This is a genomic window from Snodgrassella sp. W8158, assembly GCF_016100435.1.
Lineage (GTDB): Bacteria > Pseudomonadota > Gammaproteobacteria > Burkholderiales > Neisseriaceae > Snodgrassella > Snodgrassella alvi.
The window spans coordinates 1-57,671 of sequence record NZ_JACFSM010000007.1; the positions used below are offsets into that span (position 1 = coordinate 1).

At 41.3% G+C, this 57,671-nt stretch carries 48 protein-coding genes and 1 tRNA gene (1 of these 49 running past the window's edge); 26 read left to right on the forward strand and 23 right to left on the reverse strand.

The genetic code is table 11. The features are described 5' to 3' along the window. Positions 1-138 precede the first annotated feature (138 nt). Entirely contained in the window at positions 139-438 is a 300-nt protein-coding gene (locus H3V11_RS10590) for a TrmH family RNA methyltransferase (RefSeq protein ID WP_198224903.1), read from the reverse strand. A gap of 406 nt (positions 439-844) precedes the next feature. Between H3V11_RS10590 and H3V11_RS10595 the strand changes: the two genes are divergently transcribed. From H3V11_RS10595 to leuS, 4 genes are all read left to right on the forward strand, one after another. After that, positions 845-1,249, forward strand: a complete 405-nt coding sequence (locus H3V11_RS10595; protein ID WP_084550455.1) for a PTS sugar transporter subunit IIA — start codon at positions 845-847, stop codon at positions 1,247-1,249. A gap of 1 nt (position 1,250) precedes the next feature. Then, positions 1,251-1,520: an HPr family phosphocarrier protein gene (locus tag H3V11_RS10600; protein ID WP_037391766.1), complete on the forward strand. Its 270-nt coding sequence runs from the start codon at positions 1,251-1,253 to the stop codon at positions 1,518-1,520. Further along, positions 1,520-3,277, forward strand: coding sequence for a phosphoenolpyruvate--protein phosphotransferase (gene ptsP, locus H3V11_RS10605; RefSeq protein WP_084550395.1), 1,758 nt, complete (start codon positions 1,520-1,522; stop codon positions 3,275-3,277). Before H3V11_RS10600 ends, ptsP begins: the two co-directional genes overlap by 1 nt. 345 nt (positions 3,278-3,622) lie before the next feature. Continuing rightward, complete coding sequence (gene leuS / locus H3V11_RS10610; protein WP_198224974.1) at positions 3,623-6,262, forward strand: leucine--tRNA ligase; 2,640 nt, start codon at positions 3,623-3,625, stop codon at positions 6,260-6,262. A 109-nt stretch (positions 6,263-6,371) separates the two neighbouring features. On the opposite strand, the gene H3V11_RS10615 is transcribed toward leuS, so the two are convergent. After that, positions 6,372-8,750, reverse strand: coding sequence for a glucose/quinate/shikimate family membrane-bound PQQ-dependent dehydrogenase (locus tag H3V11_RS10615; RefSeq protein WP_198224905.1), 2,379 nt, complete (start codon positions 8,748-8,750; stop codon positions 6,372-6,374). Positions 8,751-9,571: 821 nt separating this feature from the next. Here H3V11_RS10615 and H3V11_RS10620 point away from each other — a divergent pair. Continuing rightward, positions 9,572-12,229, forward strand: a complete 2,658-nt coding sequence (locus tag H3V11_RS10620) for an autotransporter outer membrane beta-barrel domain-containing protein (RefSeq protein ID WP_198224907.1) — start codon at positions 9,572-9,574, stop codon at positions 12,227-12,229. A 362-nt stretch (positions 12,230-12,591) separates the two neighbouring features. On the opposite strand, the gene H3V11_RS10625 is transcribed toward H3V11_RS10620, so the two are convergent. Then, the gene (locus H3V11_RS10625) at positions 12,592-12,933 is read right to left on the reverse strand and encodes a helix-turn-helix domain-containing protein (protein WP_084547589.1); all 342 of its coding nucleotides are present in this window, start codon (positions 12,931-12,933) and stop codon (positions 12,592-12,594) included. Positions 12,934-13,021: 88 nt separating this feature from the next. Here H3V11_RS10625 and H3V11_RS10630 point away from each other — a divergent pair, with 88 nt between their 5' ends. After that, entirely contained in the window at positions 13,022-13,774 is a 753-nt protein-coding gene (locus tag H3V11_RS10630) for an SDR family oxidoreductase (RefSeq protein WP_198224909.1), read from the forward strand. A gap of 27 nt (positions 13,775-13,801) precedes the next feature. On the opposite strand, the gene thrB is transcribed toward H3V11_RS10630, so the two are convergent. Next, a complete protein-coding gene (gene thrB, locus H3V11_RS10635) occupies positions 13,802-14,722 on the reverse strand; it encodes a homoserine kinase (protein WP_198224911.1) in 921 nt (306 codons plus the stop codon). 395 nt (positions 14,723-15,117) lie between these two features. On the opposite strand from thrB, the gene H3V11_RS10640 reads away from it, so the two are divergent. Next, positions 15,118-16,506, forward strand: a complete 1,389-nt coding sequence (locus H3V11_RS10640) for an L-cystine transporter (RefSeq protein ID WP_198224914.1) — start codon at positions 15,118-15,120, stop codon at positions 16,504-16,506. A 233-nt stretch (positions 16,507-16,739) separates the two neighbouring features. On the opposite strand, the gene asd is transcribed toward H3V11_RS10640, so the two are convergent. Next, positions 16,740-17,855 (reverse strand): aspartate-semialdehyde dehydrogenase, encoded by a 1,116-nt coding sequence (asd, locus tag H3V11_RS10645; RefSeq protein ID WP_198224916.1) that lies wholly within the window; start codon positions 17,853-17,855, stop codon positions 16,740-16,742. Positions 17,856-18,102: 247 nt separating this feature from the next. Here asd and murJ point away from each other — a divergent pair, with 247 nt between their 5' ends. Continuing rightward, positions 18,103-19,641: a murein biosynthesis integral membrane protein MurJ gene (gene murJ / locus H3V11_RS10650; RefSeq protein WP_198224918.1), complete on the forward strand. Its 1,539-nt coding sequence runs from the start codon at positions 18,103-18,105 to the stop codon at positions 19,639-19,641. Between the two features lie 45 nt (positions 19,642-19,686). Here the strand turns inward: murJ and H3V11_RS10655 are convergent, their stop codons facing one another. After that, positions 19,687-19,995 (reverse strand): chorismate mutase, encoded by a 309-nt coding sequence (locus H3V11_RS10655; protein WP_198224920.1) that lies wholly within the window; start codon positions 19,993-19,995, stop codon positions 19,687-19,689. Positions 19,996-20,427: 432 nt separating this feature from the next. Here H3V11_RS10655 and H3V11_RS10660 point away from each other — a divergent pair, with 432 nt between their 5' ends. From H3V11_RS10660 to proB, 15 genes are all read left to right on the forward strand, one after another. Continuing rightward, positions 20,428-20,784, forward strand: a complete 357-nt coding sequence (locus H3V11_RS10660; RefSeq protein WP_025329722.1) for an NADH-quinone oxidoreductase subunit A — start codon at positions 20,428-20,430, stop codon at positions 20,782-20,784. After that, entirely contained in the window at positions 20,775-21,254 is a 480-nt protein-coding gene (locus tag H3V11_RS10665; RefSeq protein ID WP_025329723.1) for an NADH-quinone oxidoreductase subunit B family protein, read from the forward strand. Before H3V11_RS10660 ends, H3V11_RS10665 begins: the two co-directional genes overlap by 10 nt. 13 nt (positions 21,255-21,267) lie before the next feature. After that, positions 21,268-21,855, forward strand: a complete 588-nt coding sequence (locus H3V11_RS10670; RefSeq protein ID WP_084552676.1) for an NADH-quinone oxidoreductase subunit C — start codon at positions 21,268-21,270, stop codon at positions 21,853-21,855. Further along, positions 21,848-23,101, forward strand: coding sequence for an NADH-quinone oxidoreductase subunit D (locus H3V11_RS10675; RefSeq protein ID WP_025329725.1), 1,254 nt, complete (start codon positions 21,848-21,850; stop codon positions 23,099-23,101). Before H3V11_RS10670 ends, H3V11_RS10675 begins: the two co-directional genes overlap by 8 nt. Continuing rightward, entirely contained in the window at positions 23,101-23,574 is a 474-nt protein-coding gene (gene nuoE / locus H3V11_RS10680; protein ID WP_025329726.1) for an NADH-quinone oxidoreductase subunit NuoE, read from the forward strand. Before H3V11_RS10675 ends, nuoE begins: the two co-directional genes overlap by 1 nt. Then, positions 23,574-24,869, forward strand: a complete 1,296-nt coding sequence (gene nuoF / locus H3V11_RS10685) for an NADH-quinone oxidoreductase subunit NuoF (RefSeq protein WP_078474500.1) — start codon at positions 23,574-23,576, stop codon at positions 24,867-24,869. The genes nuoE and nuoF overlap by 1 nt, the downstream gene beginning before the upstream one ends. A 32-nt stretch (positions 24,870-24,901) precedes the next feature. Next, on the forward strand, positions 24,902-27,154 hold the full coding sequence (gene nuoG, locus H3V11_RS10690) for an NADH-quinone oxidoreductase subunit NuoG (protein ID WP_198224922.1): 2,253 nt from the start codon (positions 24,902-24,904) through the stop codon (positions 27,152-27,154). A 2-nt stretch (positions 27,155-27,156) separates the two neighbouring features. Continuing rightward, positions 27,157-28,206, forward strand: a complete 1,050-nt coding sequence (nuoH, locus tag H3V11_RS10695) for an NADH-quinone oxidoreductase subunit NuoH (RefSeq protein ID WP_198224924.1) — start codon at positions 27,157-27,159, stop codon at positions 28,204-28,206. Positions 28,207-28,224: 18 nt separating this feature from the next. Further along, positions 28,225-28,704 carry an NADH-quinone oxidoreductase subunit NuoI gene (nuoI, locus tag H3V11_RS10700; protein ID WP_025329730.1) on the forward strand — a complete coding sequence of 160 codons (480 nt, stop codon included), beginning with the start codon at positions 28,225-28,227 and terminating at the stop codon, positions 28,702-28,704. Positions 28,705-28,713: 9 nt separating this feature from the next. Further along, complete coding sequence (locus H3V11_RS10705) at positions 28,714-29,370, forward strand: NADH-quinone oxidoreductase subunit J (RefSeq protein WP_198224926.1); 657 nt, start codon at positions 28,714-28,716, stop codon at positions 29,368-29,370. Next, positions 29,367-29,672, forward strand: coding sequence for an NADH-quinone oxidoreductase subunit NuoK (gene nuoK, locus H3V11_RS10710; RefSeq protein WP_025329732.1), 306 nt, complete (start codon positions 29,367-29,369; stop codon positions 29,670-29,672). The genes H3V11_RS10705 and nuoK overlap by 4 nt, the downstream gene beginning before the upstream one ends. A gap of 26 nt (positions 29,673-29,698) precedes the next feature. Further along, positions 29,699-31,723, forward strand: a complete 2,025-nt coding sequence (gene nuoL, locus H3V11_RS10715) for an NADH-quinone oxidoreductase subunit L (protein ID WP_025329733.1) — start codon at positions 29,699-29,701, stop codon at positions 31,721-31,723. A 37-nt stretch (positions 31,724-31,760) separates the two neighbouring features. After that, positions 31,761-33,254, forward strand: coding sequence for an NADH-quinone oxidoreductase subunit M (locus H3V11_RS10720; RefSeq protein ID WP_084550434.1), 1,494 nt, complete (start codon positions 31,761-31,763; stop codon positions 33,252-33,254). A gap of 10 nt (positions 33,255-33,264) precedes the next feature. Next, entirely contained in the window at positions 33,265-34,707 is a 1,443-nt protein-coding gene (gene nuoN / locus H3V11_RS10725) for an NADH-quinone oxidoreductase subunit NuoN (protein WP_078474497.1), read from the forward strand. Between the two features lie 129 nt (positions 34,708-34,836). Beyond that, a complete protein-coding gene (gene proB, locus H3V11_RS10730) occupies positions 34,837-35,970 on the forward strand; it encodes a glutamate 5-kinase (RefSeq protein ID WP_078474495.1) in 1,134 nt (377 codons plus the stop codon). Between the two features lie 2,245 nt (positions 35,971-38,215). On the opposite strand, the gene H3V11_RS10735 is transcribed toward proB, so the two are convergent. Both H3V11_RS10735 and H3V11_RS10740 read right to left on the reverse strand, forming a co-directional pair. Further along, positions 38,216-41,890 carry an autotransporter outer membrane beta-barrel domain-containing protein gene (locus H3V11_RS10735; protein WP_198224976.1) on the reverse strand — a complete coding sequence of 1,225 codons (3,675 nt, stop codon included), beginning with the start codon at positions 41,888-41,890 and terminating at the stop codon, positions 38,216-38,218. Between the two features lie 155 nt (positions 41,891-42,045). After that, positions 42,046-45,621, reverse strand: coding sequence for an autotransporter outer membrane beta-barrel domain-containing protein (locus H3V11_RS10740; RefSeq protein WP_198224978.1), 3,576 nt, complete (start codon positions 45,619-45,621; stop codon positions 42,046-42,048). A gap of 982 nt (positions 45,622-46,603) precedes the next feature. Here H3V11_RS10740 and phoB point away from each other — a divergent pair. The 3 genes from phoB to H3V11_RS10755 all read left to right on the forward strand — a co-directional run bounded on the left by phoB (position 46,604) and on the right by H3V11_RS10755 (position 48,779). Continuing rightward, a complete protein-coding gene (gene phoB / locus H3V11_RS10745; RefSeq protein WP_078474191.1) occupies positions 46,604-47,290 on the forward strand; it encodes a phosphate regulon transcriptional regulator PhoB in 687 nt (228 codons plus the stop codon). Between the two features lie 38 nt (positions 47,291-47,328). Then, on the forward strand, positions 47,329-48,690 hold the full coding sequence (phoR, locus tag H3V11_RS10750; protein WP_198224928.1) for a phosphate regulon sensor histidine kinase PhoR: 1,362 nt from the start codon (positions 47,329-47,331) through the stop codon (positions 48,688-48,690). Positions 48,691-48,703: 13 nt separating this feature from the next. Continuing rightward, positions 48,704-48,779, forward strand: a tRNA-Lys gene (locus tag H3V11_RS10755). Positions 48,780-48,786: 7 nt separating this feature from the next. On the opposite strand, the gene H3V11_RS10760 is transcribed toward H3V11_RS10755, so the two are convergent. The 15 genes from H3V11_RS10760 to H3V11_RS10830 form a co-directional block, all read right to left on the reverse strand. Then, entirely contained in the window at positions 48,787-49,869 is a 1,083-nt protein-coding gene (locus H3V11_RS10760; RefSeq protein WP_198224930.1) for a site-specific integrase, read from the reverse strand. After that, positions 49,770-50,072 carry a helix-turn-helix domain-containing protein gene (locus H3V11_RS12095; protein WP_198224932.1) on the reverse strand — a complete coding sequence of 101 codons (303 nt, stop codon included), beginning with the start codon at positions 50,070-50,072 and terminating at the stop codon, positions 49,770-49,772. The genes H3V11_RS10760 and H3V11_RS12095 overlap by 100 nt, the downstream gene beginning before the upstream one ends. A 55-nt stretch (positions 50,073-50,127) precedes the next feature. After that, entirely contained in the window at positions 50,128-50,529 is a 402-nt protein-coding gene (locus H3V11_RS10770) for a hypothetical protein (RefSeq protein WP_198224934.1), read from the reverse strand. Continuing rightward, the gene (locus H3V11_RS10775) at positions 50,526-50,963 is read right to left on the reverse strand and encodes a hypothetical protein (RefSeq protein WP_198224936.1); all 438 of its coding nucleotides are present in this window, start codon (positions 50,961-50,963) and stop codon (positions 50,526-50,528) included. The genes H3V11_RS10770 and H3V11_RS10775 overlap by 4 nt, the downstream gene beginning before the upstream one ends. Before the next feature lie 18 nt (positions 50,964-50,981). Continuing rightward, on the reverse strand, positions 50,982-51,449 hold the full coding sequence (locus H3V11_RS10780; protein ID WP_198224938.1) for a hypothetical protein: 468 nt from the start codon (positions 51,447-51,449) through the stop codon (positions 50,982-50,984). Positions 51,450-51,483: 34 nt separating this feature from the next. Then, positions 51,484-51,936, reverse strand: coding sequence for a hypothetical protein (locus H3V11_RS10785; RefSeq protein ID WP_174830859.1), 453 nt, complete (start codon positions 51,934-51,936; stop codon positions 51,484-51,486). 39 nt (positions 51,937-51,975) lie between these two features. After that, a complete protein-coding gene (locus tag H3V11_RS10790) occupies positions 51,976-52,626 on the reverse strand; it encodes a polymer-forming cytoskeletal protein (RefSeq protein WP_198224940.1) in 651 nt (216 codons plus the stop codon). A gap of 71 nt (positions 52,627-52,697) precedes the next feature. Then, a complete protein-coding gene (locus H3V11_RS10795) occupies positions 52,698-53,111 on the reverse strand; it encodes a site-specific DNA-methyltransferase (RefSeq protein WP_370570185.1) in 414 nt (137 codons plus the stop codon). Beyond that, on the reverse strand, positions 53,057-53,434 hold the full coding sequence (locus H3V11_RS10800; protein ID WP_198224942.1) for a hypothetical protein: 378 nt from the start codon (positions 53,432-53,434) through the stop codon (positions 53,057-53,059). The genes H3V11_RS10795 and H3V11_RS10800 overlap by 55 nt, the downstream gene beginning before the upstream one ends. A 39-nt stretch (positions 53,435-53,473) precedes the next feature. Further along, the gene (locus tag H3V11_RS10805) at positions 53,474-54,532 is read right to left on the reverse strand and encodes a DNA cytosine methyltransferase (protein WP_198224944.1); all 1,059 of its coding nucleotides are present in this window, start codon (positions 54,530-54,532) and stop codon (positions 53,474-53,476) included. 38 nt (positions 54,533-54,570) lie between these two features. Further along, positions 54,571-55,245: a hypothetical protein gene (locus H3V11_RS10810; RefSeq protein WP_198224946.1), complete on the reverse strand. Its 675-nt coding sequence runs from the start codon at positions 55,243-55,245 to the stop codon at positions 54,571-54,573. 65 nt (positions 55,246-55,310) lie between these two features. After that, entirely contained in the window at positions 55,311-55,613 is a 303-nt protein-coding gene (locus H3V11_RS10815; RefSeq protein WP_198224948.1) for a hypothetical protein, read from the reverse strand. 71 nt (positions 55,614-55,684) lie between these two features. After that, positions 55,685-56,047 (reverse strand): hypothetical protein, encoded by a 363-nt coding sequence (locus H3V11_RS10820; protein ID WP_174830863.1) that lies wholly within the window; start codon positions 56,045-56,047, stop codon positions 55,685-55,687. Positions 56,048-56,327: 280 nt separating this feature from the next. Continuing rightward, on the reverse strand, positions 56,328-56,894 hold the full coding sequence (dcd, locus tag H3V11_RS10825; protein WP_198224950.1) for a dCTP deaminase: 567 nt from the start codon (positions 56,892-56,894) through the stop codon (positions 56,328-56,330). A gap of 17 nt (positions 56,895-56,911) precedes the next feature. Next, positions 56,912-57,671: the 3' portion of a recombination-associated protein RdgC gene (locus tag H3V11_RS10830; protein WP_198224952.1), read on the reverse strand. Its footprint extends 152 nt past the window's final position; 760 of the gene's 912 nt are visible here — the last part of the coding sequence; its start codon lies beyond the right edge, outside the window; it ends in the stop codon at positions 56,912-56,914.

Below are 57,671 nucleotides of genomic sequence, written 5' to 3' on the forward strand. Positions count from 1 at the left end.
ATGTGAAAGTAGGACACCGCCAGACTCCCTATAGAAGAACCCGGTTGATTAGTCAGCCGGGTTTCTTACTTTAAGTACTGAGAAGTACAACAGAAGAAAAACAATACCGCAGCAGCCTAATGGCTGCTGTTGCTGTATCTAGGCCAGAGAGGGGAAGGACTGCTGACGCAGTGCTTCATAGAGGACGATGGCGGCGGCGTTGGACAGATTCAGTGAGCGGATGTGTTCTGACTGCGGGATTCGCAGACATTGCTCGGAGCGAGCCTGTGCGAATGCGTGTGGCAGTCCGGTGGTTTCGCGACCGAAGAGGAAGTAGATTTGCTGATTGCGATCACTGTAGTCGAACTGAGTGTAGTTGCGAGTGCCGTAGGTTTCTATCAGATAGACTTGTGCATTAGTCTGAGTTTCGGTTATCCCGATGAACATTTTAAATTTCATTGCTATAAGTACTATGTACTATAGCTTTGGATACAAACTTTAGTGGTTGAAATATAGTTTGGGAAAAATGAAAAACTTTTGGTTACAGTTTATATAGATGATCGCTCCATAAACGATTCGATAACTATTTAACGGTTCAGAAATAGATTCTGGTCTGATTTAAATATTATTTCACTTATATAATTATTGTGCTGCCCTGTAGCAGTAATATGCATATTGTTTATTCTGTATTTTCTTCTGACAGACTCTTCCTGTTATGTGATTAGTATGATAAGTTTTGATTGGGAGATTTATAGGCAGAAATATTAAGCCAATTGTTTGTCGGGTAGTAAAAGTCAGTACGATTATTTCTCATTGAATGGGTTTATTCAGTACACTTAATACCCAAATGGTAATAGGTAATACAATGATAGGTTTGATGATTGTTACCCACGAGACAGTAGGGCAGGCAAATATGCAATTAATCCGGCATATTTTTGGTTCTGTACCTGATAATGTTACTTTAATCGGGGTACGTAGTAGTGATTCAGTTGAAAGTATACATGCTGAGGTTGTAGAAAAACTGGCTTCTTTGGATTATGGTCACGGTGTATTGATTCTCACTGATATTTTCGGTGCCACACCCTGTAATCTGGTGCGCCGGTTAATTCAAAGTGACAATGTAATTCTGCTAACTGGTCTTAATGCTCCAATGCTGATTAAGGCACTTCAACATTTTACTAAAGTAGATGATGTACATAAATTTGCAGATGAAGTTAAAGCTGCTGCTATTGCCGGCATTATGACTATTTCTAATCAGGATGAGCTTTGAAATGGTAAAAAAGGAAATTGAGATTATTAACAAGCTTGGTTTGCATGCACGGGCATCGAATAAATTTACTCAGGTAGCCAGCCGGTTTCAGTGCGAAGTATGGGTAACTCGGAAAGATCGCCGCGTTAACGGTAAAAGCATTATGGGACTAATGATGCTGGCTGCTGCTCAAGGTAGTGTAATTGAGCTGGAAACCGACGGTGTTGATGAAAGTCAGGCAATGCAAGCGCTGGTTGAGCTGATTAATAATTATTTTGGTGAAGACGAATAATGAGTATCGTCCTGCATGGTGTTGCAGTGGGGGCCGGTGTCGCTATCGGTCGTGCTCATCTGGTGGTGCGCGGTATGGACGATGTGCCACATCAGGAGTTGTCGATTGAAGAAGTGCCCGCAGAAGTTGCCCGTTATGAGCAGGCAATCAAAACAACTCGCCGTCAGTTAGAGCAGTTGCGTACAGATATTCCGCAGAATGCACCTTCAGAACTGGGAGCGTTTATTTCTCTGCACCTGATGCTGGTAGGTGATGTAAGTCTATCCAGAGAGCCTGTAGATATTATTGAAGCACAATGTGTTAATGCAGAATGGGCATTAAAACTGCAAACGGATAAACTTTCAGATCAGTTTGATGCAATTGAAGATAATTATTTACGCGCACGTAAGCAGGATATGCTGCAAGTAGTTGAGCGTATTTTTAAAAATCTGATTGGTTTATCGACAGAAGTCGTGACTGAAGCGGAGGATTTTGAAGAAGATACGATTCTTGTTGCCCATGATTTATCGCCGGCAGATACGGTTTTTTTTAAAGACAGCCGTATTGCTGCATTTGTTACTGATGCCGGCGGACCAACTAGCCATACCGCGATTCTGGGACGTAGCCTGGATATTCCCTCTGTGATTGCACTGGGCTATGCACGGGAATTAATTAATGAAGATGAGCTGATTATTGTAGATGGCACAATGGGTGTAGTTATTATTGCACCTGATGATGTTATTTTAAAGGAATATCGCCGACGCTTGCGGGAATTTCGCAGCTTAAGACGGCAGTTAAATAAACTTAAGAATACGGCAGCAACAACATTAGATGGAATTAATATTGAGTTGTTGGGTAATATTGAAAGTGCTAATGACATAAAAGCACTGCATAGTCTGGGTATGGATGGTATCGGATTATATCGCAGTGAGTTTTTTTATCTGAACCGTGATGCTCTGCCTACAGAAGATGAACTGTATACCGAATACGCTGATGTGGTTAAAAAGCTGAAGGGTAAACCATTAACCATACGGACAATTGATTTAGGTGTAGATAAAAATCCGCGCTGGTTTGGTCCCAGTCATACGATGAATCCGGCTTTGGGATTGACCGGTATCCGTTTGTGTCTGGCTGAACCTGTGATGTTCCGTACTCAGATGCGGGCAATTATGCGGGCTGCGGTTTTGGGGCCCGTGCGCATGATGTGGCCAATGATTTCATCTGTAACAGAGATACAGCAGTGTTTAACTCATCTAAATACCGCTAAACAACAGTTACATGATCGCTTTGAAACCTTTGATGAAAATATTCAGGTTGGGGCGATGATAGAGATTCCGTCAGCTGCATTAACAGTTAATTCTATTTTGAAGATGATTGATTTCGTTTCAGTCGGTACTAATGATTTAATTCAGTATACGCTGGCGGCAGACCGTAATGATGAAAGTGTGAGTTATTTATATCAGCCGGGTCATCCTGCGGTACTGAAGTTATTACTGCATATTATTCGTACCGCTGCACGTTTGAATAAACCAGTATCCGTGTGCGGAGAAATGGCTGGTGATGCTCAATATACACGGTTATTGATGGCGATGGGGCTGCGCCGGTTTTCGATGAATGCAAATAATATTCTGGCGGTGAAAAATCAGATTATTCAAAGTGATTTGCTGATGCTTGAAACCGAAGTACAGAAAATATTACGTAATGATGATCCGGATAAAGCATTAAAATTATTGAAAAAATTAAATTCTTCACATGAATTATCTGAAACTGCGGATTAAATAAATTGTTTTGTCTGACTTAGCACAGTTTAACTGCGTTTAATGATGAAGTTCCTATAATAAATTTGTCAGTATTGTTTTTGCCTGACAATCAGTATTGAGTAAGTAGTGTTTTCCCGCAAATTGTCCACCGATATTCCCTCCCTTGGTATCGGTGGTTTTTTTTATTTATTTTTATATATGCTATATAAATATTAAAAATGTTTTATGCAATTAATATGCTATTGTAGTATTGATGGACTAAGCTCAATAACTGTATTGCCAGAATGATTAATTGCAAGTTTGTGTCTTGAGTAAACTGTTATAATAGTGGTCTATTTTTATACAATAAACTGATAATTCATGATGCAAGAACATTATTGTCCCGAAAAGATTGAGCCGGCTGCACAAGCGCGCTGGCAGGAATACCGTTTATTTAACGCTAAAGATTTTAGTCCGAAACCTAAATATTATTGTTTGTCGATGTTTCCTTACCCCTCGGGTAAGTTACATATGGGACATGTGCGTAACTACACTATTGGTGATGTACTGAGCCGTTATCGCTTGCTTAATGGGTTTAATGTGATGCAGCCGATGGGCTGGGATGCATTTGGTTTGCCTGCTGAAAATGCTGCAATGAAACATCAGGTAGCCCCGGCACAATGGACTTATGACAACATAGCTTATATGAAAAAGCAGTTGCAGAGTTTAGGTTTTGCGATTGACTGGGAGCGGGAAATTGCGACCTGTACACCGGAATATTATCGCTGGGAACAGTGGCTGTTTGTGCGTTTATTCCAAAAGGGCATTATTTATAAGAAAAACGGAACAGTAAACTGGGATCCGGTGGATCAGACTGTACTGGCCAATGAGCAGGTTGTAGACGGTCGTGGCTGGCGTTCCGGTGCCATTGTAGAAAAACGTGAAATCCCGATGTATTACTTCAGGATTACAGATTATGCTGAAGAGCTGCTCAATGGTCTGGATACACTGGAACATTGGCCGGAGCAGGTAAAAACTATGCAGCGCAACTGGATTGGCAAGTCACGCGGGATGCAGGTACGGTTTGCACTAGCTGAAGACAGTAAAGCGGGATTAACCGGTGAGTATGCAGATTTTGTACAGGTATATACCACACGTCCTGATACACTGATGGGAGCAACTTATGTTGCTGTTGCTGCAGAACATCCGCTAGCGACAGCTGCCGCTGCTGATAACCCTCAGTTACAGCAGTTTATTGCTGAGTGCAAGGCCGGTTCTGTGGCTGAAGCAGACATGGCCACGATGGAGAAGAAAGGTATGCCTACCGGACGCTTTGCCATCAATCCGCTTAATGGCGATGTGCTGCCGGTCTGGGTGGCTAATTATGTGCTGTGGGGATATGGTGATGGTGCGGTAATGGCTGTTCCGGCGCATGATGAACGTGATTTTGAATTTGCCACTAAATATCAGCTACCAGTAAAACAAGTAATTGCCTCTACGCAGAATACAGATACTTTTAATGTAAGCGCGTGGCAGGAATGGTATGGCAGTAAAGAGCAGACACAGTGTGTTAACAGCGGTGAACTGGATGGTCTGGATTTTTATGCGGCATTTGAGCGTGTTGGTGAGATTTTACAGGCTAAAAATGCCGGTGCACCGAAAACACAATATCGCCTGCGTGACTGGGGTATTTCCCGGCAGCGTTACTGGGGTTGCCCGATTCCGATTATCCATTGTGATGATTGTGGTGATGTCACTGTTCCGGAAGAACAGTTGCCAGTTGTATTACCGGAAAATGTGGTACCGGATGGTGCCGGTTCTCCGTTAGCCAGAATGCCGGAATTTTACGAAACTACCTGTCCATGCTGTGGTAAACCGGCTCGTCGGGAAACTGACACTATGGATACTTTTGTTGAATCGAGCTGGTATGCGGTACGGTATGCATCACCACATTGCAATACCGCAATGGTGGATAAAGAGGCTGCTAATTACTGGATGAATGCAGACCAGTATATCGGTGGTATTGAACACGCTATTTTACATCTGCTCTATGCCCGTTTCTTTACAAAGTTAATGCGCGATGAGGGGCTGCTGAATGTAGATGAGCCATTTGCCCGCTTACTTACTCAGGGTATGGTGGTATGTGAAACGTATTATCGTGAAGGTGCTAATGGCAGCAAAGAATGGATTGCACCGCAAGATGTGGATTTGCAGCGGGATGATAAAGGCCGGCCTCTGGCTGCAACCCTGAAAGCAGATGGTAAACCGGTATGTATCGGTGGCATTGAGAAAATGTCTAAATCCAAGAATAATGGTGTGGATCCGCAAGAGCTGATTGACCGCTATGGTGCGGATACTGCGCGATTGTTTATGATGTTTGCCGCACCGCCTGAGCAATCACTGGAGTGGTCAGATGCCGGGGTAGAGGGTGCGCATCGCTTTCTGCGCCGTTTGTGGCGTACTGTATATGATTATTTACAGCAGGGTGCAGGTGTAACCGCATTTACCGGTAGTCAGGATAATTTGTCTGCCGACCTGAAAGCGCTGCGGTTGAAACTGCATAGCACAGTCGCCAAAGTAACCGATGATTATGGTCGCCGGCAGCAATTTAATACTGCAATTGCTGCGGTTATGGAATTGCTGAATCAGTATGACCGGACTGATTGCACTACAGAAGCCGGGCGAGCCGTGGCACAGGAAGTGCTGGAGTGCGTATTGCGTCTGTTATGGCCGATTGTGCCTCATGTGTGCGAAACATTATGGAATGAGTTGTCTCCGCAAAAAACGCTGTGGGATGCTGCATGGCCATGTGTTGATGAAGCCGCACTGGTACAGGATGAAATTACCCTGATGGTTCAGGTAAATGGTAAGCTGCGCGGACAGATTACAGTTTCTGCCGATAGTAGTAATGATGAAGTACAGGCAGCAGCATTGGCTGATCCGGCCATACAACGATTTGTGGATGGCAAAACACCGAAAAAAGTTATTATTGTGCCAAAACGATTAGTCAATATTGTTATCTGATCGCATAATCCGATGAAAAAGACATGTTATTAACATGTCTTTTTTTTATTACATAAATCAATTACTGCGAAATACGCCTAGATTATTTGGCGCCTGTACCGCAAATAATTCAGGGTAGAGTATAGGCGATCAGATAGTCTCCCATCTTCGTACCGAATGAGCTATGACCACCGGCCATTTGTACTACATATTGTTTACCATTAACGGCATACGTCATTGGTGTAGCCTGTCCTCCGGCCGGCAAACGTGTCTGCCATAATAAATCTCCGTTACTGGTATCGTATGCACGCAGATAGTTGTCCTGAGTTGCACTGACAAACATAATATTACCCGCTGTGGATATTGAGCCACCCAGACCCGGAACGCCAATTTTCAATGGTGGTAATTCAAATAATTTCGGCAGACTGTCACGAATAGTGCCAATACGCTTTTTCCACACTACTTGGTTAGTCTGCAAATCAACACCAGCTACAAATCCCCATGCCGGTTGTTTACAAGGTAAACCTATTGGTGAAAGAAAAGGGCTAATTTCTACCCCATAAGGAGCGCCATACATCGGCTGGATACCATTCTCAGTACCGGCACCCTGTTTTTGCTGAGCCCTGTCGGGATTAGCCGGAATCAGGCGGGAAACGAAGGGCAGTCCGATTGGGTTCATCAGAGCAATTTGCCGATCCTGATTGACAGATATACCACCCCATTCAAATACCCCCAGATTACCAGGAAATACCAGTGTGCCATTTTCAGAAGGTGGTGTATAAATGCCATTATAATTTAAGCGTTTAAACTGGATGCGGCACAGAAGCTGGTCAAACATGGTTGCTCCCCACATATCTTTATCAGTCAGTTTGTCTTTCGGCATCAGACTTAAAGCTGAGAAAGGCTGAGTAGCTGCATAATGTTCACCCTGTGTCGGTTTACCATGTTTCAGAGTCTGTGGTACCGATTGTTCAGTAACTGGCACAATGGGTTGGCCGGTTTCACGGTTGAGGACAAAAATATTACCGGTTTTGGTCAGAACATAAATAGCAGCAATCCGTTTACCGGATGGTATTGTAATGTCCATCAGTGAAGGCTGAGCCGGTACGTCCATATCCCAAAGATCATGGTGAGTAGTCTGAAAATGCCATAGCAGTTTACCGGTTGAGGCATTCAGTGCCACAAGAGAGTTGGCATAACGTTCTTTTAACTTATCACGGTGACCGCCCCAGATGTCCGGTGTGCTCACTCCGGTGGGTATATATACAATATTACGCCGCTGGTCGTAGGCCAGAGGTGCCCATGCATTGGGTGAATTATGCACGAAATTGGTCTTTTCACCCGGCATCGCATTCGGGTTTTCCGCACCAGTATCAAATACCCATTTTAATTGGCCGTTATTGACATCATAACCACGAATTACCCCGGAAGGTTCTTTAGTTGAGAGGTTATCCGTTACTGAACCACCGATAATAATCGTACTAGGTGTTACAACAGGCGGTGAGGTCGGATTATATCCTCCCAAAAAAGCATAAGGCATTTTGGCTTGCAGATTAATTTCACCGTTATGACCGAAATCCGGACATTTCTGACCAGTCTGTGCATTGACGGCAATTAAACGGCCATCATTAACCGGTAATAAAACTTTTTGCGGACAAATAGCGGATGCGGTGGTCTCAGAACTATGTGCTGTCGTAGCATCATAATAGCTGACACCACGACAAGTCAGATGCTGAAAAGTTCTGTTGCTGCGCAATTCAGGGTCAAAACGCCATAAACGTTTGCCGGTAGTGGCATCCAGAGCATCCAGAAACTGGTGTGGTGTACAGATAAAGAGTTTATTGCCGATTTTGATCGGTGTTAGTTCATTAGTGGTTTCTGCTGAATCATTAGCAGTTTTGAAATCACCGGTACGGTAAGTCCAGGCTACTTTAAGCTGTTTAACATTAGCGGTATTGATTTGAGTTAATGGTGAATAACGTGTTCCGCCCTGAGTACGACCATACGCTGGCCAGTCTTCTGCTGCTACACCATTATCGTCTGCCGCTGGTGCCGGCTGGAGGCGAGTAATGGTGCCATTAATTTGCTGCGGATCATGACTGATGCTGTAGAACATCACACCTAGTATCGCAATTAATGCTAATGTAATAATTAATTTTCCACTTCGTGAAGCTGATAACTGCCGTGTTGGCCACGGAGTTAAAAGCCATAATCCAAACAGAAATAGCAGGTCAAAACGTGGTGCCAATGCCCAGAAATCGGTGCCGGACTCCCATAAACCCCAGATTAGTGTGATAAATAGAGTAATTGCATATAGCCACAGACAGCTACTGCGCTGATAATGGTATAGAGTTGTAAACAAACATAGAATTAGGGCAATAATGGCATAAAATGCTGAACCGCCCAGCCATATCAACCATATACCTCCTATAAGCAGATAGATAACAGTTAGCCAAAGTACTATCAAAGTCATTATTCTGGCGAGGGAAAATGATGTAAATATTTTCATAATACTTCTGTTAACCTGTTTTTATAAAAAACTATTGCTAAAATTATTATAATAAACAATATATAATATGAAAATTTATATATATTAATGAATAGAAAATTTACTATAATATTTAGAATCTGGTTAAACAGGGCAAGCATTTAAAAGCGCAAGCACAGCTTACTTTTTATCAGTATGGCACTGCCATTTTTTACCTTATGTGTATTATTGGAAATAAATATAAGGAAAATCATGATATAAAATTATTATATATAATAGTTTGTGTACTAAATAGAAAATACTATGAATAGTCAAAAATTAATCGGCTTTTTGAAAAGTATGCATGCTAGTACCGGAATTAACGCCACAACGGTGTAGGTTAAACTAAATATTTAAAATTTCCTGGTCTGAATAATATCTCGTGATTAAATCAAATCCAGGTAATTTGCAGATTTATCTATTCAAATAATAATCTTGAGTTAAAAAAGATAAATTTACGGGGCTAATAATAATTAAATAAGTTTAGCGTTTAATCTGCTGTAGATTTTAAATATAGTAAATAAAAATTTTATCCTTAGGATAATAAATGTGCATCTAATGTATATTTATTAGTATCAATGTAATAATTAATGAAAACTATTTGCATAAGATGATTTAATATATATTTGAAATAACTGAATAATTCTATATATATTTTTTTTAATAAATATTGCATAATATACAAATATTAAAAAATGATTATAAATGTTAAAATACATCAAATTTAATAGCATTTAATATACGCAAATATTGTTAACTTATTTAATAAACATCAATTTGAAAACATTGATTCAGGCATGAAAATGAATAACTTTAAGCAGAAAAAATTAAATTCAATTATACATACATTAGTATTTAAACTTTCACTAGGAACCCTGGCACTACTTCCGGTATCAGTAAATGCAGATACATTTATTGATGATAATAATATCGGGAACTACAAAACAACCGGAATTAACATTAAAGATAATGTAGATATAAATACAACAAACGAAACTGCTCCACATATTGATATTGATCAAAATAGTAGTAGCGGAATGGGGCTTGCCGCAGCTTCCGACAAAAATACAACTATTAGTGGCGGTTTATTTAAGGTTAAAGGTCGGAAATCTAATAACTACTATAATAGTTTTAATGGTATTTATTTATCAAGTAGATCTAACTTGGTTTCAAATAGTGGCCTTGACATAGATATTACAAGTGGTCGTGGTATGTATCTGTCCAGTGAAGGAAACGGTGAGTTTTACGGGAAAGTAACCATAAAAGGCCAAGAATATAGCCCAGACGGAGACTATAACATAGGTATATCTGCTTATAATTCTTCCAGAACTAAACGAACAACAGGTACGTTTAATGATGAGGTAAACATAAAGATTGAAGGGACGGCAAGTATAGGCATTGCTTCGCAGAAAGCACAGAGCCCAAATATCGCAGGTAATGAATTAACTTTTAATGATAAAGTAAACATTGATATAACAACTAAGCCAGGTACAATCAAATCCGGCAACAAGGAGTACACGTATTATGGTGCTGGTATTGCTATTGAACAAATATCGCCTTTAGTGGAAGATTCTGATGGTATAGATAGAGGTGATGTTATGAAATTTAATAAAGGACTTAACCTCACCATTAAGGGTGGTACCGCAATTTTAATGGATCAGCACAAAGGCAAATTAGAGATTAATGATGGTTCAAATGGTAACCGTATCGTTGTTCAGGATCCTAAAGACTTTAAGGCTATAGAAGCAACTGCTGGTAAAGTGACGATTAATGGTAAATCAGAAATTATTGGAGATATTTTTTCAAGTGAAAATAAAGATCTTCGGGATAAAGGAGTAGTCAATTTAACTCTGACTGACGGATCAATGTTATTAAGCTCTTTAGACAATGATGGTGGTGCAGGTGAGATTAATCTTGGCCTTTCCGGTAGCCATAGCCAGTGGAAAATGACAAGCAGCTCAAATATTAACTCTCTGAAACTTAGTGATGATGCCAAAGTCAGCTTTGGTTATGACTATAATAATACATCTAACACCGCGCAGAAGCTTGACGGTACAAATGCAATGACATTAACAACAGGTTCGCTGGCTGGTAATGGCGTGTTTGAAATGCGAACTGCAATTGGCACGAAGTTAAATAGTGATATGCTGAAAATTACCGGTGCAAAACAGGCAACAGGTAATCATCGAATTATCATCAATGATCAAGGTACAGGCGCAGCTGCAGTCACCGGAAATGAAAAAATTAAACTGGTTGAAACCAATGGTGGTGATGCTAAATTTAGTTTATCGTCCTCAGCAGTAGATATTGGTGGCTATGAATTTAATAATTTAGACGAATTTGGCAATTCTAATCCTGACGGTTCAGACTGGATATTGTCTGCATCTGGCCCTGCTGGCGGCTCAAACGACATCGGTCAAGGTGGGGCCGGCTCAGGCAGCAACGATAATGGTGGCAGTGGCTCAGGCAACACCGGTAATAGTGATGGAACATCAGGTGGCTCTGACACAAAGCCAGGTTCCAAACCAAATTTAACTAATACAGCAAAAAATGCGGCCAATATTCTTAATTCAAATTATTTAATGAGTTATGTTGAAACACAAACTTTATTGCAGCGTATGGGACAAATCCGTACCGATGATACAGCCAGCGGTAAAGTATGGGGCAGAATATATACCGGTAAATTAAGCTCATTTAATGATAATCGGTTGTCTGGTTTTGACATGGATTATTATGGATTACAGTTAGGTTTAGACCGCAAACTGAATTATGATAAAGTGAATCTTTATTATGGTGTAATGGGCGGACTAAGCCGGGGTGAAGTTGATCACAATGTTGGTGACGGCAGTACCAAAAACTATTCACTGGGATTCTATGGTACGTTACAAAGCCAGAATGGTTTTTATCTTGATGGTTTAGTCAAGTATATGCATATGACCAACAAGTTCAATAGTATGACCGCAGGAGGCTATCATGTTAAAGGAGATGGCAATACCAATGGTTTTTCCATAGGAGCAGAAGTAGGCAAACGTATTCATTTATCCGGTGCAGGAAACGCGGATGAGGGTTGGTATTTAGAACCACAGGCTCAGCTTACTTATTCACATCAGGATGGAGCCACCATAAATGCGACCAATGGATTAAGTACAAGACTGGCCAGTTATAATTCATTAATAGGGCGTGCCAGTCTTATTTTAGGTTATACTATTCAGAGTGGTAAAAACCCGGTGGATGTATATTTTAAAACGGGTTACCTGAGAGAGTTTGATGGAAAAACATCTTATACCTTTAATCGTGTTGCAAAAGAAAAGTATGATTTTGGTGGTAACTGGTGGGATAACGGTATAGGAATTAATGTGCGGCTGAATGGGAAGCATCATATTTATGGTGATATGGTTTATTCTGCAGGAAACAAATTTAATCAGAAGCAGATTAATGCGGGATATCGTTACAACTTTTAACCAGAATGTTATTACTGACTAAAGCTAAAATTTAGCGAAGACTGATGTTTAAAAGTAGGTTTAATCATGGTGGTGCCGGATAATTCTGGTACCACCATTTTGGTGTTTAGTTGATTATTGGTCAATGTATATAGGAAATATGGCTATTAATATTAATTTATTGAATGTAATTATGAACTAGTCAGAGACTATGCAGTTATGCATTTTAAATGGATGCGCTTAGTATTAATATCAATGGTTGAGTATAAACAATTTATTTATTTAAAATGCATAATTGCTTTTTCTTTGATTGATACTTATCAGCTATTGCCAGATAGCTGTTGCTGTTTAAGTTACAGTCTGCCTGAATAGGTGAATAGTATTCAGAGTAAATCTTTTTCATGCTGCTCCATCCAGTTTGCGATGGAAACCAAAGCCGGTTTTAAAGTTTTTCCCAGCGCTGTTATCTGGTATTCAACTTTAGGCGGTACTTCGGGGTAGAGCTTTCTGGTAATTAATCCTTTTTGCTCAAACAGCTTTAGCTGTTTTGTTAATTCTTTCTGAGTAATTGGTGCGATGGCTCGCCTTAATTCGCCAAAACGAATGGGTTGATCAGTAATAATCAGGCGATACAGGATAGGAATAGCCCATTTTCCTGAAATTAAATTAACAAATTTAACCATAGGACAATGATAAATATCAGGGGTATTTTTTTCAGTGTGCATAACTATTTTCCATTAGTATCTATTTGGTACCTACTTTCATAAGTAAACCAGTTAAATTATACTGAATTTTATTTTTGAAAGGGAATATATGAATAGGCTAACAGGTAAATATACACTGATTACAGGCGGAAGTAGTGGAATAGGGCTGGCAACTGCCAGAGAATTTATTGCCGAAGGTGCGACAGTAGCCATAACTGGCAGAAATAAAGACAGATTACTGGCAGCGAAGCAGGAATTAGGTACAGATGTAATAATATTGCAAAGTGATACTTCTGATGTTGAAGAACAAAAGCTTCTGGCTGCACAGTTAACCAAAATGTGGCCCAGATTAGATGCTGTATATATTAATGCGGCCGATGTCACTCATCTGCCGGTAACTGATTGGAATGAAAATACTTTTGACAGGGTAATGAATACTAATTTCAAAGGGCCGTTTTTTCTGATACAGGCGCTGTTACCTTTGCTGGCTGATCCCTGTTCGGTTATTTTGTGCGGTACGGTAAGTACCAAAATCGGTTTACCGCAAAGCAGTATTTATGCGTCCAGTAAAGCTGCTCTCTGTTCATTAGCCAAAACACTGTCGGGAGAGCTGTTATCCAGAAATATTCGCTTCAACTGTTTAGTCCCCGGCCCGACAGACACGCCGGCGCATATGAATTTAAATACCACTGACGCGGATGCTGTCAAACATTTACAGCAGGAAATTAAGGCATTGGTACCGTTAGGACGTTTGGGCAAACCGATAGAGCTGGCTAAAGCCGCTGTTTTTCTGGCATCGGATGAATCCTCTTTTATGCTCGGTGCGGAAATACTGGTAGATGGCGGGGTAGGTAATATCTAATTTTATTTTTTGATAAAAATAATGATGTTATTTACGTAAATTAAGTAGTAAATCTCTAAAGACGTTCGGATCTTTAATAAAGGTAATTTCTCCTGCCTGCGGAAAATGGTAATCAAGCAGGCGGGAAACCCAGAAACGAATACATGCAGCTCGCTGTGCAATCGGAAAGTAATCTTGTTCAGCGGAAGTCAGCGGGCGTATGCTTTCATAGCCGTGTATAAATGCTTGTTGCAGATTTTGGTCGATATGATTGTCTGCACGACGTGCCCAGTCGTTAACGGCGATGGCAAGGTCATACATGAAATTACCGTTACATGCATAATAGAAATCAATAAATCCGGCTACCTGTTCACCATCCAGCAAAACATTATCGCGGAATAAATCGGCATGGATGATACCCGCAGGCAGATTTGTACATTCATGTGCATCAAAGAAAGCAATTTCTGCTTGTAATAACTGCTGATCTTCCGGATCCAGAAAGGGTAATAAACGGCTGCTGGCCTCATGCCACCAGCCAGTGTAACGCGGATTGTGCATTTTCTGCGTGAATTCGCTACCGGCCAGATGCATTTTAGCCAGCATCGCTCCGGTATTGAAACATTGCTGTACGGATGGGCTGCTGGTATCGCTGCCGGTCAGGCAGGTTACCAGACAGGCTGGTTTGCCAGCCAGAGTGCTGTCCAGACGACCGTCAGTTCGGGCAATAGGAGCAGGACAGGCTACGCCGTGAGCACTCAGATGCCGGGTTAAATCTAAAAAGAAGGGCAGCTCATCCTGTGTCATGGCTTCAAAAACAGTCAGTACATAGCGCCCTTGTGTGGTGGTTACAAAATAATTGCTGTTAGTAACGCCCTGAGCGATACCTTGTAAACCAATAAACCGACCTAAGTGATAATCACGCAGAAAGCTGCGCATTTCATCGTCGCTAACGCTGGTGTAAACCGACATAAATGTAACCAATAAACAGAATTAAACGAAAAGTTTAAACCTGAGACAGGATGTTTAAACAAATTGCAAGCATGATGGCAATAAAGGGCTGATGTCAAGTATTTATTAGAATGATTGCTTATGAACGGTAGTTCATAGAAAACTTGTTATCTGATGATGTTTAAATTGAATGATGTGTATGTCGTATAAAGGGTTGAAACAGGAATTGGGTAATTTGTAAGCCAATATTCCGGACGGTACAACTATATCGGAAAATATTTTATCTTTATTGCATATAATAAAATAGAATAAGTGAATGCATAAGGGCTATTTCACAACTTATTTACTTTTGCGTATTCTTAGCTGGCACTAGGTATCAAACTCGGGCAGAAAGCTTGCCGGCGCAGGAGTATAAAATGAATTTATCTTTGCTCGCGAACATTATGGTGTTCGCATTGTTATTATGGATACTGAGCCGTACACATTCAACCCAATGGAGTTTATCCAAAAAAGTATTATTGGGTATGATTCTTGGTATTGGATTGGGTTTAGGGCTGCAACTGATTTACGGAGCATCCAGCCCGGTAATCCGTACCTCTGTACAATGGTTTGATGTAGTCGGCAATGGCTATGTACAGTTATTGCAGATGGTTGTTATGCCATTGGTGTTTGCTTCAATTCTGAGTGCTGTGGCGCGGTTACATAATGCTGCTCAGCTAGGCAAAATCAGTCTGATGACTATCGGCGTGTTACTGTTTACTACGGCGATGGCTGCATTGATCGGTACTTTGCTGACCAGCCTATTTGGTCTGACTGCCAGCGGTCTGATTCAGGGAGAAGCTGAAACTGCGCGCTTTAATGCAATTCAGGCTAATTATGTTGGTAAGGTAACAGATTTAAATGTACCGCAGCTATTACTGTCTTTTATTCCGAAAAATCCGTTTGCTGATTTAACCGGAGCCAATCCGACCTCTATTATCAGTGTGGTTATTTTTGCTGTATTTCTCGGTATGGCCGCATTGAAGTTATTAAAAGATGATGCTGCTAAGGGTGAGCGGGTGTTACGGGCAATTGATATCTTACAAAGCTGGGTAATGAAGTTGGTACGGATAGTAATGCTGTTAACTCCCTATGGTGTCCTGGCACTGATGACTAAAGTAGTGGCTTCTTCAAATATGCAGGAGATTATTAAGCTGGGGGGCTTTGTACTGGTTTCTTATCTGGCACTGGCTCTGATGTTCGGGGTACATGGTCTGTTACTGGGCATATTTGGGATCAATCCGGGTAAATATTTTCAGAAAATATGGCCGGTATTGATTTTTGCATTTACCAGTCGCTCCAGTGCTGCTTCTATTCCGCTTAATATCGAGGCTCAGACGCAGCGTCTTGGTGTGCCGAAAACTATTGCCGGTTTTGCTGCTTCTTTTGGTGCAACTATCGGACAGAATGGTTGTGCCGGTTTGTATCCGGCTATGCTCGCCACCATGATTGCGCCAACTGTAGGTATCAATACTCTGGATCCATGGTGGATTGCAACACTGGTCGGAATGGTGACTATCAGTTCCGCAGGTGTGGCCGGTGTTGGCGGCGGAGCTACATTTGCGGCGCTGATTGTGCTGCCGGCAATGGGTTTGCCGATTACGCTGGTAGCCTTACTGATTTCTGTAGAGCCATTGATTGATATGGGGCGTACGGCATTGAATGTCAGCGGTGCGATGACTGCAGGTACGTTAACCAGCCAGTGGCTGCATCAGACTAATAAAAAAATATTAAATAGTACGGAGCACGGCAGACTGGTACATTAATGCAGTAGGTACTTAAAACTATTTTGTCATACTTAGCAGCCGGTCTGTGACAGCAGAGTGGCTGATTGTTTTTCGTTTAAATTCTTAATATGGGGCATGAGCGGATTAAGGTTTACAGATAGGTAATTAAACAGGACAGTTTTAATCATTTAACTGTCCTGTTTGGATAATACTATGATGATGTCGCAAGTAATCAGGCAGTAGAGGCTGCCTGTCAGGTTTTTGCTGAAGATTTATCTGTTTTGTAAAACGATTTGTAGCATACGCCGGATAGGTTCTGCAGCACCCCATAAAAGCTGGTCACCTACGGTAAAGGCACTGATATATTCTCCGCCCATGCCCATTTTGCGGATGCGCCCTACTGGTACAGTTAATGTGCCAGTTACTGCTGCGGGTGTCAGCTCGTGCATAGATGCGGTTTTTTCATTAGGTACAACTTTTACCCAGTCATTGGCAGCAGCAAGAATTTTCTCAATTTCAGCTACGGGTAAATCCTGTTTCAGTTTTAAGGTGAGTGCCTGACTGTGGCAGCGCATTGCGCCGACACGGACACACAAGCCGTCGATAACGATTGGCTGTGCACTGCGACCTAAAATTTTATTTGTTTCTACCGCACCTTTCCATTCTTCTTTAGACTGACCGTTACCCAGATCAGCATCAATCCATGGAATCAGACTGCCGGCAAGAGGAACACCGAACTGGGCCTGCGGATATGCTTCGCTGCGTAAAAAATCGGCAATTTTTCGGTCTATGGCTAAAATAGCACTGGCCGGATCGGCCAGTTCTGCACTAACCTGATTTTCAATGGCACCCATTGCACTAATCAGTTCACGCATATTCTGGGCGCCGGCGCCGGATGCTGCCTGATAGGTCATGCTGGTAGCCCATTCCACTAAATCCTGTTCAAACAGGCCGCCCAGAGCCATCAGCATCAGTGACACTGTACAATTACCGCCAACAAAATCTTTGATACCGTTTGACAGGGCGCTATCAATCACTGCGCGGTTCACAGGATCAAGTACGATGACTGCTTTATCGCTCATGCGCAAAGTGGATGCAGCATCAATCCAATATCCCTGCCAGCCCTGATCACGCAGCGGCTGGTGGATTGCTTTGGTATAGTCGCCACCCTGACAGGTAACGATAATATCCATTTGAGCCAGAGCATCCAGATTACGGGCATCCAGCAGTGTTTTTGCTGTCTGACCAAAATCAGGTGCGGCTGCACCGGCTGCTGATGTCGTGAAAAAATACGCATCTGCAATACTTTGAAAATCATTTTCTTCCTGCATGCGCTGCATTAATACTGAACCTACCATACCGCGCCAGCCAACAAAACCTACTTTCACCGGGTGCTCCTTAAAACAATTCAATTTAATTAAAATTTCTGTTGCCAGATACCAGAATACTATCCGGTCTTTTAACCATAATCACGGCTGTTTGTAAACAGATAATTACCATTCTGGTAAATTTCAGGCTGTACAGCTTATCTTTTGCCGGATTTATAGTGTCAATTCAATACTGTTATCCCATTATATAGAATCGGCTGACATTCCGGTGTACACTTTCGCCTTTGTTTTTTAATTGGCATTTCTGATGAATTTACTGCGTACTCTGGCTAAAGTCAGCAGCATGACTATGCTGTCGCGTGTTCTGGGTTTCATCCGCGATACCATTATTGCCCGCAGTTTTGGTGCGGGGATGGCTACTGATGCTTTTTTTGTGGCATTTAAACTGCCTAATCTGTTACGGCGTATTTTTGCAGAAGGCGCATTTTCACAGGCTTTTGTACCGATACTGGCTGAGTACAGGGAAACACGATCACCCGAAGCTACCCGGGCTTTTGTGCAGCATGTGGCCGGGCTGCTTTCATTTGTTCTGATTATTGTAACGGCGATCGGAATTCTGGCCGCACCTGTCGTGATTTATATTTCTGCTCCCGGGTTTCAGCAGGATGCCGATAAATTTGCTCTGTCGGTACAACTACTGCGGATTACTTTTCCATATATTTTTCTGATATCGCTGTCTTCACTGGTTGGCAGTATCCTGAATACTTATCATCAGTTTATTATTCCAGCCTTTACACCGACTTTTCTGAATATCTCCTTTATCGTATTTGCTCTGTGGCTGGCACCTTACTTTCATCCTCCGGTTCTGGCGCTGGCCTGGGCAGTATTTGTGGGCGGATTATTACAGTTGCTGTATCAGCTGCCTTATTTATTTAAACTGGGTTTTCTGACTATGCCCAGACTCAATTTTAAGGACAAAGCAGTTAACCGGGTACTCAGACAAATGGCACCGGCTATTCTGGGGGTATCGGTAGCGCAAATATCGCTGGTGATAAACACGATTTTTGCTTCTTATTTGCAATCCGGTTCAGTATCCTGGATGTATTATGCTGACCGTCTGATGGAATTACCGACTGGTGTGCTTGGTGTGGCACTGGGAACCATTCTTTTGCCCACTTTGTCTAAACACTCAGCTACTAATGATATAGCCAGCTTTTCTGCATTGCTGGACTGGGGATTACGCCTGTGCATGCTGTTAACTTTACCGGCAGCAGTGGGTATGGCTGTGCTGTCATTTCCTCTGGTGGCAACTTTATTTATGTACCGGCAGTTTAATGAGTATGATGCAATAATGACTCAGGGTGCGCTTATCGCTTATGCTGTTGGTTTGATTGGTCTGATTCTGATTAAAGTACTTGCACCGGGATTTTATGCGCGCCAGAACATTAAAACGCCGGTAAAAATTGCTATTTTTACTTTATGTATGACTCAGCTGATGAATTTGCTGTTTATCTGGAAGTTGCATCACGTCGGGCTGGCTCTGGCTATCAGCCTTGGCGCCTGTATTAATGCCGGATTACTGTTTACTCTGTTACGGCGACAGAAATTGTATACCCCCAGCCCCGGCTGGCTGCGTTTTCTATTGCGTCTGACGGTGGCTCTTGTTGTTATGGGTCTGGGGTTATGGTTATTACAGCATTGGCTGCCGTTTAACTGGCACAGTAGCGGGTTGGCAAAAGTAGGGCAATTAAGTATTTTGATTATTACTGGTATTATTTTATATTTCGGATCACTATTTGCTCTGGGTTTCCGCGTACGCGATTTCCGGCGGGCTGAAGCAGAATAGTGGTATTTCAGCCTCATAACGAAAATGAAAAGAATTCATGCAAATTTATTTGTGTTCAAATTCTTTTAATTCTTCTGCGATAAAATATTTCACCAGTTCGCAAAACAGGGACTTGATTACATCTCCGTTCAGTCCCTGCTCATCTGCCCATTGTTTGCGTTTTTCAAGCATGCTGTTAAAACGCTCATTCGCTTGTACGTCTTTAGCATTCATTTTAAATTTACTGGCCGCTTTGACATATTCAAAGCGGGCGGAAAGTAACTGGATTACCGCATAATCAATATGATCTATTTCTGTACGAATGTCATTTATGCCGTGGCAGTCCTCAGGTTTATATATTTGATTATATGTCATTGTATTTATTAATTTTTATTTCCATGATATCTGTATTGTAAAACTAATATAAGTAGCAGTACAGTTAAAAAATGATAATTTTACAAATTAATATTATTATTATATATATGATAAATTAAATTAATTAAATATATGAAATGTAATATTCTATTATGCTGATTATTTTAACCTAAAAGCATAAATTGCTTTAATTGAGTATAACTGACCGGAATAAATGAAAAAATCCATGATTGACTTTTGCTGTTTTCTGGTTACAAAAAATATGAGAAACCAAACGTAATACTGAATAAATGCTAATGATAATAATTCTCAATATCCTATTGAAAACATTATTTTTTTATTTTCTTTTAATGTAATACGCGCTTTTAATAACGTTCGAAATTAGTTACAATACATCAATTTTACCAATATTTGCATAAGGTCAGCGCAGTTATGTTGGCGAATTATTTCCCCATATTAATATTTGTTCTGGTTGGCTTTGCCGCTGGTGTTCTGTTTATCTCTCTCGGTTTATTGCTAGGACCGAACCGGCCATACAAAATGAAACAGGAACCGTTTGAGTGCGGTTTCGAAGCTTTTGAAAATGCACGAATGAAATTCGACGTGCGTTACTATCTGGTAGCCATTTTATTCATCCTGTTTGACCTTGAAGTTGCCTTTATGGTGCCCTGGGCAGTTGTATTTAAAGAGCTGGGCGCATACGGATTCTGGTCAATGATGGTGTTTTTGCTGATTCTGGTTATCGGCTTTATTTATGAATGGAAAAAAGGCGCTCTGGAATGGGAATAGAAGGCGTTTTAAAAAAAGGATTTGTCACAACCACTGCCGATACCGTACTCAATTATGTGCGTACCGGTTCGTTGTGGCCGGCTACTTTTGGTCTGGCCTGTTGTGCCGTAGAGATGATGCAAGCTGGTGCTGCCCGTTATGACCTTGACCGCTTTGGTATTATTTTCCGCCCGTCACCGCGTCAGGCCGATCTGATGATTGTCGCCGGTACGCTGTGCAATAAAATGGCTCCTGCTTTGCGGCGTGTTTATGACCAGATGGCCGAACCGCGCTGGGTACTGTCTATGGGTTCCTGTGCCAATGGCGGCGGTTATTATCATTACTCTTATTCTGTGGTTCGGGGCTGTGACCGGATTGTACCGGTTGACGTATATGTACCGGGCTGTCCGCCAACTGCTGAAGCGCTGGTATACGGACTATTGCAGTTGCAGCTGAAAATTAAACGTACCGCCACTATCGCGCGTGTATGAAAGTGAGGGAAATATGGCAGATTTGGCAATACTGAAAGCCGTGTGCGAAGCCACTTTCGGCGATAAGGTACGTTACTGTCTTGACCGTGGTGAGCTGACACTGGATTGTGCAGCAGCTGATTATCATCAGCTTATGCAAACGCTGCGTGACCACAATGAATTAAAATTTGAAACACTGATTGATCTGTGCGGAGTCGATTACCAGAGCTATAAAAATGAGCCATGGGAAGGCAAGCGTTTTGCTGTAGTCAGTCATCTGCTGTCAGTAGCCAATAACTGGCGTGTGCGTGTGCGTGTCTGGGCTGAGGCTGAAGATTTTCCTACAGTAGATTCTGTTGTTGATATCTATAACGGTGCCAACTGGTATGAGCGTGAAGCATTCGATATGTTTGGCATCCTGTTTAACAACCATCCTGATTTGCGCCGTATTCTGACTGATTACGGCTTTGTCGGTCATCCGTTTCGCAAAGATTTCCCTGTTTCCGGCTATGTTGAAATGCGTTATGACGAGGCCGAAGGCCGCGTAATTTATCAGCCGGTAACGATTGAACCGCGTGAAATTACACCGCGCGTGGTGAGAGAGGAGCAGTACGGTGTCTAAGTTACGCAATTACACCATTAACTTCGGGCCGCAGCATCCGGCAGCACACGGCGTATTGCGCCTGATTCTGGAAATGGACGGTGAAAATATCGTTCGTGCCGATCCGCATATCGGTCTGTTGCACCGCGGCACAGAAAAACTGGCTGAATCACGCACCTATTTGCAGGCATTGCCATATATGGATCGTCTGGACTACGTATCCATGATGTGTAATGAGCAGGCATACTGCCTGTCAGTGGAGCGCCTGCTGAATATCGAAGTGCCGGTTCGCGCTCAATATATCCGTGTGATGTTTGCTGAAATTACCCGTATTCTTAATCATCTGATGGGTGTCGGTTCTCATGCGCTGGATATTGGTGCCATGACGGTATTTCTCTATGCTTTCCGCGAGCGGGAAGATTTGATGGATATCTATGAGGCAGTATCAGGTGCGCGCATGCATGCAGCTTATTTCCGCCCGGGTGGTGTATACCGGGATTTACCGGATTTCATGCCTAAATACGAATCCAGTAAATACCGTAATGCCAAAGTTTTGCAAAAACTGAATGCCAGTCGTGAAGGTACCTTGCTGGACTTCATTGAAGACTTTACCAACCGCTTTCCCGCCTGTGTGGATGAATATGAAAATCTGCTCACGGATAACCGTATCTGGAAGCAGCGTACAGTCGGTATCGGTGTAGTATCCCCGGAGCGTGCTCTGCAAAAAGGATTTACCGGTGTGATGCTGCGCGGTTCCGGTATTGAGTGGGATGTGCGTAAGAAACAGCCTTATGATGCTTATGCTCAGGTAGATTTTGATATTCCGGTAGGGATTAATGGTGACTGCTATGACCGTTATCTGTGCCGTATTCATGAAATGCGTCAGGCCAACCGTATTATCCGTCAGTGTGTTGACTGGCTTAAAGCCAATCCCGGTCCGGTAATTATTGATGACCATACTGTGGCCCCGCCGCACCGTACCGCCATGAAAGACGGTATGGAAGAATTAATCCATCACTTTAAGCTGTTTACCGAAGGTATGCATGTACCTGAGGGTGAAGTTTATGTGCCCACCGAGCATCCTAAAGGCGAGTTCGGGGTATATCTGATTTCTGATGGTGCCAATAAACCTTACCGGATGAAGATTCGTGCTCCGGGGTTTGCTCATTTGCAAGGGATGGACGAAATGGCACGTGGTCACATGCTGGCTGATGTGGTGGCTATTATTGGTACACAGGATATCGTATTCGGGGAGGTGGATAGATAATGTTGTCCCCTAACAGCTTAAAACAAATTGATATAGAACTGGCAAAATATCCGGCTGATCAGCGCCGTAGTGCCATTATGTCTGCCTTACGTATTGCGCAGACCGAGCTGGGCTGGCTTCAGCCGGAAACTATTGAAGAAGTGGCTGATTACATTGGTATTCCGCCGGCGCAGGCGTTAGAAGTTGCTACTTTTTATAATATGTATAACCTGAAACCGGTAGGTAAATATAAACTTACTGTGTGTACAAATCTGCCCTGTGCCCTGCGTGGCGGAGTAAATGCAGGTGAGTATCTGCAAAAACGTCTGGGTATCCGCTATGGTGAAACCACAGCCGATGGTAAATATACTCTGGTTGAAGGCGAATGTATGGGTGCCTGTGGCGATGCGCCGGTAATATTAGTCAATAATCATAAAATGTGTAGCTTTATGAGCGAAGAAGCCATTGAAGCAAAACTGGCGGAGTTGAACTAATGGCAATGTACCAGAATGGCGTGATTTTTGATCAGGTTGATACTTCAGACTCTAATTGCTGGACACTGGAAGCTTATATTGCTCGCGGCGGATATCAGGCATTGAAAAAAATTATCAGCGAAAATGTATCGCAGGATGATGTAATTGCCGAGCTTAAAACTTCCGGTCTGCGCGGTCGTGGCGGTGCCGGTTTTCCTACCGGGCTGAAATGGAGCTTTATGCCACGTTCTTTTCCGGGTACCAAATATATCGTGTGCAATACGGATGAGGGTGAACCGGGTACATTCAAAGACCGCGATATCATCGACTACAATCCGCATGCCCTGATTGAAGGCATGATTATCGGCGGCTACGCTATGGGCGCTGCTGTAGGCTATAACTATATACACGGCGAAATCTTCGAGAGCTATCTGCGTTTTGAAACGGCTTTACAGCAGGCGCGCGAAGCAGGATTACTCGGACAAAATATTCTGGGCAGTAATTTCAGCTTTGAGTTGCATGCTCATCATGGTTATGGTGCCTATATCTGTGGTGAAGAAACTGCTCTGTTAGAGTCTCTGGAAGGTAAAAAAGGACAACCGCGTTTCAAACCGCCGTTTCCGGCTTCATATGGCTTATATGGTAAGCCGACAACAGTTAACAATACTGAAACTTTTTCTTCTGTACCGTTCATTATCCGCGACGGCGGTCAGCTGTTTGCTGATAAAGGTATTCCTAATAATGGTGGTACCAAGCTCTTTTCAGTATCCGGTCACGTAGAACGCCCGGGTAACTACGAAATTCCGCTGGGGACACCGTTTAAGGATTTGCTGGAAATGTGCGGTGGCATGCGAAATGGCAAAAAACTTAAGGCAGTTATTCCCGGAGGTTCTTCTGCGCCGGTATTACCGGCAGACATCATGATGGAACTAACCATGGATTATGATGCCATAGCCAAGGCAGGTTCTATGCTGGGTTCCGGTGCGGTCATTGTCATGGATGAAGATGTATGCATGGTCAGAGCACTGGAACGACTGAGCTATTTCTATTTTGAAGAATCATGCGGGCAATGTACGCCGTGCCGTGAAGGAACCGGCTGGCTGTATCGCATTATTCACCGTATTACCTCCGGCAAAGGCCGGCCGGAGGATCTGGATTTGCTGGAATCACTGGGTAGCAATATTTCGGGGCGTACCATCTGTGCACTGGCAGATGCGGCTGTTATGCCGATACAGGGCTTTATGAAACATTTCCGCCCCGAATTTGAGCACTACATCGAACACGGCAAACCCATGAAAGAACATCGCTGGTGCTAAGGCACTATCTGCTTAGTTAGGATTGCGAACCTATGTTACAAATTCAAATTGACGGTAAACAACTTTCTGTCGAGCAGGGCAGTACGGTGATAGAAGCCGCCCATAAGGCCGGTACATTCATTCCGCACTTTTGCTATCACAAAAAATTGTCCATCGCCGCCAACTGTCGTATGTGTCTGGTTGAGGTAGAAAAATCGCGCAAGCCATTACCTGCCTGTGCTACGCCGGTCACCGATGGTATGGTTGTTAAAACCAATTCGCCCATGACTAAAGATGCCCAGAAAGGGGTAATGGAATTCCTGCTGATTAACCATCCGCTGGACTGTCCTATTTGTGATCAGGGTGGTGAATGCCTGTTGCAGGACTTGTCAATGGGCTATGGTAAAGGTGCCAGCCGTTATACTGAGGCCAAGCATGCTGTGGCCGGTAAAGAAATGGGGCCACTGGTTTCTGCTGCTGAAATGAGCCGCTGTATTCACTGTACCCGCTGTATCCGCTTTACTGAAGAAATTGCCGGTAAGCAGGAGCTGGCCATGATGAATCGTGGTGAATGCTCTGAAATTACACCGTTTAACGGTAAAACACTGGAAACCGAGCTGTCTGGCAACGTGATTGATTTGTGTCCGGTGGGCGCACTAACCAGCAAACCATTTCGTTATGACAGCCGTTCATGGGAATTAAGCCGGCGTAAATCTGTGTCTGCTCACGATGCACTGGGCAGTAATCTGATTGTGCAAACTAAAGACCATACCGTGCGCCGGGTACTGCCACTGGAAAACGAAGCCATCAATGAGTGCTGGCTCAGTGACCGTGACCGTTTTGCCTATGCAGGTTTGTATCAGCAGCGTTTAACTCAGCCGCAAATTAAACAGGACAACCAGTGGCATACGGTTGACTGGCAAACTGCACTGGATTATGTGGCTAAAGGTTTGCATGGTGTCAGCCATGATTTCGGTACCGATGCAATTGGTATGTGGGTCAATCCGGCCAATACTGTTGAAGAAATGTACCTGACCCGTAAACTGGCTAATGCGCTGGGCGTGAATGCTGTTGACAGTCGCCTGCGTCAGCTTGATGAGCGTTTTGGTGCAGCTGCTGAAGGCGCTCAGTGGCTGGGACAGAGTATTGAACAGCTGGCAGAGAATGAGGTGATTTTGCTGGTAGGCGCACGCTTACGGCAGGAACAGCCCTTATTAACAGCCCGTATCCGTCAGGCGGCTAAAAACGGAACTAAAGTAGCAGTGGTGGCTGCTGCTGATGAAGAACTGTTCATGCCGTTACTGGCACAGCTTAGCCTGCATCCTTATCAATGGATTGACTGGCTTAGTGATGCGCTTAACAGCGAAGTAGGTCAGGCCTTATTAAAAGCTGAAAAAGCCAGCATTATTCTGGGTGCGGATGTTTTGAACCATCCGGATGCAGCAGCAATTTATGCAGCCGCACAGGATCTGGCTGAAGCTACCGACAGTATACTGGGCGTCTTGCCGCAGGCGGCCAATAGTATTGGTGCTGAAATCGTAGGCGTGGCGGCCAGTAAAGCAGAAAATACCATTGCTGCACAAATTAAGCAGCCTAAACAGGCAGTAATGCTGCTCAATGTTGAACCGGATATGGATGTAGCCAACGGAGCTGCGTCCATCTCAGCCCTGAAACAGGCTCAGACAGTAATGGCATTCACTGCTTACGATAGTGAAGTATTGCGTGAAGTTGCAGACGTATTATTGCCAATTACGCCATTTACAGAAACCTCAGGCAGTTTTATCAGCATGGAAGGGCGATTACAGTCTTTTCATGGTGTTGTACAAGCTTACAGAGAAGCCAGACCTTTATGGAAGGTATTACGCGTACTGGGTAATATACTGGAATTGCCGGGCTTTGAATATGAAAATACCCAGCAGATTCTGGCTGATGCAGTTACCAAAGATCAGATACCGGCTTTGCTGAACAATCGTATACAACCGGTTGCTACCAGTGATCCCGATATCAGTCTGGTACGTGTTGGCGGCGTTAGTCTGTATGCAACTGATGCGATTGTGCGCCGTTCCGAACCCTTACAGAGTACAGTTCATGCCGCAGTACCGGTTGCACGTACCAACAGTGTGACACTGGCCCGGTTTGGTTTGAGTAATGGAGATACCGCACAGGCTAAACAAGGCAATAGTACCGTATCGATTACCATCACTACGGATGATACCTTGCCGGAAAATGTACTGTTTTTGCCATTACATCAGAGTAACTGGCACTTAGGCGCTTTATTGACCACTGTTGAATTGAGTAAAGGATAATCATGCAAGCGTGGTTTCAACAATTACTGGGCAACGACTTCGGTTTACTGGTGTCTGTCATCGTCAAGATTGTCATCATCATGCTGCCGCTGATTATTACCGTAGCCTATCTGACTTATTTCGAACGTAAAGTTATCGGTTATATGCAGCTGCGGGTTGGGCCGAACGTTACCGGACCGTATGGCTTAATCCAGCCGTTTGCCGATGTATTAAAACTGCTGTTCAAGGAAGTTACCCGCCCGTCGCAGGCTAATAAGGCACTGTTCTATATCGGACCGATGATGTCACTGATGCCGGCTTTTGCTGCCTGGGCAGTTATCCCGTTCAGTGAAACATGGTTTCTTACCCGAATTAATGCCGGTTTACTTTATATTCTGATGATTACTTCACTGTCTGTGTATGGTGTCATCATTGCCGGCTGGGCTTCCAATTCTAAATATGCTTTTCTCGGTGCCATGCGAGCTTCTGCGCAAACTATTTCCTATGAGATTGCCATGGGATTTGCGCTGATTGGTGTGATTATGGTTTCCGGAAGTATGGATTTTCATGACATTGTTATGTCTCAGGCAAAAGGTCATGCCGGTGGTTCCATTTTCTCATGGAACTGGCTGCCTTTATTTCCGCTATTTGTGGTGTATCTGATTTCCGCTGTGGCCGAAACCAACCGTGCGCCATTTGACGTAGCCGAAGGTGAATCGGAAATTGTTGCCGGTTTCCATGTAGAGTATTCCGGTTTTGCTTTCGCATTATTCTTTCTGGCCGAATACATTTTCATGATTCTGGTGGCTGCTCTGACGGCTCTGCTGTTCTTTGGCGGCTGGTTATCTCCCTTTCCGCAAAGCTGGGGTTTCATTGGTACCCCGAGTGTATTGTGGATGTTTCTGAAAATGGCACTGGTGTTGTACTTTTATCTGTGGATACGTGCAACATTCCCGCGTTACCGTTATGACCAGATTATGCGTCTGGGCTGGAAAGTACTGATTCCGGTAACCATTGTGGCAGTAATTGTACTGGGTTTGTGGATGATTTCACCCCTGAATTTATGGCATTAAGCAGGGAAAGGCTCTGATATGGCAAATATAATTAAAACCTTTCTGATGACCGAGTTGCTTTCGGGTATGAAAGTAACTCTGAAAAATTTCTTTGCGCGCAAGGAAACCATATATTTTCCTGAAGAAAAAACTCCGCAATCAGTTCGCTTTCGTGGTTTGCATGCACAACGGCGCTATCCCAATGGTGAAGAACGCTGTATTGCCTGCAAACTGTGTGAAGCTGTCTGTCCGGCCATGGCAATCAATATAGAATCTGAAAAACGTGAGGATGGTACACGTAGAACCACACGCTACGATATTGATCTGACTAAATGTATTTTCTGTGGTTTCTGTGAGGAGGCTTGCCCGGTTGATGCTATTGTTGAAACCCGGATTTTCGAATATCACGGTGAAAAACGCGGTGATTTATATTTCACTAAACCCATGTTGCTGGCTATTGGCGATCGCTATGAAGAAGATATCGCTAAATGCAAAGCCGCAGATGCACCATATCGTTAAGAGGTGGTCATGAATTTACCATTAATTCTGTTTTATGTATTTGCCGCCGTGATTTTGTTTGGCGCGATAAATACAGTTATTGCCAAAAATCCGGTACATGCGGTTTTGTTTCTGGTTCTGACATTCTGTGCCAGTGCCATGATGTGGATTCTGATGCAGGCTGAATTTCTCGGCATTGTACTGGTAGTGGTGTATGTGGGTGCGGTAATGGTGCTGTTCCTGTTTGTCATCATGATGCTCAATATTGATGTTGAGCAGATGCGCGCCGGCTTCTGGCGGCATGCACCTGTTGCAGCACTGGTGGGTATCCTGACTGCTGCCTTACTGATTGTTATTCTGGTAAATCCGCAACTGAATCTGGCGAGTCTGGGTAAGGATTCTCCGCTGCCTGCAGACTACAGCAATGTGCATGATCTGGGGATGCAGATTTACACTACCTATCTGTTACCGTTTGAACTGGCGGCTGTATTGCTGGTGCTGGGGATGGTGGCCGCAATAGCTCTGGTTCACCGGCAGACATACAATCCTCGTCGTACCAATCCGGCCGAACAGGTTAAAGTACAGGCAAAAGATCGTTTCCGTATGGTGAAAATGCAGCCTGAAATCACTGCACCGGTAACTGAAGAAGCAAGTAAAGAAGCAACTGAAGGGGAGCAGAAAGCATGATTACCTTAACCCATTATCTGGTGCTCAGCGCAATACTGTTTGCTATTTCTGCCATGGGTATATTTATGAACCGCAAAAACGTGCTCGTATTACTGATGTCAATCGAGTTAATGCTGTTAGCGGTAAATTTTAACTTTGTGGCTTTTTCCCGTTATCTCGGCGACACCGCCGGACAGATTTTCGTCTTTTTTATTCTGACAGTTGCTGCGGCCGAATCTGCTATTGGTCTGGCAATTATGGTTCTGATTTTCCGTAACCGTCAGAGCATTAATGTACAGGATCTGGATAGTCTCAAAGGCTAACAGGTGAGAGGAACGAGAGAAAAATTATGAGTGTTTATCTGATTATTGCTTTGGCTCCGCTCATCGGTTCATTACTGGCCGGTTTATGCGGTAAGCTGATCGGCCGTAAAGGTGCGCATAGCGTTACCATAGCAGGCGTAGCCGTTTCGGCAGTACTGTCTGCCTGGGTACTCTATGGTTTTATGACCGGAACCCGTCAGCCCTTTGATGAAAATGTGTATACATGGCTGACCATGGGCGGTCTGGACTTCTCAGTAGGGTTTCTGATTGATACCCTCACTGCCACTATGTTGGTGATTGTGACCAGTGTATCGCTGATGGTGCATATCTATACTATCGGTTATATGAGTGATGATGACGGCTATCAGCGCTTTTTCAGCTATATCTCACTGTTTACTTTCTCCATGCTGATGCTGGTAATGAGTAATAACTTCATTCAGTTGTTCTTCGGCTGGGAAGCTGTAGGGCTGGTGTCTTACCTGCTGATTGGCTTTTACTTTAAACGTGACAGTGCTATTTTTGCCAATCTGAAAGCATTTCTGGTTAATCGTGTCGGCGACTTCGGTTTTGTACTGGGTATTGGTCTGGTACTGGCTTATTTCGGCGGCAGCCTTCGCTATGCTGATGTTTTTCAGCATATTGATCAGGTTAAAAATGCCACTATCGAACTGATTCCCGGTCATCCGTGGTCTTTGATTACCGTTACCTGCATTTTGCTGTTTGTGGGCGCAATGGGTAAATCGGCACAGTTTCCGTTGCATGTCTGGTTACCGGATTCAATGGAAGGTCCGACACCGATTTCAGCTCTGATTCATGCGGCAACCATGGTAACAGCCGGTATTTTCATGGTGTCTCGTATGTCACCCCTGTATGAGTTGTCTGATACTGCTCTGGGTGTGATTATGGTATCCGGTACCATTACTGCGCTGTTTATGGGCTTTCTGGGTATGATTCAGAATGACATCAAACGGGTGATTGCTTATTCAACCTTGTCACAGTTAGGTTATATGACGGTAGCCTTAGGTGCCTCTGCCTATAATATTGCTGTTTTCCATGTCATGACCCATGCTTTCTTCAAAGCACTGTTATTTCTGGCCGCCGGTAGTGTGATTATGGGTATGCACCATGATCAGGATATGCGTCATATGGGCGGATTGCGTAAATACATGCCGGTAACATGGATTTGTATGCTAATTGGTTCATTATCGCTGATTGGCACACCATTTTTCTCCGGTTTCTATTCCAAGGATTCAATTATTGAGGCAGTAAAAGCGTCAACGCTGCCATTCAGTAGTGTGGCCTATGTAGCGCTGGTAGCTAGTGTGTTTGTCACCGCATTCTACTCATTCCGATTGTATTTCCTGGTATTTCATGGTGAAGAAAAGTGGCGCAAAGCCGAACATAGCGAACATCATCATGCAGAAGAACATCATGGACTGAAACCACAGGATAATCCGCATGAGAGCCCGCTGGTGGTAACCATTCCGCTGATTTTGCTGGCCATCCCTTCAGTATTTGTAGGTATGTGGGCAATGAAGCCCATGCTGTTCAGTGATTTTTATCAGCATGTGATTTTTATTAACAGTGCTGCACATCCTGCACTGGCATCCGTAGAGGAAGAGTACCACGGCATATTTGCTATGGCTCTGCACAGTCTGACAACTCCTGTGTTATGGCTGGTGATTGCCGGTGTTGTACTGGCGTGGTTCTTCTATATGAAAAAACCACAGATTCCGGCCAGAATTGCCGCATCTATACGTCCGGTTTATACCCTGCTGGATAATAAATACTATCTGGATACTATTTACTATAACGTGTTTGCCAAAGGCAGCCGTCTGCTGGGAACGTTGTTCTGGAAAGTTGGCGACGTTTTCATTATTGATAAATTAATTGTTAATGGTGCTGCACGCGTTGTCGCTGCTGTAGCAGCGCTGATACGGCGTATTCAGACCGGATACATCTATACCTATGCTACAGCAATGGTTGTGGGTGTGTTTGTACTGGTGGCATGGACTTTCTGGCCGTTGCTTAAAACAATGTTTGGCGGTTAATTGCGGGCATTCAACTTGGTATCTTTAGGCTATAAATATGTACGATAACTTACTCAGTTTGGCGATTTGGCTGCCTGTAGTGGCTGGCGTCGCAGTGCTGGCTACCGGCTCAGACAAGCACGCAGGTATAGCCAGAGTGCTGGCCTTAATCGGGGCGCTGGTTTCTTTTCTCATAACCTTACCGCTGTTTTTTAAATTCGACCGTTTAAATGGCGGATTTCAGTTTAAAGAATTTCATGTCTGGATTGAGAGTCTCAACATCAACTATGCATTAGGTGTGGATGGATTGTCAGTTCTGTTTGTGATTCTAAATAGTTTTACTACTTTACTGGTTGTTCTGGCCGGCTGGCAGGTAATCCAGAAACGGCCTGCGCAGTATATGGCCGCTTTCCTGATTATGTCAGGACTGATTAATGGCGCATTTGCAGCAATGGATGCCATCGTATTCTATGTATTCTTCGAAGGCATGCTGATTCCGATGTATCTGATTATCGGTATCTGGGGTGGTCCGAGACGGGTATATGCATCAATCAAATTCTTTCTGTATACCTTAATGGGTTCATTACTGATGCTGGTTGGTTTTGTCTATCTGTCTAATCAGACCGGCAGTTTTTCTATTGAAGCATGGCACAATATCAAGCACCTTGCGATGACGGCGCAAATTCTGCTGTTTATCGCTTTCTTCCTGTCTTTTGCGGTTAAAGTGCCGATGTGGCCGGTGCATACATGGTTGCCGGATGCTCACGTAGAAGCGCCGACCGGTGGTTCAATGGTACTTGCGGCAATTACTCTGAAAATAGGTGGTTACGGATTCCTGCGCTTTATTCTGCCTATTTTGCCGGATGCAGCACGTTATATTGCGCCGGTAATCATCGTGCTCAGTCTGGTGGCAGTAATTTACATCGGTATGGTGGCACTGGTACAAACTGATATGAAAAAACTGGTGGCGTACTCTTCCATCAGCCATATGGGATTTGTCACTTTAGGCTTTTTCCTGTTTACCGGCGGCTACCTGAATGACTGGGCCTTTAAAGGTGCCATTATGCAGATGATTTCGCACGGTTTTGTTTCAGCCGCTATGTTTATGAGTATCGGTGTGATGTATGACCGGATGCACACCCGCGATATTTCAGCTTACGGCGGTGTCGTAAACAGTATGCCGGTATTTGCTTCTTTCATGCTGTTCTTTGCTATGGCTAATGCCGGTTTGCCCGGTACATCAGGATTTGTAGGCGAATTTATGGTCATTGTCGGTGCAGTAAAAACCAATTTCTGGGTTGGTGCACTGGCGGCGTTAACCTTGATTTATGGTGCAGCATATACCTTGTGGATGTTTAAACGGGTTGTTTTTGGTGCCATCAAAAATCCGGAAGTTGCGCAATTAAAAGATGTAAACAAACGCGAACTGCTAATTCTGGTGATTCTGGCTGTAGCGGTACTGGGATTTGGTTTGTATCCGGAACCGTTTATCGCTGTCGTGCATCAGGCAGCAAATGATTTGATAGTCCAAGCGGCACAAAGCAAACTGTAAGGAAATGTGAATGAACTGGACAGATTTAACAATATTTCCCGCTGCACCGGATATGGTGCTGACTGTAGTACTGTTTACAGTATTGCTGGTGGACTTATGGCTTAATGACCGGCAACGCTGGATAACCTGTACCCTGTCAGTTATCGGTCTGATACTGACCGCCGCGGTACAGTGTCTGGTATGGAAAGAACAGCCGCAATATGCCTTTCATGATATGTTTGTACTGGACGGCATGGCTCAACTGGCCAAGTTATGCATGTATGTACTGGTTATTGCCTTGTTTATTTACAGCCAGACTTATCTGCGTGCTAAACATATTTATCAGGGTGAATTCTATACGCTAACCCTGTTTGCGCTGCTGGGCATGAATATTATGGTTTCAGCCAGCCACTTCCTGACTTTATATGTCGGGCTGGAGCTGCTTTCGCTGGCGCTTTATGCTTTAATTGCCTTGCAGCGCGATAGTGGCCGTGCTGCTGAAGCTGCATTGAAATATTTTGTGCTTGGTGCACTGGCCTCAGGTTTACTGTTATACGGTATTTCCCTGATATACGGTGCAACAGGTACATTACAGCTGCAGCAGGTGCTTGCTGCCAGCCAGGAAACAACCAATCCGTGGTTATTGAAACTCGGGCTGGTATTTATTGTTGCCGGTATTGTATTTAAACTGGGTGGTGTACCATTTCATATGTGGGTGCCGGATGTGTATCAGGGTGCGCCGACTGCAGTCGCTGCACTGGTGGGTACAGCACCGAAAATTGCGGCTACAGTCTTCGCTTTCCGTATCCTGGTTTACGGTCTGCTGACTCAGTGGGAAAGCTGGCGTGAATTACTGTTGCTGCTGGGTATTGCCTCACTGTTTGTGGGTAATCTGGCTGCTATCATGCAAACCAACATTAAACGTATGCTTGGTTTTTCAACAGTAGCCCATATGGGTTTCATTATGCTGGCTCTTCTGTCCGGTCAGTCTGGCTGTGCTGCAGCTATGTATTATGCAATAACCTATGCTTTAATGGCCTCTGTAGCGTTTGCTATTCTGGTTCTGCTCTCCGGCAAGGATGTTGAATGCCAGAATATCAGTGATCTTGCCGGTCTGAATCAGAAAAATGCATGGTATGCATTTTTAATGCTGCTGGCGATGTTTTCAATGGCCGGTATTCCGCCATTGATGGGCTTTTATGCCAAGCTGGCCGTTATTAAAGCGTTATTGGCCAGCGGCTATCTGTGGGTTTCTGTGTATGCAGTAATAATGTCGTTGATTGGTGCTTTCTATTATCTGCGTGTGGTTAAAACCATCTATTTCGATAATCCGGATTCTGTTGCCGAACCAGTATTCAATATGACTTTTCTCGGTAAAATCGTTTTATCTGTTAACGGTTTATTATTGCTGTTATGGGGTATTTTGCCTGATGGTGTAATGAACTGGTGTGTACAGGCATTACTGCATAGTTAATCTGAATTTAGTCCTTCAACAGCAGCCACTACGGCTGCTGTTTTTATAACAGCCGTACACACTTATCAAAACAAATGCGCACAGGTAAAATAACTATTCAACCGTTGACATAACAACTGCATAATAAGCATGAATAACTCAGAATTTGATATCCGCCAGACTGAATGTGTGGTAGTAAAAGTAGGTTCCAGTCTGGTGACCAATGGCGGACATGGGGTAGATCAGAATATCCTGAATAACTGGGCACAGCAGATTGCGCAATTACGTGCGAATGGTATTCAGGTAGTACTGGTATCCAGTGGTGCTATTGCAGAAGGTATGAAACGGCTGGGCTGGCAGGTACGTCCGAAAGCAATTAATGAATTACAGGCTGCCGCCGCAGTGGGGCAAATGGGACTGGCTCAGGCATATGAGATTGCGTTTGAATCACTGCGTATCCGGACAGCACAGATTCTGCTGACACATGATGACTTGAGTCACCGTACCCGCTATTTAAATGCCCGTAGTACTATCCGCACTCTGCTGGAGCAGGGAGTAGTACCGATTATTAATGAAAATGATACAGTTACCATTGATGAAATCAAACTTGGCGATAATGATACCCTTGGTGCTCTGGTAACTAACCTGATTGAAGCTGATGTACTGATTATTCTGACAGATCAGAATGGTCTGTATGACAGAGATCCGCGTAAGCATACTGAAGCCAGACTGATTCATAAAATTGCTGCCAATCATCCAGACCTGGAAAGTATGGCCGGCGGAGCAGGCAGCAGCGTGGGCACCGGAGGTATGTATACCAAAGTACTGGCTGCAAGACGGGCTGCTTTAAGCGGTGCTGCAACCTGTATCGCCAACGGGTATGCTGAAAATGTATTAGTCCGGTTACTGGAAGGCGCACAAACGGGTACTTTATTTACCCCGGCCGGTAGCCGGTTGAGCGCACGCCAGCAATGGTTACTTGGGCAGGTACAACTGGCTGGTAAGCTAACCGTTGATGAGGGTGCAGAACAGGCACTGAAAACACAGCACTCCAGTCTGCTGGCTATCGGTTGTGTTGCTGTCAGTGGTCATTTTGATCGTGGCGCATTAGTGGCAGTATGTAATCAGGCCGGTAAAGAAATTGCCCGCGGACTGGTTAATTATAATGATCATGAAATTGGGCGTTTATTGCGGCAGCCGTCTCAGGCTATAGAAGAATTATTGGGCTATGTGGCAGAACAGGAACTGATCCATCGGGATAATATGGTATTACGTCGTGACTGAAGCAGATATTGAAAAATTCTGCCAAATCCAATAAAGAAGATAATATTTACCAGCAGGCTGTAAGCTTAAATAGCCACCAATCTAAGATATAGTATAGGGCAATTTGTTTTTAATAAAACAGATTAAAGTGGCCTGATAAATACATATACCATCATTAAATTTGTCTGTGTTATCAGAAAGTGCCGTTTTCAGTATCAGGTAAATTTATGGATATCTGAGCATAATCTGCCATGTAGACAGATTGCCAATATATCGGTAGAAAAAATATCTACTCAGGCTGTGGATGCTGCGTTTATCGCTGTTGTGCAGTTATATATTGACTGATCCAAAGAGACAAATGTCTCTTGTTTTTAAATCAATAATTTTCATGTAACCACCTGTAGATGTTGTTTTTTCATTAAAAAAATCAGGTTTATGTATTATCATCATTTTACCCACAAGCTCAGTTTCCGAATATAAATATCCATCATTAGTAATTTTCTTATAGTTATGAATCATATTTCTGCATGAACACTCTTCTTTCGATTTTTCAGAAGGTGAGTCACAAATATTGAGTCTCCAATGAAACTTCACTAATATGTTTTGATAACTTGAATCATATAAATAATGTTTAGCAAGTTTCGAGGTACATTTCAAAGGAAGAAATAAAATAAAAGCCATAAGCAGGATATAAAATAACTTTTTTATAATATACTTTTTTCTGTTAAATTTTTGTTTATTCATCTAGATTGGTAAATTATTGTCAAATAGATAATATATCATTAATAAAAAATTATTAGTCATAACTACCATCAAAATTAATGTAGTGTTGCGCCTGATCAACTAAACCGGTGCTGATTTTATTAGAGCTATAAATAAATTATTTAGAATAAATTCATGTTAAGCAGTAAATTTCTTCTTTCTACATTAAAAGAAAGCCGACGGAAGCTCGAATTATGCATTAATATTAAATCCGGAATAATGCATAATATTGAATTGTTTTAAGTAATATAAAATGAAAAAGATGGTGTTTCTGCATATATAGAAGAATTATTGGGCTATATGGCAGAACAGGAACTGATCTATCGGGATAATATGGTATTACGCTGTGGCCGAAGCGGATATTGAAAAATTCTGCCAAATCCGATAAAGAGATAATATTTACCAGCAGGCTGTAAGCTTAAACAGCAACCAATTTAAGATTTGTTTTTAATAAGGCAGATTAAAGTAGTCTGATAAATACATATACCGTCATTAAATTTGTCTGTGTTATCAGAAAGTGCCATTTTCAGTATCAGATAAATTTATAGATATTTGAGCATAATCTGCCATGTAGACAGATTGCCATTATATCGGTAGAAAATATCTTCTCAGGCTATGGTTGCTGCGTTTATCGCTATACCTATCGGCTACTTAATAATAGTAACAAATGTCCCTTGTTTTTAAATCAATAATTGCTAAATTTCCACCTCCTGTACCGAGTCGCCACGATTCTTCATTGAAGAAGCTAGGTTTATTTATTAGCACAATTTTACCCACTAGCTCAGATTCGAAATATAAATATCCATCATTAGTAACTTTATCAAACCGATTATGCTCAGTATTGATGTTTTTAAAAATTATTTTCTTGCATGAACACTTAGAATCCGGTTTTTCAGATGGTTCCCATTTTTTTCCAGATTGTAAAATACACCTATCGAATTCCCAGTCGAATTTCATTAATATGTTCTGATAATTTAAATCATATAAATAATGTTTAGCAAGTTTCGAGGTACATGTCAAAGGAAGGAATAAAATAAAAGCCATAAGCAGGATATAAAGTAACTTATTTATAATATACTTTTTTCTGTTAGATTTCTGCTTATTCATATATATTGGTAAATTATTGTCAAATAGATAATATATCATTAACAAAAATGAGTTTGCCACAATTGCCATTAAAATTAATGAAATGTTGCGCCTGATCAACTGAACCGGTGCTGATTTAATTAGAGCTATAAATAAATTATTTAGAATAAATTCATGCTAAGCAGTAAATATCTTCTTTAAAAGAAAACCGTCGGATGCTGAAATTATGAATTAATATTAGATCCGGAATAATGCATAGTATTGAATTGTTTTATGTAATATAAATTGAAAAAGGTGATAATAATGCATATTGGTTATTCTGCATATACCAGAATAACCAATATGATTTGTATTGTTTTTTTACAAAGAGAAATGATTCATTTTGGAAATAATTACCGGCTTCTTTATTTATTAAGCCTTACCAGTTAATCTTTAATCCGACAGAACCATTTACCGGCGCTTTGGTATGTGCATCACCACCATTAGACCATGTATGGCCGATTTCACCATAAGCTTTTACTTTGTTTGTAATATCGTAAGTACCGCCAATTGCCAGCTCAGTGCTGGCATGAGAGGCACCGGCATTTAATCTGGTTGTGGCTACATTAGTAATGTAACTGGTATGGTCGGCACCATCAGGTGAGTAAAAGAAATTTACCCGGGCATAGGGTCGCAGACTTCCTTTATTCAGTTGATAGCTGCCTTCGAGTCTTCCGCCAAGGCGGAAGAGCCAGGCATTATTGTGTCCGTGACTGACTGTAGTACGTCCGCTGATATCAGAATCATTTAAATCCAGCCACTGATGAATAATCTGAGCCTGCGGTTCAAGCTTCCAGTTGCTGCTGCCCAGAGTAAACGGCTGACCTATTTCTACTGAAGCCGTAACGCCATGACCTTTCTGTTTGCCGGTCGGATTGTTATCCGGTTTAATATCAACATGATGGCGGGCACCCTGTATTACAAAATCTGCATAAGCACCATTTTCACGGGTGTAATTACCATATGCGCCGATAAAGTAAGATTTGGTTGTGTTTTTACCTGCTCTGGTATCAATACCGCTGGTAAAGCCGTCGACATCGAGATTGCCGTGCAGATAGCCGACGTATCCGCCGGCACGCCAGCCGTTGCTGCTCCAGATATCACTGCCCAGTTGTAAACCGGCATAATTACCGGTAGTACGGGCATTGGCCGGCCCGTTTTGCTGAATATCAGTACGGCTGGCAATCACTCTGCCCCAGCTCATACGTTCATCAGGCAGAGGAGTGGAACCGATACGCTGATGCATATTAGCGAGCATAAGGCTGTCGGCCTGTCGTAACTGAGAGGCAACTGCGGCAAATAATGGTACTTCTTTACGGTATAGTGGTCTGGATCTGGTTGTAATTTCTTCAGGTATATCATATGACTTTAAAAGATTTGCGGCGCTGGAGAATGTTTGTTTATCTGAGCGCAGATACCAGCTGCTGTCATCATTATTTTTTACCAATTCATATGCATAAGCACCTGCATCAATATGGCCATTAAACAGACTAAAAATGGCATCATTACTCTTTCCTTTAACAGTAATGAGAGCAATTCCGTTGGTGCCGGTTGTATCTGCTCCCAGTCCATTAATGTCCGTTATTTTAATGGTACTTCTGCCAGTAGCATCTCCCGTAATCAACAATTTATCGGCGGTGTTTTCATGAGAATCAATATCCATTAGTAACTGACTACCCGGGCTACCGTTGTAGTTGCCATTGATTGTCAGGATATCTCCACTATAATTGTTATTAAAACTGATTGTGCCTGCATTATTTACGTCGGCAGTAATATTTATCTGACGGGATAAATCCACAGTACCTGTCTGCAGGGAAGTGCTTTTAGGTATTGCAAAATTTAGTATGCTCCCCGTATTAATATTTAATTGCCTGGTTTCTAGATCTCCGGTTAATGCTAAATTACCGAATAACGGTGAATTTCCTTGCTGACCAACATTAATAATAGTCCAGTTACGTAATGCAGTATTATTCATATCACTATTACTGGCAGAAGAACCAGTAAGCAGACTGTTGATATTGAGGGTGTCGATATCCTTCTGTCCATCAGGATTTAATCCGTCTGCATCTTTTTTTCCTCCGTCGAGTAGAGTTAAGGCAGACGTATCAGCCTGATTAATAGTGAAAGTATCGCTACCATTATTCAGTAGCACTTGTCCGGAAATTCTAGCGCCCTTATTGACTATAATATTGGCATTAGAATCATTATTCATAATTGCTATACCAGAATTTGCGGTAATTTCAGCTCCGTTTTCCAATGTAATATTAGTATTTATACCGCTTGCATCAGTATTTTTAATACCGGCGCCTACTCCTCCGCTTACTTTACCGGCAATATGTATATTAGTGTCACCACTTCCTTGATTATCAGTATAAATGCCATTATTTATCCCTGTAATATTACCGGCTAGCTGAGTAATATTGAGTTCATAAGCAGGTTTAGAATGACGAATTTCAATTCCATTATAGGTAGTATGTTGGGCATCTTCCACATTATCTATTTTAGTCGTAATAACATTTCCTGTAGTGGTCAGGAAAGTTGATCCGGTACCAGAATTTAAAATATCGATAGTGTTAAAAGATCCGATAGCATCATTAACATGAATAATTAAATCTTTTGCTTTGTTGCTGCTGATAGCACTAAGAGCAGTACCTTTTTCGTTATAAATATTATTTACATTAACAGTAGTTGAACCATCTATACCTTCATTTGCAACTTCAACACCACCCGTGACATTATTAGCTTGAAGCATTAAATCTTTGGCAATAACTCCATTTGCTACTACTAGACCGCTATCGGCAGTAATGTCTTTGGCAATTACGGTGGTTGAACCCGCACCGGCATTAACCGCAAAAATTCCCCCAAGAGTATTACTATTGATATTACCAGCAATAATTGTTAAATCTTTAGTTTTTCGACCATTTACTGCCCAGATACCAGTACCTCTTTCACCAGTTTTTATTGAACCGTTAACCACAATAGTAGTTGAACCGGTACCATAGTTATTTGCTGTAATACCGAAAGCTTGGGTAGCGAAATTAGATGCTTCAATATCGTGAGCATAAATATTTATATCTTTTGAACCAAGGTCGTTATAAACACGGATACCCGATCCCAAGTCACTTTTTACATTGCCTGTATTGACCGTGACTGAACCGGTACCGCCATTATTAATATCAATACCACCGGTAAGACCTGCAACATTACCATTGTAACTATATATATCTTGTGTATTTTTTCCACTTTTAACTACAAGTGCCTGACTGTTACTTGAATTAATATTTCCTGTTGTAATAGTGGTTGATCCAGTTCCTTGATTATTAACAAGAATGCTCTCTGAAACACTATTGATATTATTAGCATTAATCAATACGTTTTTACTCGAGACATCATTATTAACAGAGATCGCATTGTTTTGAGTATTAATATTACCATTAACATAAACAGAACTTGAGCCAATACCATGATTGGCTATGACAATACCTCCGACAGGACTTTTTAAATTATTAGTAGCAACAGTAATATCTTTTGCATTTTTGCCAACATCAATATAGACAGGCAGGTTATCTGAAGTGATATCACCTGTGTTAATTACAGTATAACCGCTACCCTTATTCGAAACAGATATGGCATCAACTGCACTGTTGATATTTTGAGTATTGATATTGATATCAGTAGCAGTTTCTTCGTTTTCCGCCAGAATAGCTGGAGAAATATCGGTTGTAGTTGTGGATGGGTCAATATTTATATCATTAGTAACATTGATATTTATTGAACTATTTCCATTATTGTAAATATGGATTCGATTGTTTGTATTCTGAATAGAATCACCAGTCAACGCCGTAGCGATTTTTGCGGGATTGTTTTGTGTACAGGTTATATTTGCTGTTGATAATACCGGACACCGCGCATGAGCGAGATTGATGACTGCCAACATACTGAAACAAGCAGTCAGTTTAATCAGTTTTTGTTTACCGCAACTGTGTACTAGTTCTGATGCAACTGTATAAGTCTGTAATCTTAAATTCCAGATTAGTTTATATATTTTGTTCATCCTGCTTATCTCCTACATTTTTAAATGAAATAAAAATTAGATTGGTTTATAAATAATGACAAAACAATAATATATAATAATTTTAATTAATTGAAACAAACATATATCCTGGAATTGAATGTAATTAATGATAAATAAATTTTTACTAATAATATTTACCAGTTAATCTTTAATCCGACAGAACCATTTACCGGCGCTTTGGTATGTGCATCACCACCATTAGACCATGTATGGCCGATTTCACCATAAGCTTTTACTTTGTTTGTAATATCGTAAGTACCACCAATTGCCAGCTCAGTGCTGGCACGAGAGGCACCGGCATTTAATCTGGTTGTGGCTACATTAGTAACGTAACTGGTATGGTCGGCACCATCAGGTGAGTAAAAGAAATTTACCCGGGCATAGGGTCGCAGACTTCCTTTATTCAGTTGATAGCTGCCTTCGAGTCTTCCGCCAAGACGGAAGAGCCAGGCATTATTGTGTCCGTGACTGACTGTAGTACGTCCGCTGATATCAGAATCATTTAAATCCAGCCACTGATGAATAATCTGAGCCTGCGGTTCAAGCTTCCAGTTGCTGCTGCCCAGAGTAAACGGCTGACCTATTTCTACTGAAGCCGTAACGCCATGACCTTTCTGTTTACCGGAAGGATTGTTATCCGGTTTAATATCAACATGATGGCGGGCACCCTGTATTACAAAATCTGCATAAGCACCATTTTCACGGGTGTAATTACCATATGCGCCGATAAAGTAAGATTTGGTTGTGTTTTTACCTGCTCTGGTATCAATACCGCTGGTAAAGCCGTCAACATCGAGATTGCCGTGCAGATAGCCGACGTATCCGCCGGCACGCCAGCCGTTGTTGCTCCAGATATCACTGCCCAGTTGTAAACCGGCATAATTACCGGTAGTACGGGCATTGGCCGGCCCGTTTTGCTGAATATCAGAACGGCTGGCAATCACTCTGCCCCAGCTCATACGTTCATCGGGCAGAGGAGTAGAACCGATACGCTGATGCATATTAGCGAGCATAAGGCTGTCGGCCTGTCGTAACTGAGAGGCAACTGCGGCAAATAATGGTACTTCTTTACGGTATAGTGGTCTGAGTTTTGATGGTTTAGTTGTCGTACCACTATCGCCAGAGCTGCCGTTACCGGCGTTATTGCCACCGGCGTTATTGCCACCGGAGTTGTTACCACCGGAGTTGTTACCACCGGAGTTGTTACCACCGGAATTGTCGCTACCAGAGTTGTTACCACCAGAGTTATTGCCACCGGAATTATTTCCGCCGGAGTTACCATCACCCGGATCTGTTTGCTTTTGAGAGCGTAAATACCAGTTATTCCCGTTTTGCTGCAAATCACCTTTAAACAAATGGTATTCATATGCACCTCTGTCTAAATGATCGCCTTCCAGTGCAAAAGCATCTCCGGTACTGTTACCATTAATATGTACCAATTCAATGCCATTGGTATTTCCGGTATCGCCGCCAAGACCATCAATGCTGGCAAATCTGATGGTGGTTTTACCTGTCACATTACCCTGAACAGTCAGTTTATCGGCAGTATTGTCAGCAATGCTGTCATTATCTTTTAAAGCAGAATTAAGTTTCAGATCCAGAGTCAGTTTACCGCCATTACCCTGATAATTTCCGATAATCGTTAAATTGTCTCCGGTGAAATTACTATTGAGATTAATATTGCCTGAGTTAAACACATCGCCATTAATCTGTGCCTGTCTTAGAGCGCCGATAAGATTGACTGTGGTACCATTCCCGATATTAAGCTGATTAGTATTCAAATCTCCGCTCAGGGTGAGGGTACTGTTTTGAGCAAGATTGATTTTTTCCCAGTTACGAATAGCAATATTTCCGGCAGTACCATTATTATTTCCGGTGGTTGAACCGGTTAATGACTGATTAATATTCAGTGTATCAGTCATTCCGTCATTACTGCTGGTATCGTCCCCACCATCGACTACAGTAATATTACTGATATTGGCTCCGCGATTGATGAAAAGAGTGTCACTACCGTTACCCAGCTCAATTCGTCCGATGACGTTTGAACCGCTATTCAGCGTAACCTTAGCATTACCATCACCATCACGAATAGCCAGACCAGAAGCTGCTGAAACTTTGGTACCGGTATTAAGGGTAATAGTTGTTTTACTGTTTGGTTTATCATCAACAAAAATACCTGCTTCCGTACCCCCAGTTATTGGATTGGTCAGGGTAAGTGTAGTATCACCTGAACCAGAATTGTGTACCTTAATGCCGCTGGCTCCTCCGCTAATTGCACCTCCCGATTGAGTGATGATGATACCTCCAGCCTGTTCCCCGTTTTCAGCCCAGATTCCGTATCCCCTTGTGGCTGTAATTGGCCCGTTAGAAGTAATTTCTGTGTCACCGAGAGCATGATTATTTGCAACGATACCATTAGTACCGGCATTGATAATAAGTGAATCGATGCGCAGCCCGTTAGCCTGATTTGTAATGGTTACGCTGATACCGGTATTTTTATCTGCTGTTACTGATGCCTGATTGACAATTCTGGTTTCGCCTGTTCCATTATTGGTTGCATATATACCGTTATCTGTACCGGATATAACGTTAGTATTTATAGTCAGACCCTTTGTATTATTGCCATTATTAACAAAGATACCATTACCAGATGAAGCAGTAACATTACCAGTTGATCTAATGTCAGTGGAACCATTTCCAGAGTTAATAGCGTAAATACCGTTACTTGTACCTTCAATATTGCCACTTGTAATAGTTAATTGCCCTCCGTGATTCTCGCTAAAAATTCCATCGCCATTGTCTCCATGCACATCTTTGAGAGTTTTAATGGTTGTATTACCAGTACCATTATTATATGCATAAATACCATTGGTATTTCCCTGAACGGCACCATTGGTGGTTACATTTAAATGGGTTGATGCATTCTCATTATTAACCCATATAGCATCGTTAGTGTGTGATTCAATACCTTCATTAACGATAAGTGTCGTTGACCCTTTACCATTGTTATGTGCATAAATACCATGTGCCTGACCAATAACAGCCTCAGTATTAATAGTTAAATCCTTTGATCCGGCATTATTGACAGCATAAATGGCATCATCAGTATCAGATATGATATCATCATTCGCTGTTATTTTTGTGGAACCGCTGCCTCTATTATCGATACTAATACCTTTGCGTTGTTTGCTATGGACGGCTGCTGTTGTGAGTGTGACATCTGTTCCTGCGCTGTTAATGTAAATACCTTTAGTATCAGGAGTTAACATATCTTGTGTGGTGTTAATTGTAATCGCACCATTCTGGCTGTTATTTGTTGCATCAATATCTGTTATATTTTTATTATTGGCGTTTACTGTTAAATCCCCGGCACCATTTTGATTGATAATTGTAAGCGACTGATTTAAGTCAGTGTCGGGTGTATTGATGGTCTGATTGGAAGGATCTCTGTTTTCAATGCGATTATCGCTGATGGTAGTGTCAGCATATGTACTGATAACAGGCGTGTTTTCTCGAAAAGTTGTGCAAACTTTGTTGTCTGGTGCTGAAAGCGGACATTGTGCATAAGCCAGTCCGGTAGTTGCCATGCTGACAGCTATAATGCTAACCAGCCTGAGCCGTGCAGTTTTACCCCCTTTCCGGGCTAATTCTGATGTAACGATATATGCCTGTACTTGCGCATTCCAGATAAGTTTGTAGATTTTATTCATATTGGCTAAGATAATCAGGTAAATGAGAATTATGTTTCAGTCAAACACCGTAGTTAGATATATACATTTTTAAATCAACTTATAAACATATAAATAAGATATATCTTTTTTTTATTCGACTATAAAAAATTGATGAAGTCAAAAAATTAACTATATGAAAATTAGAATTTAAATGTTAGTAATTGTAAAATATTATTATATTAATGATAGCTGAATGGCATTAATGCTGTTTGAAATTTAAACAGTATAGGGCAGGCTGCAAAAGCGTTAGCCAGACAATTTTATACCTTTAGAATATTTTTTTATGCCGGTATTATCATCCAAATGTATGCTTTGGTAAGAAAATTTTAGACCAAATAGCTATATTTTATGAAAATGGAATTAAATAAAAATAATAATCAGGTGATTTAATTTTTTTAACCTGTTGTAAATTAGTTTCAAAATTAACAAAAATATATTTAATAATTTTATAGAGACACCCGCAGAAAAATTATTTTCTTGTACATTATTTGGTAAGTGCGGATTGTTGATAGTTTATAAAAAATTAATTAAGGCACGTAATAATATGGAAAAGCTGTTTCAAAATGAAGTAATGGTCTGCTGAAGAGTTTTGTGAGAATAAATAAGATAAAAAATTTAAGTTTAATCAGGCATAAGTATTATCAGACATACAAAATTCTGTCTCATCTTACCAATTGATTTGCTAATAATAATAAATCAGAAATTATTTAATCACTGATAAATACAATACGAAATTGAAAATACAGCTTACCAGCTAAAATTAATGCTGTATGTCTGTATATCAGATATTTCCCGATATGATATCAATTTATATTGTGTTAGCATTACTGTGGTTACTCCGATTCTGAACCTGTGCAAAGAAATGTTCCGGCACAGGTTTTTTCTTGATAGCTGACTTTGTATTTTTCTGTTTTTCTTCTTAATCTGTCACAATAGATAATTATCTGGTCAGGAAATGTATATGACAGAAGTTATGGTATTGGTTGTGGAAGATGAAGCTGCAATTTCTACCCTGATTCAATTTACGCTGGAACAGGCGGGATTTGTTGTGCAATGTGTACCCAGTGTAGAAGCTGCACAGCCGTTATTGCAGGCCAGGCTGGCTGATGTACTGTTACTAGACTGGATGTTACCCGGACTTTCCGGTCTTGATTTTATCCGGCAGCTGCGGAATGATATTCGCAGTCGTGATTTACCCATTATTTTATTAACAGCACGCGGTGAAGAAACAGATAAAGAGCAGGGGCTGAATCTGGGTGCAGATGACTACATTACTAAACCTTTCTCACCACGAGAACTGATTGCGCGAATTAATGCGCTTTTGCGCCGACGTGCACCGCAAAAAACCAGTGTACCACTGCGTATTTATGGTCTGGAACTCGATCCGCAGCAGCAGCGTGTACAAGTAAACGGACAAACCATTCCCTTCGGACCCAGTGAATTTAAGTTATTACATTTCTTTATGACACATCCGGATCGGATATACACCCGCAGCCAGCTTCTGGATCTTGTATGGGGTGATCATGTGTTTGTTGAGGAGCGTACGGTAGATGTTCATATCCGCCGTTTAAGACGAGGACTTGAAACAGTGGGGCATGACCACCTTATACAAACTGTGCGTGGCAGCGGCTATCGCTTTTCACCATAGCCGGAAATACTTCTTAAATTTATCTTCTGTGAAATAACATGCTTCTGTCTGAACTGCGCCATCATTTATATTTAATACTGGCAACCATGATTGTGGTTGTCGTAGCGTCATTGCTGACTGGCGGTCTGCAATTCATGCTGATTAGCTTGTGCTGCCTGTTTTTTTTGTGGTTGGCGGGTTACTGGTATCATTTATTTAAACTGGTTCGGTGGCTGGAAAGACCGAAATTACGTAATGTGCCACAAGGGATCGGGATTTGGAACAATATTTTCAATACTTTGATGCTACAGGCACGTAGCCGTAAAAAGCGTAAACAGAAACTGGGTATCGCCTTGTTACGCTTTAACCGTATTGCTGAAACCATACCAGAGGGCGTATTAATCCTTGGAGAGGATGGACATATTCAGTGGCTGAACCATCTGGCTGCAATCCATCTGAATCTGGTTGCTGAACAAGACAATAACAGTATGCTAGCTGATCTGATTGAAAATAGTGATTTCCGGCAATTTTTGGATGAGCCGGTAACAGAATCGGTGAATATAAAGCTTACACTTGAAAATATAAATAGCGGATTACCACGTGTATTAAATATTATCCGTACTCCGTTTGATGAACAGGCAACACTGATTATTACTCAGGATATTACTGCTGCCGAACAGTTGAATGCCACCAGAACGGCATTTGTGGCCAATGTTTCACATGAACTGCGTACTCCTTTAACTGTAATCAATGGCTTTCTGGAAACTTTAACTGATATGCCGGATTTGCCGCAGGAACAGCGTCAGTCATTTATTGCACTGATGAGTAAAGAAGGAACCCGCATGAATCATCTTCTGGCAGATTTATTAACCTTATCACGACTGGAAAATCAGGTTACTGCATCTTTATGTAAACAGTCGTTGTGCCTGAGTATTCTGGTTGAGCAGGTGGTATATGAAGCTGAAATTTTGTCTGAAAATAAACATCGTTTTATCTGTGAAATAGCTGCAGATATCTGGGTAGAGGGAATTCAGCAGGATTTATATAATGCATTCAGTAATCTTCTGTTTAATGCTGTACGCTATACTCCGCAATATGGAACTATTACTATCCGGCTCTATATGGAACAGAATGTGCCGGATTGTAGTCAGCAAATTGTATTTCAAGTGAGCGATACGGGTCATGGTATCGCTGCGGAGCATATTCCTCATCTTACCGAACGCTTTTATCGTGTAGATTCAGGCCGCTCACGCGAGAGCGGTGGTACAGGTCTTGGGCTGGCCATTGCCAAACACGCTCTGGCAGAACATGGCGGCAAATTACAGATTGAAAGTATTACTGGGAAAGGCAGCACTTTTAGTGCCATATTACCGCAAATGAATAATAGCAAAGTACTTGACAGCAGCCGCACTCCTGCCTAAAATGCGCGCTCTTGGGTCGTTAGCTCAGTCGGTAGAGCAGCGGACTTTTAATCCGTTGGTCGAGCGTTCGAATCGCTCACGACCCACCACAAAATATCATAATGCAGTCAATAAGTTATCGGGCTGTTTTGGTTTCAGTAAATAGTCCATTAAGTTTCCATTTTTGTCATTTTTTTGACATGTAGTTTGCATGAGGCTGTCAATCTTCGATGCGTGTGCGTGTAAATGATCATTGTCGAGATGAGCGTACCTTTGCACCATTTCCAACGATTGCCAGCCTCCCATTTCTTTTAACTCATATAACGATACTCCATTCTGTACCAGCCAGCTTGCCCATGTGTGCCTTAAATCGTGCCAGCGAAAATCTGTAATATTTGCTGCTTCTAAAGCTTTGTACCACGTTTTGTAGGTTAAACTGAGAACTGGTTTATTACGGGTGTGAACAAATACATATTCTTTATGCTTGCCTAACTGACGTATCAGAATTTCCATCGCGGTTTCGTTTAATACTAAATCATAAGGTTCATCCGCCTTCATTTCATCAGGATAGTATTGACATATTTGATTCCTCATATCAATCTGATTCCACTTTAAACTAAATATATTGTGCTGCCTTAATCCGGTTGCTAAGTTAAATCGTGCCATTGTAGCCATGTAAGGTGCCAATTCATCCAAACATTTCAGCAGTCTTGACGCTTCCTCAACCCGTAACCAGCGCACACGTTTTTTAGGTTCTTTAAATAGCTTAAGATGAATTCCATGATCTAACATATCCCATTCTTTAACACATGCATTCAATATTGACCGCACTAAAGCAATATATCTGTTCTTAGTACTGTTAGAACATTTTCTTGCATTGATTATGTCCATAATCAGGTTTCGGTTTATTTCATGTAAATATAATCCCCTTAACTGCTGAAGATTCCTAAGACGACTTAAATCAGATTTCATACTTTTTTTAACATCGGCTTTTTCATTTATCCATTTCAGGACAGCGTCGTCCCATAGATATTTAGGTTTTTCCCCCAGGCGTTCCAGTCGCCATAACTCATGCTTCACTTTGTCGTGGTATTCTTCAGCTAGTTTTTTGTCTTTAGTTTTAGTAGTTCGTCTAATTCTTTTGCCTTTCTCTGTTGTAATATCGATATACCAAATGCCGTTTGAGTGTTTGTGTAACATACTCGGTTCCTATGTTGCTGAACCGCCTGCGCGGTCAATTCTTCTTTATTGCGAATATAAATGTCAAGATTTGTTTGTCGGATAACATAGCTTTTGCCAATTTTGGCTGCTCTCAGTTCTCCAGTTTTAATAGCGTCCCTGATAGTCTGCACTTTGCATTTGCAGCGATTGGCCGCTTCTTCACATGTAAAGGTATCTTCCATTTTTACCCATTAAAAAAACCAGCTATTGCTGGCGTTAAATTCATGTATGAAATATTTAAAATAGTATTAACTCGTCTGATAGCTCATATCCGTTTTCAAGAAAAGAATTCAGTACAGCAATATTGTGTTTTGCATTTTCGACAACCTCCGGATCATTTGAACGGAGATCATGTTCATAATTCCATAAATGCTGTTGTATCGTCGTCGGATAGTCTGGATTGTAACCACATGGCTGAATAATGCCATCAATATATTGCTTAACTTCTTTCAGTGTTGAAATTACGATAGACGCACCAGCATTATTGGACTGAGGAAATTTAACTTTAAATCCGTTAGGCGCTTTTGTAACAATGATGCCGCTTTGTTCATGAATCCATTTGCAGTGATTTAACTGTTTTAGTTTAGCCATTTTATTTTTAACTCCAATTAAAAAGCCGCTTAAAGCGGCTTGGTTCATAGGTATTTGATGTAGTCTTTTTTAGTTAAGGTTATTACTTCGAGGAGTTCCCCCACCTTTTGGCAACCAGTAGTATCAATCCACTTATCCAAATAATCATTAATAATATTTTTTAATTTTTTCAATTTAGCAGGTGTTAATTTAAATAATTCAGCATCATAAAAATACTCAGGGCATAACATCTCATTAGATTTATCCAGTAAATCTTTTATCGCATCTTCAGTAAAAGCATTGCATTCGCTTGGTCTAAATAAGTCACCTTTTTTGAAAATAGCAATTTGTAATTTTGTTGGTAAATTTTCTTTTGAAAGGGGCGCAGCATCAATTGCTTGTTTTATTGTGTCATGACAAATATTTCCATATGGATTTTTATCCCCATAAGGACAAACTCCATATAAATATTTATCTGGTTCATTTTTATAATTGCCAATCATGGTAATCTCCATTAAGAACTAGAGAAATTTATATAGTGATTCAATTTGAGAATTAATATTTTGACTAACTTGCCTAGTTTCATTAAATTCATCTATGTCTGCTTTAGTCAATTTAATTGATTTTTTTATTTTTCTTCCAAGTTTCCACGTATCCTCATCGCCGAAGTTCTTTGCTAAATTATCTAACATCTTCTGAAGTTTCCGTTTAACTTTATCGGGAATATCTGTATAAATACGCACCTCATCTTCATATAGAGTACCTGAATAGTGTTCAAAAATTATACTATCGGCATCTCTTAAAATATTTTCAGCAGATATCGGAAAGCACTGATTTCCTCGAATAATTTCATATACTTCGATAGCCTGAATAGACTGTAAATCTTCACAATTAGCTAAGCAATCAGTAATATTCTCATAGGGATAAGTCTTAAAACTAAGGCCTATATTAGCTTTAAAGCATATTTCTTTTTTGACTGTAATGATCATCGTTCACTCCGTTGCTGATAAAAAAAGCCGCTATTCAGCGACTAGGTTTTTTTTGACTTCTTTTACGAACTTCTCTCAGCCACTTTTTTAAACGGCTACTAAGTTCTTTAGTTTCATTAAAGTAATCTATATCTTCTTGCACTATGATTATTGGAGTATGTATAGTACGTCCATTTATGAGCAAATTGCCGTTGTTGTGGTTTTTAGCTATTAAATCTAATACTTTTTGCAATACTTCCGTTGTCTCCGGGGTTACTCGCTCGGTATAGTAATCATCTTCATCAATGTAACCATTTTCATATAAATACCTGTTTGCCTCATCAATAATATCCGTCGCTGAGAAGGGGAATTTTATAAATCCATCGAATTCAACTGCTTCAAGAATCTCCACAGCTTTTGAATCAGATAAATATTCGTATAATGTTTCATAATTAAAAGTAGTATTTCTTATTCTGAATAAGATAACGGTTTGCTTATTTGCTTCCATTGTTTACTCCGGGATATAGTTGCATTAATGTTTATATCATTAGTAAAGACGAGGTTTTACGGTGTATCTCGATAAATGTTGAGTTTGAATATTTCCTGATATTTTTCCATCATTAATTAATTTGACTTCATCAGCTTTAACATCACCGAAGATTAGACCTTTATTGTTATGTATTGTTTTTGCTTCTACATTTCCTCTAATATGTCCCCCTAAAAGCATAATCATTTTGGCTTCAGTTTGAGCGTAAATTAGGGCCTCTTTGCTAATATCTATTGTGTTAGCATTCACGCAGTTTGCATAAATAAAAGCTCTATCACTAATGTCAATTTTCTTAGCTTCAACGGATTTAGCATAAATATTTTCTTTATCTTTAACGATAAGTTGTTTCTTAACATTAAGATTCCCTTTAATGTATATCTTATTAATGGAATTAACAGTACCGTTTATATAAACATTACCAGGGTAAAAAATGTCTCCTCCTTGTGCATTCTCAAATTTTAAGGGTGTCTCCTTGAAAGGTAAGTTATCTACTATCCGTGAGGCAAAATCTTGATAGCCTAAATATAAGTAAAACGTTATAGCCTCTAAAGCTCCTGCACCGTTAGGATATTGTTCGTTAAAAGCGTTGAGTTTATCTTCACAAGCACCATGCCATTTAAGCCATTTATGGGTAATTTTTTTATCTTTCATCTTTCATACTGTATTTCATTGGTTGTAATTAAAAGCCAGCTAATTGCTGGCTTTTTTATTTCGTATTTGGTTTAAACTAATTCAAAATTGCATATGCTATTAAGCCATTTCTCAGCAGTTTTAAAAAAACGGGGATCTTGTTCAATTCCAACAAAATCCCTATCTAACATCAAAGCAGCAGCACCTGTACTTCCTGATCCCATAGTAAAATCTAAGACAGTATCACCGGGATTGGAGAAGGTTTTGATTAAATACTGTAATAGCTCAATAGGCTTTTGTGTTGGGTGTAGTGCATTGGTTTGTTTGTCACTTGAAAAAACTAAGACACTGCGCGGATATCTTTCTGTGGAATCATATTTCACTCTCTTTTCGGCTTTACCATAAAGCTTACCATTTTTACTATTTGCTGAATTCCTACTAGATACTTTTCTCATATGTCCATCTGTTTTTTGCGGGTTGTATGTAGGTTGTTTCCTATAAAACACAGAAATATTTTCATGTGCACGCAGTGGTCGTTTGTTCGCATTAAGAAACCCTGTTGCGTGTTTTTTTCAATAACTATTTCGTACCGATAGTTATCGCGATTACTAACTCTTAAATCACTTTCAAAAATATCAATCGCAAAAATTAAGATAGCTGCCGAATCTTTTGCTACTCTATGCAACTCTTTCCACATAGGTTCAAGTGGGATCACCTTATCCCATTCGCAATTAGTAATGCCGTAAGGTGGATCGGCAATGATTAAATCAATACTGGCATCTGGTAGGTGCTGTAACTCATTTAGGCAGTCGCCGTTAAATAATCTCATAGGATTTTCATCATCTAATTACTTAATTAAAAAAGCCAGCTAATTGCCGGCTAACATAATTCGCTTCCCAATCCATCGCATTACTGGTACCGCCATTGAGTTACCAATAGCTTTGTAACGCGGTGTATCTGGGCATTCATTTACAGATTTGTTACGGTAGGGTATGCGTGTGTAATTATCTGGAAAACCCTGCAATCTTTCGCATTCTAACGGTGTAAGCCTCCGCGGATTTTTATCTGATGAATTGATAAAATAATCCCCTGAAAAGGCTTCCTGATTACCAATCCATTGCTTAGTTGCCATACTTGCTAATAATGGTGGGTATATCTTTTTCCCACTGACAGTCATTCCTCCTTTGTCCAAAATATAGGTATCTCTTGACGCATCGAGACGGCGACCAGGGCGTGTTGTAAGAGTACCGGTAATGTCTGTTTGTTTTTTTGTGCTCTTCTTAATATTCCAGCACACGCTTTCGGGCTCAAATAGTATTTTTGCGACACTAATGTCTTCTCGAGCACTTGCGACAAGGAAGATTCTACGGCGTCGTTGGGGCACTCCGAAAAATTGAGCATCAAGGGTGCGCCATGCGATATCGCGTTTTTGTCCAGACACAAAACCTGCACCTGTCCATTTTTTCCCTGCCGGCTGAATTGGTATGTCTTCTCCGGCAATTGCTCCCAGAAAACATCCCAGTGCATTATCTTTTGTGGACAGTACTCCGGGGACGTTTTCCCATACAAGGATAGCGGGCTGTTTTCCGTCTTGTCTTCGAATAGTGTCAATTGCATTTAATATCCTAACCATTTCAAGAGTTAAGTTGCCACGGTCATCATTTAAGGACTGACGCAAACCGGCAACGCTGAACGCCTGACAGGGTGTGCCACCAACAAGAATGTCTGGTGCTGGTATTTCTCTGTTCAGTATTCTGTCTGCCAGTGTTGTCATATCCCCGTTATTAGGTATATCCGGCCAGTGATGAGCCAGTACAGCACAGGGGAAAGGCTCAATTTCTGAAAACCACAGCGGTTTAAAGCCCAGGCACTCCCAAGCTACGCTGGCAGCTTCAATACCACTGCATATACTTCCGTACGTAAGCATGGAGCCTCCATTAAAAAAGCCAGCGGTTAGCTGGCTAGTTATTGTTTATCTGGTTCAGGTTTTTTCGTCGTGACTGGTATTGGTGGGTTAATTAATTGCCTCATTGCTGTACTTGCCTGTATAGCTTCATATATATCAGGGTATAAAAGCCGATAATTTAATAAATGTTCAAATTCTTTAGTGTAACTAAGAGATTTATAACCATCTTTCGATGTAACATCGGCCATGTATACAGTGGTGCCATCTTGTGGTTCTTTAGTAAGAGGTTTAAAACGCTTTTCTGCTGCTTCTCTACGTAGAATTTGTATTATGCTCTTAGTGGCTTTAACTGCTCCATCTGCGGTTGTAAATAAAATATGATTTTTAAATGCTTGTTTAGTCGTATCCCAACTTGAATCATATTCAAAGAAGCTCGCAAAACCCTCATAGAAAAGGTCACTAACCCAGACGTATTCTCCATCTTGCGGTTCCTCTGTTATAAAATTAAATTTCTCTTTGTTTGAATAAAGATAATTAATAATTAACATTTGAGTCTGTTGTACTTCTCTTATTTCAGAAAATACAACATTCAGAGATGCGTCTCGGAGATTTTCTGGGGAGTTAAGCCATATAATTTCATCGTAACCAAGTTTATTGGTTAAATCTAAACGATAATAGGCTTGACCAACAGGGTAAGATGACCGTAAACATATATATTCAAGTTCAGTATCCATTTTAATTCTCTAATAAAAAAGCTACTATTTAGTAGCTAGTTTCAATTTAATATTTAGCGTTGAAGTTAATCATCATAAGGCATGTAAACGTCTCTTTCTTCTGGAGGCTTTTTAACTTTTCTAGGTTGATTGGGGTATTCATTTCCCAAAAGGTTAAATGGTGAAAAATACCAAATTACCTCATAATATAAATCTTTACCCACTTCTAAAACAGAGGCGACAATAAAACGTAATTGATCAAATTCAGGGATTTTTTGTTCGCTAACTTTCTTAAAATTTTCAACTAAAAAGATAATTTCTTCTCTCGTTAATTCTTCCTCATTAATTAATTTCTCTACAATTCTCTCTTTTCTATTATAAATATCCATCTATGAATCCTCCAAAATAAAAGCCAGCTAGGTGCTGGTTTTAAGTTCTATGATTTAATTCAGAGTATTTATTAGCCATAATCACAAGCCACAATCTTATTATTTAGATATCCAATACTGTCTGTTTTTAATTCCACATAATTAATTAAATATTTACGTTGAGATTCACATTTAATAGATCCTAAATTTTTGATCCATATATTCAATTCAGCCTCTTGATTAGTGACTGATACTTTATATTGGATATTTAAAAAGCCCCACAAACTAAAAATTGTAGGGCTCACATAAGGAAATAAAAATTCTGAAAATTCTTTTTCGTACAAATTTGCGCTTAATCCATTACTAAACGATCGCATCGTTTTGAAACGAGGAATTTTAATAACATACTTTTTAAGTATAATTACTACCCTTGTTGCTCCTTTTTTAATTTGCATTTTGTTTTACCCTCTAAAATATAGCCACTATATACGTCTGATAAACTCAATTACATCGTTAGCATTACCTGAGTAAGATTTGTTTTTATAAACGTATTTATTTGAAGTAGGGTAAAACACGATGTTACCCGCGTTAGTTTTGATACGTACACCATGACTGTTACCTGAGTGAGTTAGTCCACTGTTATGTAATATAGCCATGTTTTTATCATATGTTTCTGAATTATTCATCACTGAAACTTTCACTTTAAGAAATCTACTAAATGATTGACGTAGCTTTTTATACCCTTGGAGGTGTTACACCACTTTGTCCCATATATTTACCAGCTCTATCTTTGTAAGAAGTAGCGCACTCTTCATCACTTTCAAAGAAAAGTACCTGGGCCACGCCTTCATTAGCATAAATCTTTGCCGGTAGCGGTGTAGTGTTGGAAAACTCCAGAGTTACATAGCCTTCCCATTCTGGTTCAAATGGCGTGACATTAACGATAATACCGCAACGCGCGTAAGTTGATTTACCCAGACACACAGTAAGGACATTGCGCGGGATACGGAAATATTCCACAGTACGTGCCAAAGCAAAAGAATTAGGCGGAATAATGCAAAAGTCGTCTTCAACAGTTACAAAATTACGCATATCAAAATTTTTCGGGTCAACAATGGTACTGTTGATATTAGTAAAAACTCTGAATTCATGTGCGCAGCGAATATCGTAGCCATAGCTGGAAGTACCATAGGAAATGATTTTTTCACCGTTTAGCTGTTTAATCTGATTAGGTTCAAACGGTTCAATCATGCCGTGCTCTTCACTCATACGGCGTATCCATTTGTCTGATTTAATACTCATATTTAACCTTTAGAAGTTTAATTCAAAACCCAGCCACCAAGATAGGAAACCAGTTCATCCAGTAATTCGCCCAAAGCTTCAGCCATCAGTATTTGTGATGCATAGGCTAAGCTCTGATCATCATCAGCTTGTCCAGATGCTTCTTCCTGAATGATATCCAGAAACTGAATTCGCTTAAGAGTAAAATTATCTGTCAGGACAAAGCGAACCCTGTCGTTCCAGCTCAACCCTAGTTGCGTCACTACTTTACCGCTGTGAAGGAGCTTAGTGATCTCTTCAGCAGTTAAATCATGATGCTTAATTCGAACTACAGGCGCATTATCACCTAGTCCTACTAATTCACAATCACAGTCCAGCTCAAAATGACCGGCTGCATCTCCTCTTAACAGCCATTCCGTCATCAGACTACCAGGCGACTGTTTAGTACGTGGCAGCTTTGCTTCCACTCCACCCAGTGCTTCGCGTAATTTCGTAAGCACTATTTCAGCACGACTAGTTGTAGCCTGATTGATTAATAAATAATCACGCTTTGTATCAATAATTGCATCAGTATTATTACTTTTAGTAAAAGCACGAGGTAACAAGTCATCAGTAATGGTGTCTTTTAATTGCTGCTTTTCCTTACGGCCTACTTTTCGCCCTTCAACTTCACGGATCAGATTGATTTTTTCCTCAAGTAGATCGTTAATTACTGTTGACGGTAATACCTTTTCTTCTTTTTTCAAAGCAATTCGTATGGTGTTTTGTGCTGGAAATACCATATCTGATGTAAACTCT

Excerpts from the sequence above, each read along its gene's own strand:
- H3V11_RS10770 (WP_198224934.1), bottom strand. The coding sequence starts at position 50,529 with ATGAACCAAGCCGCTTTAAGCGGCTTTTTAATTGGAGTTAAAAATAAA.
- murJ (WP_198224918.1), top strand. The coding sequence starts at position 18,103 with ATGAATTTACTGCGTACTCTGGCTAAAGTCAGCAGCATGACTATGCTG.
- H3V11_RS10595 (WP_084550455.1), top strand. The coding sequence starts at position 845 with ATGATAGGTTTGATGATTGTTACCCACGAGACAGTAGGGCAGGCAAAT.
- nuoG (WP_198224922.1), top strand. The coding sequence starts at position 24,902 with ATGTTACAAATTCAAATTGACGGTAAACAACTTTCTGTCGAGCAGGGC.
- ptsP (WP_084550395.1), top strand. The coding sequence starts at position 1,520 with ATGAGTATCGTCCTGCATGGTGTTGCAGTGGGGGCCGGTGTCGCTATC.
- H3V11_RS10800 (WP_198224942.1), bottom strand. The coding sequence starts at position 53,434 with ATGAGATTATTTAACGGCGACTGCCTAAATGAGTTACAGCACCTACCA.
- H3V11_RS10625 (WP_084547589.1), bottom strand. The coding sequence starts at position 12,933 with ATGCACACTGAAAAAAATACCCCTGATATTTATCATTGTCCTATGGTT.
- H3V11_RS10705 (WP_198224926.1), top strand. The coding sequence starts at position 28,714 with ATGAATTTACCATTAATTCTGTTTTATGTATTTGCCGCCGTGATTTTG.
- H3V11_RS10760 (WP_198224930.1), bottom strand. The coding sequence starts at position 49,869 with ATGTTACACAAACACTCAAACGGCATTTGGTATATCGATATTACAACA.
- H3V11_RS10740 (WP_198224978.1), bottom strand. The coding sequence starts at position 45,621 with ATGAATAAAATCTACAAACTTATCTGGAATGCGCAAGTACAGGCATAT.
- nuoI (WP_025329730.1), top strand. The coding sequence starts at position 28,225 with ATGGCAAATATAATTAAAACCTTTCTGATGACCGAGTTGCTTTCGGGT.
- H3V11_RS10805 (WP_198224944.1), bottom strand. The coding sequence starts at position 54,532 with ATGCTTACGTACGGAAGTATATGCAGTGGTATTGAAGCTGCCAGCGTA.
- H3V11_RS12095 (WP_198224932.1), bottom strand. The coding sequence starts at position 50,072 with ATGGAAGATACCTTTACATGTGAAGAAGCGGCCAATCGCTGCAAATGC.
- nuoN (WP_078474497.1), top strand. The coding sequence starts at position 33,265 with ATGAACTGGACAGATTTAACAATATTTCCCGCTGCACCGGATATGGTG.
- H3V11_RS10785 (WP_174830859.1), bottom strand. The coding sequence starts at position 51,936 with ATGGAAGCAAATAAGCAAACCGTTATCTTATTCAGAATAAGAAATACT.
- H3V11_RS10780 (WP_198224938.1), bottom strand. The coding sequence starts at position 51,449 with ATGATCATTACAGTCAAAAAAGAAATATGCTTTAAAGCTAATATAGGC.
- H3V11_RS10660 (WP_025329722.1), top strand. The coding sequence starts at position 20,428 with ATGTTGGCGAATTATTTCCCCATATTAATATTTGTTCTGGTTGGCTTT.
- H3V11_RS10670 (WP_084552676.1), top strand. The coding sequence starts at position 21,268 with ATGGCAGATTTGGCAATACTGAAAGCCGTGTGCGAAGCCACTTTCGGC.
- H3V11_RS10630 (WP_198224909.1), top strand. The coding sequence starts at position 13,022 with ATGAATAGGCTAACAGGTAAATATACACTGATTACAGGCGGAAGTAGT.
- H3V11_RS10720 (WP_084550434.1), top strand. The coding sequence starts at position 31,761 with ATGTACGATAACTTACTCAGTTTGGCGATTTGGCTGCCTGTAGTGGCT.
- H3V11_RS10665 (WP_025329723.1), top strand. The coding sequence starts at position 20,775 with ATGGGAATAGAAGGCGTTTTAAAAAAAGGATTTGTCACAACCACTGCC.
- phoB (WP_078474191.1), top strand. The coding sequence starts at position 46,604 with ATGACAGAAGTTATGGTATTGGTTGTGGAAGATGAAGCTGCAATTTCT.
- H3V11_RS10820 (WP_174830863.1), bottom strand. The coding sequence starts at position 56,047 with ATGCAAATTAAAAAAGGAGCAACAAGGGTAGTAATTATACTTAAAAAG.
- H3V11_RS10615 (WP_198224905.1), bottom strand. The coding sequence starts at position 8,750 with ATGAAAATATTTACATCATTTTCCCTCGCCAGAATAATGACTTTGATA.
- H3V11_RS10790 (WP_198224940.1), bottom strand. The coding sequence starts at position 52,626 with ATGAAAGATAAAAAAATTACCCATAAATGGCTTAAATGGCATGGTGCT.
- H3V11_RS10600 (WP_037391766.1), top strand. The coding sequence starts at position 1,251 with ATGGTAAAAAAGGAAATTGAGATTATTAACAAGCTTGGTTTGCATGCA.
- H3V11_RS10620 (WP_198224907.1), top strand. The coding sequence starts at position 9,572 with ATGAATAACTTTAAGCAGAAAAAATTAAATTCAATTATACATACATTA.
- H3V11_RS10655 (WP_198224920.1), bottom strand. The coding sequence starts at position 19,995 with ATGACATATAATCAAATATATAAACCTGAGGACTGCCACGGCATAAAT.
- nuoL (WP_025329733.1), top strand. The coding sequence starts at position 29,699 with ATGAGTGTTTATCTGATTATTGCTTTGGCTCCGCTCATCGGTTCATTA.
- H3V11_RS10735 (WP_198224976.1), bottom strand. The coding sequence starts at position 41,890 with ATGAACAAAATATATAAACTAATCTGGAATTTAAGATTACAGACTTAT.
- thrB (WP_198224911.1), bottom strand. The coding sequence starts at position 14,722 with ATGTCGGTTTACACCAGCGTTAGCGACGATGAAATGCGCAGCTTTCTG.
- leuS (WP_198224974.1), top strand. The coding sequence starts at position 3,623 with ATGCAAGAACATTATTGTCCCGAAAAGATTGAGCCGGCTGCACAAGCG.
- H3V11_RS10775 (WP_198224936.1), bottom strand. The coding sequence starts at position 50,963 with ATGATTGGCAATTATAAAAATGAACCAGATAAATATTTATATGGAGTT.
- dcd (WP_198224950.1), bottom strand. The coding sequence starts at position 56,894 with ATGAGTATTAAATCAGACAAATGGATACGCCGTATGAGTGAAGAGCAC.
- H3V11_RS10810 (WP_198224946.1), bottom strand. The coding sequence starts at position 55,245 with ATGGATACTGAACTTGAATATATATGTTTACGGTCATCTTACCCTGTT.
- H3V11_RS10815 (WP_198224948.1), bottom strand. The coding sequence starts at position 55,613 with ATGGATATTTATAATAGAAAAGAGAGAATTGTAGAGAAATTAATTAAT.
- proB (WP_078474495.1), top strand. The coding sequence starts at position 34,837 with ATGAATAACTCAGAATTTGATATCCGCCAGACTGAATGTGTGGTAGTA.
- nuoK (WP_025329732.1), top strand. The coding sequence starts at position 29,367 with ATGATTACCTTAACCCATTATCTGGTGCTCAGCGCAATACTGTTTGCT.
- nuoE (WP_025329726.1), top strand. The coding sequence starts at position 23,101 with ATGTTGTCCCCTAACAGCTTAAAACAAATTGATATAGAACTGGCAAAA.
- H3V11_RS10640 (WP_198224914.1), top strand. The coding sequence starts at position 15,118 with ATGAATTTATCTTTGCTCGCGAACATTATGGTGTTCGCATTGTTATTA.
- nuoF (WP_078474500.1), top strand. The coding sequence starts at position 23,574 with ATGGCAATGTACCAGAATGGCGTGATTTTTGATCAGGTTGATACTTCA.
- H3V11_RS10590 (WP_198224903.1), bottom strand. The coding sequence starts at position 438 with ATGAAATTTAAAATGTTCATCGGGATAACCGAAACTCAGACTAATGCA.
- nuoH (WP_198224924.1), top strand. The coding sequence starts at position 27,157 with ATGCAAGCGTGGTTTCAACAATTACTGGGCAACGACTTCGGTTTACTG.
- phoR (WP_198224928.1), top strand. The coding sequence starts at position 47,329 with ATGCTTCTGTCTGAACTGCGCCATCATTTATATTTAATACTGGCAACC.